The 57671-nt window shown below is 71.3% G+C and carries 44 protein-coding genes (2 of these 44 only partly in view); 21 read left to right on the top strand and 23 right to left on the bottom strand.

Annotated features, from left to right (window positions below; all coding sequences use genetic code 11):
• From ASF39_RS19750 to ASF39_RS19740, 3 genes are all read left to right on the top strand, one after another.
• Window positions 1-518 carry the 3' portion of an SGNH/GDSL hydrolase family protein gene (locus tag ASF39_RS19750; RefSeq protein ID WP_244472483.1) on the top strand. 175 nt of this gene lie to the left of the window's left edge, so the window shows 518 of its 693 coding nt (coding positions 176-693); the start codon falls outside the window, past its left edge; it ends in the stop codon at window positions 516-518.
• Between the two features lie 78 nt (window positions 519-596).
• Entirely contained in the window at window positions 597-1724 is a 1128-nt protein-coding gene (locus ASF39_RS19745) for a glycosyltransferase family 2 protein (protein ID WP_055881888.1), read from the top strand.
• A gap of 18 nt (window positions 1725-1742) precedes the next feature.
• A complete protein-coding gene (locus tag ASF39_RS19740; RefSeq protein WP_056287008.1) occupies window positions 1743-2828 on the top strand; it encodes a hypothetical protein in 1086 nt (361 codons plus the stop codon).
• Here ASF39_RS19740 and ASF39_RS19735 read toward each other — a convergent pair.
• The 10 genes from ASF39_RS19735 to ASF39_RS19690 form a co-directional block, all read right to left on the bottom strand.
• Entirely contained in the window at window positions 2812-3615 is an 804-nt protein-coding gene (locus tag ASF39_RS19735) for an MBL fold metallo-hydrolase (protein WP_055881881.1), read from the bottom strand. The genes ASF39_RS19740 and ASF39_RS19735 overlap by 17 nt on opposite strands.
• 131 nt (window positions 3616-3746) lie before the next feature.
• Window positions 3747-4130, bottom strand: coding sequence for a nuclear transport factor 2 family protein (locus ASF39_RS19730; RefSeq protein ID WP_056287005.1), 384 nt, complete (start codon window positions 4128-4130; stop codon window positions 3747-3749).
• A 107-nt stretch (window positions 4131-4237) separates the two neighbouring features.
• Window positions 4238-5029, bottom strand: coding sequence for a TatD family hydrolase (locus tag ASF39_RS19725; protein ID WP_056287002.1), 792 nt, complete (start codon window positions 5027-5029; stop codon window positions 4238-4240).
• A 160-nt stretch (window positions 5030-5189) separates the two neighbouring features.
• On the bottom strand, window positions 5190-6791 hold the full coding sequence (gene metG, locus ASF39_RS19720; RefSeq protein ID WP_055881867.1) for a methionine--tRNA ligase: 1602 nt from the start codon (window positions 6789-6791) through the stop codon (window positions 5190-5192).
• A 39-nt stretch (window positions 6792-6830) separates the two neighbouring features.
• A complete protein-coding gene (locus tag ASF39_RS19715; protein ID WP_056286999.1) occupies window positions 6831-7895 on the bottom strand; it encodes a DNA polymerase III subunit delta' in 1065 nt (354 codons plus the stop codon).
• On the bottom strand, window positions 7885-8589 hold the full coding sequence (tmk, locus tag ASF39_RS19710; RefSeq protein ID WP_244472491.1) for a dTMP kinase: 705 nt from the start codon (window positions 8587-8589) through the stop codon (window positions 7885-7887). The genes ASF39_RS19715 and tmk overlap by 11 nt, the downstream gene beginning before the upstream one ends.
• A gap of 80 nt (window positions 8590-8669) precedes the next feature.
• Window positions 8670-9926, bottom strand: coding sequence for a D-alanyl-D-alanine carboxypeptidase family protein (locus ASF39_RS19705; RefSeq protein WP_082494703.1), 1257 nt, complete (start codon window positions 9924-9926; stop codon window positions 8670-8672).
• Window positions 9927-10054: 128 nt separating this feature from the next.
• The gene (locus ASF39_RS20865) at window positions 10055-11497 is read right to left on the bottom strand and encodes a septal ring lytic transglycosylase RlpA family protein (RefSeq protein WP_156648557.1); all 1443 of its coding nucleotides are present in this window, start codon (window positions 11495-11497) and stop codon (window positions 10055-10057) included.
• Window positions 11498-11875: 378 nt separating this feature from the next.
• Window positions 11876-12193 (bottom strand): ribbon-helix-helix domain-containing protein, encoded by a 318-nt coding sequence (locus tag ASF39_RS19695; protein ID WP_056286994.1) that lies wholly within the window; start codon window positions 12191-12193, stop codon window positions 11876-11878.
• The gene (locus tag ASF39_RS19690; protein ID WP_055881858.1) at window positions 12177-12830 is read right to left on the bottom strand and encodes a ParA family protein; all 654 of its coding nucleotides are present in this window, start codon (window positions 12828-12830) and stop codon (window positions 12177-12179) included. Before ASF39_RS19690 ends, ASF39_RS19695 begins: the two co-directional genes overlap by 17 nt.
• A gap of 322 nt (window positions 12831-13152) precedes the next feature.
• Here ASF39_RS19690 and ASF39_RS19685 point away from each other — a divergent pair, with 322 nt between their 5' ends.
• A complete protein-coding gene (locus tag ASF39_RS19685) occupies window positions 13153-13719 on the top strand; it encodes a PAS domain-containing protein (protein WP_056286992.1) in 567 nt (188 codons plus the stop codon).
• 361 nt (window positions 13720-14080) lie between these two features.
• A complete protein-coding gene (locus tag ASF39_RS19680) occupies window positions 14081-14782 on the top strand; it encodes a L,D-transpeptidase (RefSeq protein WP_055881853.1) in 702 nt (233 codons plus the stop codon).
• Window positions 14783-14888: 106 nt separating this feature from the next.
• Here the strand turns inward: ASF39_RS19680 and ASF39_RS19675 are convergent, their stop codons facing one another.
• Window positions 14889-16151, bottom strand: coding sequence for a deoxyguanosinetriphosphate triphosphohydrolase (locus tag ASF39_RS19675; protein ID WP_056286991.1), 1263 nt, complete (start codon window positions 16149-16151; stop codon window positions 14889-14891).
• Between the two features lie 285 nt (window positions 16152-16436).
• On the opposite strand from ASF39_RS19675, the gene ASF39_RS19670 reads away from it, so the two are divergent.
• Together ASF39_RS19670 and ASF39_RS19665 are read left to right on the top strand one after the other, a co-directional pair.
• Window positions 16437-16769, top strand: coding sequence for an iron-sulfur cluster assembly accessory protein (locus ASF39_RS19670; RefSeq protein WP_055881848.1), 333 nt, complete (start codon window positions 16437-16439; stop codon window positions 16767-16769).
• A 101-nt stretch (window positions 16770-16870) separates the two neighbouring features.
• Window positions 16871-18826, top strand: coding sequence for a hypothetical protein (locus ASF39_RS19665; protein WP_055881845.1), 1956 nt, complete (start codon window positions 16871-16873; stop codon window positions 18824-18826).
• 69 nt (window positions 18827-18895) lie between these two features.
• On the opposite strand, the gene rnd is transcribed toward ASF39_RS19665, so the two are convergent.
• From rnd to ASF39_RS19650, 3 genes are all read right to left on the bottom strand, one after another.
• Window positions 18896-20050, bottom strand: coding sequence for a ribonuclease D (rnd, locus tag ASF39_RS19660; protein WP_055881842.1), 1155 nt, complete (start codon window positions 20048-20050; stop codon window positions 18896-18898).
• A gap of 132 nt (window positions 20051-20182) precedes the next feature.
• Entirely contained in the window at window positions 20183-21178 is a 996-nt protein-coding gene (locus ASF39_RS19655) for a lipase (RefSeq protein ID WP_056286986.1), read from the bottom strand.
• A 13-nt stretch (window positions 21179-21191) separates the two neighbouring features.
• Window positions 21192-21824 (bottom strand): hypothetical protein, encoded by a 633-nt coding sequence (locus ASF39_RS19650; RefSeq protein ID WP_056286980.1) that lies wholly within the window; start codon window positions 21822-21824, stop codon window positions 21192-21194.
• A gap of 253 nt (window positions 21825-22077) precedes the next feature.
• Here ASF39_RS19650 and aspS point away from each other — a divergent pair, with 253 nt between their 5' ends.
• The 8 genes from aspS (at window position 22078) to ASF39_RS19600 (ending at window position 38463) form a co-directional block, all read left to right on the top strand.
• On the top strand, window positions 22078-23892 hold the full coding sequence (gene aspS / locus ASF39_RS19645; RefSeq protein ID WP_055882068.1) for an aspartate--tRNA ligase: 1815 nt from the start codon (window positions 22078-22080) through the stop codon (window positions 23890-23892).
• Between the two features lie 222 nt (window positions 23893-24114).
• Window positions 24115-24987, top strand: a complete 873-nt coding sequence (locus ASF39_RS19640) for a glycosyltransferase family 2 protein (protein ID WP_156648556.1) — start codon at window positions 24115-24117, stop codon at window positions 24985-24987.
• A 113-nt stretch (window positions 24988-25100) separates the two neighbouring features.
• The gene (locus tag ASF39_RS19635) at window positions 25101-26426 is read left to right on the top strand and encodes a TAXI family TRAP transporter solute-binding subunit (RefSeq protein WP_056286971.1); all 1326 of its coding nucleotides are present in this window, start codon (window positions 25101-25103) and stop codon (window positions 26424-26426) included.
• 206 nt (window positions 26427-26632) lie between these two features.
• A complete protein-coding gene (locus ASF39_RS19630; protein ID WP_156648555.1) occupies window positions 26633-27775 on the top strand; it encodes a hypothetical protein in 1143 nt (380 codons plus the stop codon).
• A gap of 286 nt (window positions 27776-28061) precedes the next feature.
• On the top strand, window positions 28062-31274 hold the full coding sequence (locus ASF39_RS19625; RefSeq protein WP_056286964.1) for a glycosyltransferase: 3213 nt from the start codon (window positions 28062-28064) through the stop codon (window positions 31272-31274).
• A 1351-nt stretch (window positions 31275-32625) separates the two neighbouring features.
• Complete coding sequence (locus tag ASF39_RS19610) at window positions 32626-33927, top strand: cation:proton antiporter (RefSeq protein ID WP_056286955.1); 1302 nt, start codon at window positions 32626-32628, stop codon at window positions 33925-33927.
• A 67-nt stretch (window positions 33928-33994) separates the two neighbouring features.
• Window positions 33995-35356 carry a pentapeptide repeat-containing protein gene (locus ASF39_RS19605; protein ID WP_056286949.1) on the top strand — a complete coding sequence of 454 codons (1362 nt, stop codon included), beginning with the start codon at window positions 33995-33997 and terminating at the stop codon, window positions 35354-35356.
• A 137-nt stretch (window positions 35357-35493) separates the two neighbouring features.
• Window positions 35494-38463 (top strand): response regulator, encoded by a 2970-nt coding sequence (locus ASF39_RS19600; protein ID WP_082494699.1) that lies wholly within the window; start codon window positions 35494-35496, stop codon window positions 38461-38463.
• A 181-nt stretch (window positions 38464-38644) separates the two neighbouring features.
• Here ASF39_RS19600 and ASF39_RS19595 read toward each other — a convergent pair whose 3' ends face one another.
• Both ASF39_RS19595 and ASF39_RS19590 read right to left on the bottom strand, forming a co-directional pair.
• Entirely contained in the window at window positions 38645-40567 is a 1923-nt protein-coding gene (locus ASF39_RS19595) for an AI-2E family transporter (RefSeq protein WP_055883173.1), read from the bottom strand.
• Window positions 40568-40642: 75 nt separating this feature from the next.
• The gene (locus ASF39_RS19590; RefSeq protein ID WP_055883175.1) at window positions 40643-41017 is read right to left on the bottom strand and encodes a response regulator; all 375 of its coding nucleotides are present in this window, start codon (window positions 41015-41017) and stop codon (window positions 40643-40645) included.
• Between the two features lie 281 nt (window positions 41018-41298).
• Between ASF39_RS19590 and ASF39_RS22490 the strand changes: the two genes are divergently transcribed.
• On the top strand, window positions 41299-41694 hold the full coding sequence (locus ASF39_RS22490; protein ID WP_244472482.1) for a hypothetical protein: 396 nt from the start codon (window positions 41299-41301) through the stop codon (window positions 41692-41694).
• Window positions 41695-41829: 135 nt separating this feature from the next.
• Here ASF39_RS22490 and gyrB read toward each other — a convergent pair whose 3' ends face one another.
• The 4 genes from gyrB to ASF39_RS19565 form a co-directional block, all read right to left on the bottom strand.
• On the bottom strand, window positions 41830-44292 hold the full coding sequence (gene gyrB / locus ASF39_RS19580; protein ID WP_055883177.1) for a DNA topoisomerase (ATP-hydrolyzing) subunit B: 2463 nt from the start codon (window positions 44290-44292) through the stop codon (window positions 41830-41832).
• A gap of 157 nt (window positions 44293-44449) precedes the next feature.
• Window positions 44450-45412 carry an aldo/keto reductase gene (locus ASF39_RS19575; protein ID WP_056286944.1) on the bottom strand — a complete coding sequence of 321 codons (963 nt, stop codon included), beginning with the start codon at window positions 45410-45412 and terminating at the stop codon, window positions 44450-44452.
• Between the two features lie 88 nt (window positions 45413-45500).
• On the bottom strand, window positions 45501-45770 hold the full coding sequence (locus tag ASF39_RS19570; RefSeq protein WP_056286942.1) for a hypothetical protein: 270 nt from the start codon (window positions 45768-45770) through the stop codon (window positions 45501-45503).
• A gap of 153 nt (window positions 45771-45923) precedes the next feature.
• The gene (locus tag ASF39_RS19565; protein ID WP_055883183.1) at window positions 45924-46568 is read right to left on the bottom strand and encodes an MBL fold metallo-hydrolase; all 645 of its coding nucleotides are present in this window, start codon (window positions 46566-46568) and stop codon (window positions 45924-45926) included.
• Between the two features lie 276 nt (window positions 46569-46844).
• Between ASF39_RS19565 and ASF39_RS19560 the strand changes: the two genes are divergently transcribed.
• The 3 genes from ASF39_RS19560 (at window position 46845) to ASF39_RS19550 (ending at window position 52849) form a co-directional block, all read left to right on the top strand.
• A complete protein-coding gene (locus tag ASF39_RS19560) occupies window positions 46845-48479 on the top strand; it encodes an AarF/UbiB family protein (protein WP_055883185.1) in 1635 nt (544 codons plus the stop codon).
• A gap of 189 nt (window positions 48480-48668) precedes the next feature.
• Entirely contained in the window at window positions 48669-51773 is a 3105-nt protein-coding gene (locus tag ASF39_RS19555; protein WP_056286937.1) for a transglycosylase domain-containing protein, read from the top strand.
• 35 nt (window positions 51774-51808) lie between these two features.
• On the top strand, window positions 51809-52849 hold the full coding sequence (locus ASF39_RS19550) for a hypothetical protein (protein WP_055883188.1): 1041 nt from the start codon (window positions 51809-51811) through the stop codon (window positions 52847-52849).
• A gap of 36 nt (window positions 52850-52885) precedes the next feature.
• On the opposite strand, the gene ASF39_RS19545 is transcribed toward ASF39_RS19550, so the two are convergent.
• Window positions 52886-53104, bottom strand: a complete 219-nt coding sequence (locus ASF39_RS19545) for a hypothetical protein (protein WP_055883190.1) — start codon at window positions 53102-53104, stop codon at window positions 52886-52888.
• Window positions 53105-53331: 227 nt separating this feature from the next.
• On the opposite strand from ASF39_RS19545, the gene ASF39_RS19540 reads away from it, so the two are divergent.
• A complete protein-coding gene (locus tag ASF39_RS19540) occupies window positions 53332-53574 on the top strand; it encodes a hypothetical protein (protein WP_055883223.1) in 243 nt (80 codons plus the stop codon).
• A gap of 360 nt (window positions 53575-53934) precedes the next feature.
• Window positions 53935-54699, top strand: a complete 765-nt coding sequence (locus ASF39_RS19535) for a Crp/Fnr family transcriptional regulator (RefSeq protein ID WP_056287203.1) — start codon at window positions 53935-53937, stop codon at window positions 54697-54699.
• A 49-nt stretch (window positions 54700-54748) separates the two neighbouring features.
• Here ASF39_RS19535 and ASF39_RS19530 read toward each other — a convergent pair whose 3' ends face one another.
• Window positions 54749-56803 (bottom strand): nitrate- and nitrite sensing domain-containing protein, encoded by a 2055-nt coding sequence (locus ASF39_RS19530; RefSeq protein ID WP_056286934.1) that lies wholly within the window; start codon window positions 56801-56803, stop codon window positions 54749-54751.
• 246 nt (window positions 56804-57049) lie between these two features.
• Window positions 57050-57671, bottom strand: partial view of a PAS domain-containing methyl-accepting chemotaxis protein gene (locus tag ASF39_RS19525; RefSeq protein WP_055883195.1) — the end only. The gene runs 860 nt beyond the window's last position; the window shows 622 of its 1482 coding nt (coding positions 861-1482); its start codon lies beyond the right edge, outside the window; the stop codon is at window positions 57050-57052.

The following is a 57671-nucleotide window of genomic DNA, read 5'->3' as shown; positions in this document are numbered from 1 at the left end:
GCCTGCGCCTGGGCGTCGCCGGCCGGCCGGCGGTGACCATGATCAACCGCGGCAAGGGCGGCGACGACGCCGAGGCCATGGCCCGCCGCCTCCAGCGCGACGTGCTCGCCGAGCGCCCAACCCTGGTGATCTGGCAGACCGGCAGCAACGACCCGATGACCGGCGTCTCCGTGGAGCGCTTCGCCAAGCTCACCCGCGACGGCGTCGCGGCGATCCGTTCCACCGGCGCCGACGTGGTGCTGATGGACCAGCAATGGTGCCGGCGCCTCAGCGGCATCGACGGCGCCGAGCGCTACGGCGCCGCCCTCCACGCCCTGGCCGAGGAACTCGGCGTGCCGGTGATCCGCCGCCACGCCCTGATGCAGACCTGGGTCGCCAAGGGCCTCCTAACCCCGACCCAGATGATCGGGCCCGACGGGCTGCACATGACCGACGCCGGCTACGACCGCCTCGCCAAGGCCGCCAGCGTCCAGATCCTGACCCAGGCCGGCCTCGCGCCCACCGCGCCCAGGCCCTGACGGAATTCTTAACCGGTCGCGGCTAGACCGTCGGCTCGATCTCAAGGTGCCCCGGGGCATCTTTATCGGGATGGTCCGATGCTCCAGGCTCCCATCGTCGCCGACCGCATGGTCGGCGTGCATGCGCCGATCGCCCTGGCGGTCGTTATCCCGACCCGCAACGAGGCCGGCAACGTCGTCTCGCTCCTGGCCTCCCTCGACGCCGTCCTCGACGGCCTCGTCTGGGAGGCGATCTTCGTCGACGACGATTCGCAGGACGGCACCGCCCGTCTCATCCGCGAGATCGGCCGCACCAACCTGCGTGTGCGGGTGCTGCAGCGGGTCGGGCGCCAGGGCCTCGCCTCGGCGGTGATCGAGGGTATGCTGGCGACCTCCGCTCCCGTCCTCGCGGTGATCGATGCCGACCACCAGCACGACGAGACCCTGCTGCCGCGCCTCTACGCGGCGGTGGCCGAGGACGGCCACGACCTCGCGGTGGGCTCCCGCCACGCGGCGGGCGGGGGACTCGGCGACTGGTCGTCCGAGCGCCGGGCGGCCAGCGGCCTCGCCACCGCGCTGGCCCATCGCCTCCTGGCGACTCCGCTCTCCGACCCGATGAGCGGCTATTTCGTGATCGCGCGCGGCGCCTTCGAGGAGGCCCTGCCCCGGCTCTCCGGCATCGGCTTCAAGATCCTCCTCGACATCGTCGCCTCGGCGCCGCGCCCGCTGCGGGTGGTCGAACTGCCTTACGTCTTCCGCAACCGCACGGTGGGCGAGAGCAAGCTCGACCTGATGGTGGCGACGGAATACCTCACGCTCCTCCTGGAGAAGACGGTGGGGCGCCTGGTGCCGGTGCGCCTGATCCTGTTCCTGATGGTGGGCGGCCTCGGCCTCGGGGTCCACCTCGGCGTGCTGGGGCTCGTGCTGGCCACGGGGCTCGCCGCCTTCGTGGTGGCGCAGGGCCTCGCGGTGGGGGCCGCCATGACCTTCAACTACGCCCTGAACAACGTCTTCACCTATCGCGACCGCCGCCGCCGCGGCTGGGCCTTCGTCACCGGGCTCCTCAGCTTCTACGCGGTCTGCCTCGTCGGGGCCGCCGCCAACGTCGGGGTCGGCAGCCTGATCTACGAGGCCGACCAGAGCTGGTGGCTGTCGGGCGTGGCCGGGGCGGTGATCGGCTCGGTGTGGAATTTTGCGGCTTCTTCGGTCGTGACGTGGCGCAAATGATCCGGCGCAAGTGACGCGATGAGGCCCTCCGGTTTCGTCACACGCTTCGCCGGCTGGCCGCCCGCCGCCGCCCGCCTCGTCCTCGCCGGCCTCGCCGCGCTGATGCTCTACGGGGCGGCGATCGGGCTGGTGCCGGGGCTCGCCCCGCCGTTGCCGCCGTCCCTGGCGGCAACCGGGGACGACCCCCAGGCCTCGGACGCCGCCCTCTACGGGGCGATCGCCGCGCGGGTCGCGGGCGGGGAGGGGTACTACGCCGCCGCCGTGGCCGAGCACCGGCTGCGCGACTACCCGCTCAAGCCCTTCGTCACCGTGCGCCCGCCGACCCTCGCCACCCTCCAGGCCGGTCTCGGGATGGCCGGCGCCGGCCTCCTCCTCGCCCTCCTCGTGGCGGTTGCCCTGGTGGTGCTCGCCCGGCGCCTGGAGACGGCGCTGCCCGGCGGGCGGCGCTGGATCGTCGTCCTCGCCCTCGTGGCGGTGGGCATCAGCTTCGCGCTGCTGCCCGTCTTCGTGGTCTGGCACGAGGCCTGGGCGGCGGTGCTGATCGTGCTCTCCCTCGCCTGCCGCTCGCCGCGGCGCTACGGGGTCGGCCTCCTCGTCGGCCTGCTCGCCGTCGCCATCCGCGAGATCGCCCTGCCCTACCTCCTGGTGATGGCGGTGCTCGCCGCCCTCGAGGGCCACCGGCGCGAGGCCCTCGCCTGGTTCCTGGCGATCCTCACGGCCTGCGGCCTGCTGGCGGCCCATGCCGCGATGGTGGCGGCCGCGACCCTGCCCACCGATCTCGCTTCGCAGGGCTGGCTGCGGGCGGCGGGCTGGCCCTTCGTCGTCACCACGATCCGCAACTGCACCGCGCTCGCCTTCCTGCCGCTGGCCGCCGCGGGCGTGCTGGTGCCGGTCTGTCTCCTCGGCTGGGCGGCCTGGGCCGCGCCGCTGGGCAACCGCATCGCGCTGCTGCTGTTGGGTTACGCCGGCGCCTTCCTGGCGTTCGGCCGGCCCGAGAACTTCTACTGGGGGCTCCTGGTGGCGCCCCTGGTCCTGGCCGGCCTCGCCTTTGCGCCCGCCGCCCTCGCCGACCTGTGGCGGGCCGCCTTCACAGGTCGACGCTGATCCGCAGCCCGTCGTGGGCCGGCACCACGTGCGGCGGGAGCCTGGCCGCCAGCGTCGCGTAGTCGAGGTCGGTGTGGAGGTTGGTCAGCACCGCCCGGCGCGGGCGCACCTCCTCGATCAGGGCGAGCGCGTCCGAGACCGAATAATGGGTCGGGTGCGGGGTCTCGCGCAGGGCGTCGATGACGAGGAGGTCGAGGCCCTGGAGCTGCGCCTTGCTCGCCTCGGGCATCACGCTGACGTCGGGGGCATAGGCGATCGGGCCGAAGCGGAAGCCGTGGGCGCTCTCGCGGCCGTGCTCCATCCCGAAGGCCGCCGCCGTGATGGCGCCGCCCTCCCCCCGGATCGAGACCGGCTCGCCCGGCGCCAGGTCGTTCATGTCGAGGATCGGCGGATACTCGCTGCCGGGCGGGCTCGCGAAGCAGTAGCCGAACCGCATCTCCAGGAGCGCGCGGGTCTCGGGGTCGGCATAGACCGGGATGCGCCGGCGCATGTGGATGACCAGCGGCCGCACGTCGTCGATGCCGTGGGTGTGGTCGGCGTGCGCATGGGTGAACAGCACCGCGTCGAGGCGGCGGACCTCGGCCGCCAGCAGCTGCTCGCGCAGGTCCGGCGAGGTGTCGACGAGGAGGGTGGTGGTGCCGTGATCCCCCCGCCCCTCCACCAGGATCGAGCAGCGCCGGCGCCGGTTCCGCGGCTCGGCCGGATCGCAGGCCCCCCAGCCGTAGCCCACCCGCGGCACGCCGCCGGACGAGCCGCACCCCAAGATCGTCAAGCTCAGCGAGCGCATCGGCACCTCCCGGCCCGTTCGTAACGGAGCGGGCAAGGGCGTGTCACCTCCCCCCGCCCATCGGTCGTGTCCCGGTTCGGTCGCCGCGAAAACACGAGCCTGCCGAACGATGCGCGTCCGGCCCCGACATGTCAGAACATCCCGTTCGGATGGGCTGAGGTGTCGGGCAGGATCTGCAGGACGTCCCAATGTTCGACGATCCTGCCGCGTTCATCGAGCCGGAAGATGTCCATCGCCGCGTAGTCGTGATCGCCCGGCCAGTGCTGCAAACAATGCAGGACGACGAGGTCGCCTTCGGCGACCGCGCGCTTCACCTCGACCCGCTTGCCCGGCCATTCGCGCGCCATGCGCTCGAAATACGCGATGAAGCCGTCCTTGCCCGTCGGCACATGCGGATTGTGCTGAACGTAGTCGTCGCCGACGTAGCGCTCGATCGCCTCGCGCGGCCGGCCATCGTTGAACATCAACGCGTAGAAGGCGATCACGGTCGCCTTGTTGCGCACGAGGTCCGTCATCTCATCCCTCTCATGCGATAGGTCGGTCTGCGACGACGGGACCGGTCCGGCCGACATAAGCGATGGACCCGCGCGATGAACCCACGGCCGGATCCCGCATCCAGGCCCTACCGACCCGCCGCCGGCACGGCCTTGTCGAACAGCCGATGGAAATTGGCCGTGGTGAGGGCGGAAAACGCCTCGACCGGCAGGTCGAGGAACCCCGCCAGGGAGCGTGCCGTGTCGGCGGTGTAGGCCGGCTCGTTGGTGCGGCCGCGATGGGGTTCGGGCGCCAGGAACGGCGCGTCGGTCTCCACCAGCAGCCGGTCGCGCGGGACCCGTGCCGCGATGTCGCGCAGTGCGTGCGAGCGCCGGAAGGTGACGATGCCGGAGAACGACACGAACAGCCCGAGTTCGACGCCGACCTCCGCCAGCCGCGCGCCCGACGAGAAGCAGTGCAGCACCGCCTTGAAGGCGCCCTGCCCCATCTCGTCGACGAGGACCGCTTCCATCTGCGCGTCGGCGTCGCGCGAATGGATGACGAGGGGCAGCCCGGTCTCGCGGGCCGCCGCGATATGGGCGCGGAAGACCCGCTCCTGCACGGCCTGCGGCGCCGCGTCGGCGTAATGGTAGTCGAGCCCGGCCTCGCCGATCCCGATGCAGCGCGGGTGGCGCGTCAGGGCGACGATCTCGGCCGCCGGCACGTCCGGCTCCTCGCCGGCCCCGTGCGGGTGGGTGCCCACCGTGTGCCAGATCTCGGGATGCGCCTCGGACAGCGCCTCGTAGGTCTTCGTCTTGGCGATGCGCGTGGAGATCGTCAGCATCCGGCTCACGCCGGCCGCCTGCGCCCGGGCGATGACGCCGGGCAAGTCCTGGGAAAAATCGGGGAAGTCGAGGTGGCAGTGGCTGTCGATGAGCATGGGTGTCTTCACAGGGTGGAGCGCCGAACGGTGCCGGTCGGTGTCGCGAACGCTGTCGGCGGAGCCGGGCGGCGGTTCGTTCTGAGAGCTTTCACGGCCCCCCGTTGCGCTGTCGGGCGCAGTGAGAGGCTCCCGGTGATCGGGGGGCTTGTGAGAAACGCTAAGCCTCCGGCTCTACGAATCGCGGGAACAGCCCGCTCGGTGCGGGCAGGGCCGTACCCGGCACCAGCCGCCCACCCTCCCCTACATCGGCGAGCAGGCGCCGCTCGGGTGGCACGCCGAGCAGGTCTAGGAGCTTTGCCGCCGAGCCCGGCATGAACGGCTGCACCAGGATGCCGATGGCGCGCAGGGTCTCGGCCACCACGTAGAGCGAGGCGCCCATCCGGGCCGGGTCGGTCTTGCGCAGCACCCAGGGCTTCTGCGCGTCGAAATAGCGGTCGGAGGCCGTCACCACCGCCCAGATCTCGCCGAGCGCGGTGTGCAGCGCCAGCTTGTCCATCGCGCCCCGCACGGTGCCCGGCAGCGCGTCGGCCAGCCCCAGAAGGGCACGGTCCTCGTCCGTGAACTCGCCGTGCTCCGGGACGACGCCCGCCAGGTTCTTGGCGATCATCGAGAGCGAGCGCTGCGCGAGGTTGCCGAGCCCATTCGACAGGTCCGCCGTGTAGCGCGCGATGATCGCCTCGTGGCTGTAGTTGCCGTCGCCGCCGAAGGGCACCTCGCGCAGTACGAAGTGGCGCAGCGCATCGACGCCGTAGGTGGCGATCAGGTCGAAGGGGTCGACGACGTTGCCGAGCGACTTCGACATCTTCTCGCCCCGCGTCAGCAGGAAGCCGTGGCCGAACACGCGCTTAGGGAGCGGCAGGCCCGCCGACATCAGGAAGGCCGGCCAGTACACGGCGTGGAAGCGCACGATGTCCTTGCCGATCACGTGCAGGTCCATCGGCCAGAATTTCTTGCGCGCGTCGGCCTCGTCGGGAAAGCCGGTCACGGTGAGGTAGTTGGTCAGCGCGTCGACCCACACGTACATCACGTGGTCGGGGTGGCCCGGCACCGGCACGCCCCAGTCGAAGTTGGTGCGGCTGACGGAAAAGTCCTTGAGGCCGGAGCGCACGAAGCTCGCCACTTCGTTGCGGCGGGTCTCGGGGCCGATGAAGTCGGGCTGGCTCTCGTAGAGGGCGAGCAACCGGTCCTGATACGCGGACAGACGAAAAAGAAAATTCTCCTCCTCCATCCAGGTCACCGGCGTGCCGGTGGCCTTGGCCACGGGCGTGCCGTCGGGGCCGGTCTCGAGTTCGTCCTCGGCGTAATAGGCCTCGTCGCGCACCGAGTACCAGCCGGCGTATTTCGACAGGTAGATGTCGCCGTTGGCCTCCATCCGCTGCCACAATTCCTGCGCGGCCGCGTAATGGTCGGCCTCCGTGGTGCGGATGAAGCGGTCGAAGCTGCAGTCCAACGCCTCGGCCATGGCCTTGAAGCGCGCGGCCATGTCGTCGACGAGTTCGCGCGGGCTCACCCCGGCCCGCGTCGCGGTCTGCTGGATCTTGAGGCCGTGCTCGTCGGTGCCGGTGGAGAACAGCACCTCGAAGCCGTCGAGGCGCTTGAAGCGGGCGATGGCGTCGGTGGCGATCACCTCGTAGGCGTGGCCGATGTGCGGCGCACCGTTGGGGTAGGAGATCGCGGTGGTGATGCCGAAGGTCTTTGGGGCTGCCGGGTCTGTCACGTCGAGGTCCCCCGGAGACGCGGGTTCAGGGAAGAGGTGCATGGAATCGTCCCGATGGGTTGCGCGGGTCCGCGCCCCCGGTCAAGCCGGCGTGCGCATCGAAGCGGCGAGATCGCCGAACAGCGACAGGACCAGCGGCCTGCGGTCGAGGTTGTAGGTGGCGGCCTCGGCCGCGGCGCGGGCGATGCCGTCGCAAACCTCCACCAGGGCGGCCAGCCGCGCGGGGGGCTCGTCCCGGCGCCGGTGCAACTCGTCCGAGACGAAGCGGAACACCGTGTCGAGGCTGGCCGCGAACAGGTCGTCGGCGTCGCGGCCGGCGAGCTTGTCCGCCAGCGCCAGGATGCGGCGCCAGTCGGGATGGTCGAGGCGGGCGAGCAGGGTCTCGACTTCGGTGACGAGGCCGGCGGTGGCCGGGTCGAGCAGCGCCACCGCCCGCGCCACCGATCCTTCGCAGAGGGAGGCGGCCCGGGCCAGGGCGGCGGGCTCGGGCTGGACGAAGGGGTTGGGAAAGCCGCCGATCACCTGCGCCACCTCCCCCGCCCCGAGGGGACGCAGGCTCAGGGCGCGGCAGCGCGAGCGGATGGTGGGCAGGAGCCGGCCCGGCGCATGGCTGACGACGAGGAAGAGCGAGCGCGGCGGCGGCTCCTCGATCATCTTGAGGAGCGCATTGGCCGAGTTGACGTTGAGGTCCTCGGCGCTGTCGACGATGCAGATGCGGTAGCCGGCACCGCCGGCGGTGGCGCCGAACAATTCCAGCGCCTTGCGCGCCGCATCCACCGAGATTTTGGTCGGAAGGCTCTTGGCGCCGGGGGGCTTGGTCCGCCGCAGGGCCTTGAGGTTGGGATGGGACAGGATCGCCACCTGCCGGGCCGCCGGGTGGCCGGCCGGCACTTCGAGGTCGTCCGGCACCGGCCCCGCCTCGGGATGGGCCAGCAGCCAGCGCGCCACCCGGTAGGCCAGGGTCGCCTTGCCGATGCCGCGCGGGCCGCCGATCAGCCAGGCGTGGTGCAGCCGCCCGGAGCCGATCGCCGCGGCGATCGCGGCCTGTGCCTCGCCGTGGCCGACCAGTGCCGTCTGCTCGCGCGGACGCGGAATGTCGGGCAGGTCGCCGGGCTCGAGCGTCTCGGCGCTGCGCTCAGGCGGCATCGTCGTGCGTCCCCTGCGGCCGGTCGGCGGCGAACAGGCGCGGCAGGCGTTCGCTCACCGCCGACCAGATCGTCGCCTCCACGGTATCGGTGTCCTGGCCGGCGTCGATGAGGACGCAGCGCTCCGGCTCGGCCTCGGCGATCGCGCGGAACGCCGCGCGCAGGCGGTGGTGGAAGTCGAGCGCCTCGGCCTCGAAGCGGTCGGGGGCCGCGGCCTCGCCCGCCCTCGCCTCCGCCCTCGCCTCCGCCCGCGCCTTGGCCCTCGCCTTGGCCCGCTCCATGCCGATCCGCGGGTCGAGGTCGAGGACGAGGGTGAGGTCGGGACGGATGTCGCCGACCACGACCCGCTCGAGGCTGGCCATGAGGCCGGGATCGACCCCGCCGGCGGCGCCCTGGTAGGCCCGCGTCGAATCGATGAAGCGGTCGCACAGGACGATCTCGCCGCGGGTGAGGGCGGGCACGATGCGGGTGTCGAGGTGGTCGACGCGGGCGGCGTAGAACACCAGCGCCTCCGCGAAGGCGCCGTGCGGCTTGGCGATGCCCGACAGGAGCGCCTCGCGCAGGGCCTCCGCCTTGGGCGAGCCGCCGGGCTCGCGGGTGGTGAGGACGGGCCGGGGCGTGCGCAGGCGCAGATGCTCGGCGAGCAGGCCGATCTGGGTCGACTTGCCGGCGCCCTCCCCGCCCTCGAAGGTGATGAAGGCGCCCGGGCGGCCGTGAGCGGCGAGGGTTTGGCCGGCGAGGGGTTGGCCGGGGTTCGCCGGTGTCGCGGAGCCGCTCACGAGCCGGTGGTGGCCTTGTCGCCGTCACTGGTGCCGATCGCCTTGCGGAACAGGCCGGTGCCGACCTCCCAGGCCGCGTCGAGGGCGCGCTGGGGGATGCTGCCGGCCTCCACCGTCTCGGCCGCATAGAGGGGCAGGTCGAGGGCCTGGGTCTCGCCGCGGGTGATCCGCAGCCGGGCGACCTGGGCGCCCTCGGCCACTGGCGCCGTCAGTGGGCCGCGATAGACGACGCGGGCCGTGACCTTGTCGCCCGAGCCGCGCGGCACCAGGAGGCGGATCGGCTTCTTGGCCACCAGCGGCACCCCGCCCTTGGCGCCGCCGTAGACCGAGGCCTCGGCGACGCTCTCGCCGGCGGCGAAGATCTGGCGCGGCTCGAAGGCGCGAAAGCCCCATTCGACGAGCTTGCGCGATTCCGCGGCGCGGTCGCGGGCGGTCTTGAGGCCGCTCACCACCATCACGAGGCGCTGGCCGTTCTGCACCGCCGAGCCGGTGAGCCCGTAGCCGGATTCCTCGAGGTAGCCGGTCTTGAGCCCGTCGGCGCCGATGTCGAGGGTCAGGAGCGGGTTGCGGTTCTGCTGCTTGATCTTGTTCCAGGTGAACTCGCGCTCGGCGAACATCTTGTAGAGGTCGGGATAGGTGTCGATGAGGTGGATCGCGAGCTTGGCGAGGTCGCGCGCCGTGGTCTTCTGGTCGGGCGCCGAGTAGCCGGTGGCGTTGCGGAAGGTCGAGCGCGACAGCCCGATCTCACGCGCCCGCGCCGTCATCATCCGTCCGAAATTCTCCTCCGAGCCGGCGATGCCCTCGCCGAGCGCGATGGCCGCGTCGTTGCCCGACTGGACGATGAGGCCGCGCAGGAGGTCCGAGAGCTTGATGCGGCTGTTGAGCTGCGCGAACATCGAGGAGCCGCCGCCCCCCGCCCCGCCGCGGCGCCAGGCGTCCTCGGAGATCTGGAACTCGCTGTCCATGGAGAGCCGGCCCTGCCGGATCTCGTTGAACACGATCTCGGTGGTCATCAGCTTGGCCATGCTGGCCGGGGAGAAGGCCTCGTCCGCCTGCTTCTCGAACAGGACGGAGCCGGAATCCGCGTCGATCAGGATCGCGTGCGGTGCCGCCGTCTGGAAACTCTGCGCGGCGGCCTCGCGCAGGCCCAGGGCGGCGGGCAGCACCAGGCACAGGATCGCCCATCGCCGCAGCGCACGCCCATGCCCTGCCGGCTTCCTCTGCCCTGCCGGCTTCCTCGTCGCGTCGTGCATCACTCGCCTCGCAGCGCCGACGCCATCGGCGCCGGCTCGATCTCGTATCCTGCGCGGCACGCTACAGGATTCGGCGCTGAAAACGAACGTGGCTTTGCCGCGGTGCATCGTCGGGATGCACCGGCCGGTCACTCCACCCGGGCGAACTGGGCGCGCCGGGGTTTGGCGGCGACCGGGGCCGCGGCGACCTTCGCGGGCTGCGCCTTGAGGCCGGCCGGTGCGACGACCCTGGTGTCCGCCGGCTTCGTCTCGACGGATCTGGCCCCTGCCAGCAGCGCGGGCTTTGCCGGTTGCCCGGGCCTTGCCGGCGGCACCGCGATGCGCCCGGCCATGGGCGCGGAGGGCGGCGCCGGCTGGGCGACGAGGCGGCTCGGCGGCGCCATCGGCCCGCTTCCGCGCCGGGCGGCCGGCTCGACCCTGGGGGCGTCCTTGTTGATCGTCTCCTTGCCGGCGGCGAGCCTGACGCTCGCCCCGGACCCGGCCGGGCGGTGGCCGGCGAACGCCGACCGGTCGATCTCCTGCCTGTGGATCTCCTGCCTGTGAATTTCCTGCCTGTGAATCTCCTGGGGAGCGCCTGCCAGGCGGATCGGCGGCGGCGCCAGGCTCATGGGCGCCTTCGTGTTCGCGGAGGCTTGGTTGGTGGAGGCCTGGTTCGCGGAGGCCTGGTGCGAGGGGCGCACCGGCACGAAGGCGGCGGTACGCACCCGCGTCGGCTGCACCGCCGCGGGCACGGCGATGCTCGCCGCCGCCACGACGGTGGGGGCGATGCGGACCGGCCGGGGGGCGGGTTCGTCCACCTCGGCCGCCGGCTTGAAGGCCATGGCCGGGCGCGAGGCGCGCACCGGCATCTCGGCGTCCGGCCCGAGGTCGGCGAGCATCACCGGAGCGGCCCCGCGGATCGCCGCCGGTTGCCCGTCGGTGCGCAGGGTCGCCATCAGCTTGGCGTCGTCGCTGCCGGCGGTGGAGGCCTTGCCGACGTATTCCACCCGCACCTTGGCGGTGCCGCGGCGGCGGAAATCGAGGGCGCTGGCCACCTCCTCGGAGACGTCCATGAGGCGGTTGGCGTGATAGGGGCCGCGGTCGTTCACCCGCACCACCATGGAATGGCCGTTGGCGAGGTTTGTGACCCGGGCATAGCTCGGCAGCGGCATCGTCGGGTGCGCGGCGGCCACCGAGTTGCGGTCGAACACCTCGCCGTTGGCGGTGAGCCGGCCGTGGAAGGCCGCCCCGTACCAGGAGGCCAGCCCCTCGCGGACATAGCCCTTGGCGTCCTCGCGCGGAACGTAGGTGCGCCCGGCCACCACGTAGGGCTTGCCCGAGAAGCGGCGCCCGCCCCCCTTGGGGATGACGTCCCCCTCCTTGTAGAGCCGCGGGCTCGCCTTGACGCCGTACTTCGGATCGATCTCGGAGCCGGACCCGGTCGCGCCGCCGGCGAGCTTCTGCGTCGGGGCCGCGCAATTGGCCGTGGTCAGGGCCAGGGCCGTCACGGCCATCACTCGCCAGGCCGGCCGCACCCGCCAGACCGGCCGCATCCGCGCAGCAGAGTCTCCGGCCTTCCAGATACGCACCATCACGCGATCAAACCCGTGCCCTCAGCCGTGTACGCGACACGGGGCGGCCGCCGGCGCGGAGGGCGAGACCGGCGGACCCTTGTTCGAGACGTTTCAAGCGGCGTCGGGCCGCGCCGCGAACCCGGCGGCGTCATCCCGAAACGAACACTTGTCGAGACGGCGTAAACGAAGCCTGAACGATGACGGGGCGGGTCCGGCCGGCCGCCGGGTTATCCCCAAGAATCAACATCCGGAAACCGCCGCAAACAATTGACATGAAACCGAAAAGACCACGCCTTCCACGCTGTCCGCAGGACGCCCCGTCCTGCCGGCGCACTCGGCTCGCGTCAGCATCGCCCGATACCTCGGGCATCGCATCAGCGAACGACCGCAACCGGTTCAGCCTAAAGCGTCTTTCGCGTCCACATCAGGCCTGGGCGCGCTCGCCTGGGTGAGATGCGCGATGGAGGGGCTGCCGCGCTGGCGGAACAGCAGGTCGAGGGCCTCCAGCATCAGGGCGTGCATCTTGGTGCGCTCGACGTGGGCGAGGTCGCGCAGCTGGTCGTAGACCGGCGGCTCCAGGTAGACCGACATCTGCCGGGCGCGGGCCTTGAGGGTGGCGGGCCGGGCGGCCGGCGCGACGGCCTCGGCGCCGCGCCCGGGGCCGGCGGAGGCCGCCACGATGGCGGCAAGGCTCGGCTTAGGCGGCCGCGACATGCCCGGCTCCGATGTCCGCGATCTCCCGCATCCGCCGCTCGATCCAGCGCCACAGGCCGCGCACCTCGGCGGCGGCCTGGCCCTTGGGGTTGAACTCGGTCACCCCCTGCCCGAACCCGATCGCGTCCTGGTGGTCGGTGCGCGAGACGATGGTCACGTCGGGCAGGACGCCCAGCACCGAGAGGCCGTCGCTGGCGTCCCGGATGCGGTAGGAGCGCGCCGGGGTCTGGTTGAGCACGAAGGCGAAGGCCTTCTCCAGGCGGTAGATCGCGGCCAGGGTCGGCTTGAAGGCGCGCAGGTCCGCCGGCGTCGGCCGGCAGGGCACGAGGCAGAGGTCGGCGGCGCGGATGGCCGAGAGGGTGCCGGGGGAATCGACGCCCGGAGTGTCGATGAAGACGAAGTCGTAGGCGGTCTCGCGCAGCCGGGCCATCACCCCGTCGATCTGCGTGGCGTCGATCTGCGCCACCTCGGGGCCGTCGGCGGTGCGGTGGTCGGCCCAGTCGCTGATCGTGGCCTGGCGGTCCATCTCCAGGATGCAGACCGAGAGCCCGGCCTCGCGGGCGGCCACGGCCAGCGAGATGCACAGGGTGCTCTTCCCGCTACCGCCCTTCTGCGTCACGAACGTGATGGCCTGCATCGGGTCTCCTTCGCGTCGGCCCGTCGATCGCCCCGGCCACGGCCCGCCATCCTGTGATGCAAGGATGACCTGATCCGGGTCTGGGTCATCGTGGTTAACGGGTCGTTAACGCCGGCGCTCCGGCCAGGACGCGGCGGGATGCCGCAATAACAATGTGAAGTTGCTTTTCCGGTAGAAGGCGATCCGAGACCCCTTCCCTCATCCCATTGATATCGATAGCTCTACCACCCGGCCTGGTCACCGGGCGCGCATCGATATCAACCTCAGGTGTTGCCACTGTGAGCGTCGGGACCTCAGGCGCGGCACCCATCGCGGATCGACCATGGCGGCTTCCCTTCGGCGACCCTCGCGATCCCTGCCGGACCTCCGGTCGGCCCTGAAGGCCTCCGGCGTCGTCGGCACCTGGCGCTACGACGTGCCCAAGGCCCTGATCGCCGTCTCCGCCCCTGTGGCCCGCCGGCTCGGCCTGGCGCCGGAGGCGGCGACGCGCGGGCTCCCCCTCGCCGCCTTCGTGGCGGCCCTGCACCGCGCCGACCGGGCCCGGATCCAGGCGGCCTTCGAGGCGGCGGCCGAGCGCGGCGGCCCCTTCGACCTGACCCTGCGGGCCCGGGACGGGGCAACACGGGTGAGCCTGCGCGGCCGCGTCGCCCGCGACCCCCTCGGCCAGCCCCGCCAGGGCGACGGCATCGCGCTGGCCTTCGGGCCGGACGAGGACCCCGAGCCCCAGGCCATCGTCAACCGCATGGCCGAACACGCCATCGCGCTGCGCACCCTCTGCGCCGACCTGCGCCAGCCCGGCCTCTGCGCCGCGGTGGACGACCTGATGATGGAGATCGGGTTCGAACTGGCGCGGCAGCTGGAGGCGGGGCGGGAGGGGGTGCCGCATTGAGGGGGGCGTCGGGTCGAGCTTTCCAGGGTTCGAGGGGCGGTCTATCGCCGACCGATCTCGGACGCCGGGAGATCGTGGCCTCACTCTCGACGTATTCCGCCTGCTTCCGGGTACCGAATATTGATGCGGTCTCCAGGGCGTTGCCGATCCTGCGAAGTGTCTCTTGTCTTTGACGCTGGCGCACGTCGGGCCACTCGCTCTCCCTGACGGTGCCGGCCTCGATGGACAGCCAGCGTCACGACGCGAGAGCCGGGCTTGCCTGACGAGCTGGGGACCCGCAATCTCAGCTTGGCAATACGCTCGATGGGTGTCTGTCGGCGCGTTGCCGCATCGGCCCGCAGGACATGGGAGTTCCGGGATCATGACGATGGACGGTGGGACTGCCGAGGGGGATGAGGCCGCTCCGCTCGGGCGTCGGGCCGGGCTTCTCAGCCGCCGGTCCTTCGTGGCCGGCTCGGCCGTCGGGTTCGGCGCGATGGGGCTGGCCGGTTGCGCGACCTCCGACGGCATGCTCCTCGCCGAGGCGGCGAAGATCTACGGGCCGCTGCCGAACGAAAAATTCCCGATCCCGGCGGCCGATGTCAGCAAGGTCGACCCGAAGTACTATCGCCGGACGGTTCGCTACGAGTCCAAGGAGGCGCCGGGCACGATCGTCGTCGATCCGGGCAACTTCTACGTCTACCGCATCGAGGGCGATGGGACCGCCACCCGCTACGGCGCCAACGTCGGCCGCGATGGGTTCTTGTGGAGTGGCGACGCCTATGTCGGTCGCAAGTCCGAATGGGCGACCTGGACGCCCCCCAAGGAAATGATCCGGCGTCAGCCCGAGGCCGCCAAATACGCCCGCGGCATGCCGGGCGGCCTCGACAATCCGCTCGGCGCCCGCACCCTCCATCTCTACCAGAACGGCGCCTATACGCTCTACACGATCTACGCCTCGAGCGATCCCGAGACGATCGGCACGGGCATCACCAGTGGCTGTGTCGGCCTGCTCAGCCAGGACATGATCGACCTCTACGCACGAACGCAGGTCAAGACGAAGGTGGTCGTCCTGCCCGCGTAATCGTCCTGCCCGCGCAAGCGAAAGCCTCGTTCCGGCGCGGATGGTTTCGCGCCGGAGCGTGGCGCTTTCGACCGGTCGGAGCGAGGCGGGGGCGCTGGGGCCATCCTCACCCCTCGGCCAGCGGCAACCCCCGATCCATCCCACCCCAATGCAGGTCGGGCGTCGTGGCGAACAACCGGCGGTGGGCGAGGACCGCGTAGGTGTCGGTCATGCCGGCGATGTAGTCGGCCACGCGCCGGGCGAGGCGGCTCGGGGTGGCGTCGTCGAGGCCGGCGCGCCATTCCTCGGGCATCGCGGCGGGGTCGGCGGTGAAGGCGGCAAACAGGTCGGCGACGATGACGTCGGCCTTGGCGCGAACGCTGAGGACGCCGGGGTGGCGGTACATCCGCGCGAACAGGAACGTCTTGATCTGCGCGTCCGCCTCCACCATCGCGGGCGAGAACGCCACCACGGCCTCGCGCGCCCCGCGGATGTCCTCCACCGAGCGCGGGCCAAGGGCCGCGATCCGGCGGCGGCTCTCGCCGATCACGTCCTCCACGAAGCGGGTGATGACGCGCCGCGCCAGTTCGTGGATCTTTCGCGATGGCTCCAGGTTCGGATGGAGGACGTCGATCTCGTCGAGGAGGCCGGCCAGGAACGGTACCGCGTCGAGCTCGCCGAGCTCGAACAGGCCGGCGCGCAGGCCGTCGTCGAGGTCGTGGGAATCGTAGGCGATGTCGTCGGCGATGGCCGCCGCTTGCGCCTCCGGCCCGGCAAAGCGCGACAGGTCGAGGTCGTTGAGGGCATTGTAGTCGAGGATCGCCGCCGGGATGCCGCGCTCCGCCCAGCGCGGGGTCGGCCGGCCGTCCGGCCCGAGCAGGGGGCCGTTGTGCTTGACGAGGCCTTCCAGGGTTTCCCAGGCGAGGTTGAGCCCGTCGAAGCCGGCGTAGCGCCGCTCCAGTCGGGTGACGATGCGCAACGCCTGGGCGTTGTGGTCGAAGCCGCCGTGCGCGGCCATGGCCAGATCCAGCGCGTCCTCGCCGGTGTGCCCGAAGCAGGTGTGGCCGAGGTCGTGGCTCAGCGCCAGCGCCTCGGCCAGGTCCTCGTCGAGGCCGAGCGCCCGCGCCAGCGCCCGCGCGACCTGGCTGACCTCGAGGGTGTGCGTGAGCCGGGTGCGGTAATGGTCGCCTTCGTGGTGCACGAAGACCTGGGTCTTGTGCTTGAGGCGCCGGAACGCGCTCGCGTGGATGATGCGGTCGCGGTCGCGCTGGAAGTCGCTGCGCGTCGCCGAGGCCGGCTCTGGGATCAGGCGCCCGCGCGTGGCGGCCGGGTCGGTCGCGTAGGGCGCCCGCCAGCGTTCCCCGTTGTGCCGCACGTCGCGTTCCTTCATGCTGGCGGGTGAAACCCGATTTCGATGGTCCGGGCGCGAAGAGCGCCCCGCGAAGCGGGCCTTGCAGGACATCGGTCCTCCAAGGCGTCGAGCGAAGGCGAAAGCCAAGGCCGCGGATGCGGCCGCCGGCGCCTGAGGCTCGGCAACCCAGGGTCATCGGATTCGTCCGTTGGCATCCGGCTACCGCATCCGCCGCGTTGCGGCGCGCACCCGCACCTCATATCTTGTGTGCGGCGCCGGTCACGGCAATCACCGGCGCCGACAACGATGGACCGGAACCCGAGCATGACGAGTCCTGAGATCACCCTCACCCCCCGCGCCGCCAAGCGCATCAACGAGATCATGGGGGCCGAGCCTCCGGGCGCCTCCCTGCGCATCAGCGTCAACGGCGGCGGCTGCTCGGGCTTCTCCTACGCCTTCGACGTGGAGCGCACCCGCGCCGGCGACGACGTCGCCATCGAGCGCGACGGCGCCACGGTGCTGGTCGACCCGGTCTCGCTGGAATACATGAGCGGCGCCACCATCGACTTCGTCAACGACCTCATCGGCCAGTCGTTCAAGATCGAGAACCCCCAGGCCACCGCCTCCTGCGGCTGCGGCACCTCGTTCTCGCTCTGACGGGATCGGACCGCCCGCGATTGCCTCGCCCTGCAAAACGCGGCAGGGATGGCGCGGCCTCGAGGCTCACGGTTTTCCCCGCCAGCGATCCGGATACGCCCATGACCTGTTGGAAGGCCCGCCCGAACCTGACGCGGGCCGCGGGGCTCTCGGTCTGCCTGATCGCCCTGATGGGCGCCGGGCCCGGCCTCCACGGCGTCCTGTCGCCCGCCGTCGCCCAGGAAGCGGCCTCCGCGGTGCAGGACGTCACGCTCCAGGACGTGGTGCTGCCGCTGGGCGGCACCGTCCTCACCGCGCCGCGCCTGACGGTGAGCGGCACCCGCCTGTCGAAGGACGACGTCGTCGCCCTGCTCAAGCCGGGCCCCGGCGCGCCCTGGCCGGCCCGCCTCGCCCGCCTCGACGCCGCCAGCCTGACGATCCCCGAACTGCGCGTGTCCTATGTCGAGGGCGGCCCCGCCCGCCAGGGCGTGGTCTACCGCGACGTGGTCGCCAAGGACGTCCGGGCCGGGCGCATCGCCGAACTCACCGCCTCGGGCGCCTCCGTCTCGGTGACGGGCGGCCCGCGCACCGGCACCGGCACCTACGGCCGCATCGAGGCCCGCGACGTCGACCTCGTCACCCTGTCGCGCCTCTACGGCGAGCCGGGCGACGGCAAGGGCGCCATGCAGCGGATCTACGGTGTGGTCTCGCTCAGCGACGTCGCCTATGTCGACGACCGCGGCACGGCCCTCCGGATCGCCCGCATCGAGGGCCGCGACATGAGCGGCCGCCAGACGCCGGCGACCTGGGCCGGCGCGTTCCAATCCCTCACCGGGCTCGACCTCGACAGGGAGGCCCTCGACACGATGTCCCCGGCCGAGCGGGCCCGGCTGACCGGGATGGCGGCCGACCTCGTCGACTCCGTCGCGATCGGCGCGCTCGAAGCCACGGGCCTCAGCCTGCAGGAGACCAGGGACAAGGCGGTCGACCTCAGCATTGCCCGTTTCACCATGGGGGCGGCCGGCGCCAGCTTCGAGGACATCGGCTTTTCGGGCGGCGGCGCCCGCTCTCGGATCGGGCGGCTCTCCCTCTCGGGCTTCTCGCTGGCACCGACCGTCGCCGCCCTGCGCCGGCTCTCCGCGCTCACGACGCCGCCCTCCGACGACGATCTGCGCCGGCTCACCCCCACCATCGGCACCCTGGCGGTGCAGAACGTCGCCATCGACCTGCCGGCCGAGACCGTGCCCGCCGAGCCTCCGCCGGCCGCCGCCAGGGTCCCGGTCGACAGGGTCCCGGTCGACAGGCCTCCCGGCCTCGGCGGGGACCTGCGCGCCGGCCCGCCGGCGATGCCCGCTCCCTCGCCCGTTCCCCCCTCGCCCGTCCCTGCGCCGGTCGTCCTGCCCGCCGCCCATGTCGGCCTGCGCGACGCCACCATGAGCTTCGGCACGCCCAAGGACGGGGTGCCCACCGCCGGCCGGCTCAGCCTGTCGGGGCTCACCCTGCCCTCGGCCGCCGTGGCCGGCATCCCCGGCCTCGGTTCGCTCGGCCAGTACGGCTACCGCGACCTCGACCTCGATGCGGTGGCCGAATCCTCCTGGGACGAGGCGGCGCGCGAACTCAAGGTCCGCGAGATCTCGGTCTCCGGCAAGGAGATGGGCACGCTGCGCCTCAACGGCACGGTGGGCGGCATCGGGCCGGAGGTGTTCGACGCGGATGCGGCGGTCTCGGGCTACGCCTGGCTCTCGGCCACCGCCAAGGCCCTCGACCTCACCATCGAGAACACCGGCCTGTTCGAGCGCTTCATCACCGCCCAGTCGAAGGTGCTGAGCCTCAAGCCCGAGGAGCTGACCCAGGAATACGCCACCGCGAGCGCCTTCGGCGTGCCCGCCATCCTCGGCGGCTCGGCCAACGCCAAGGCGATCGGCACCGCGATGGCGCAGTTCGTGGCCAAGCCCGGCCGCCTGTTCCTCAGCGCCCGCCCCAAGAACGGGACGGGCCTCGGCGTCATCGACTTCAGCGCCGCCCCGAACCCCGGCGCGGTCCTGGATCGGTTGGACGTGACCGCCAAGGCGAACTGAGGGTTTTTGAACCCGCCTTCCTCGTGGGAGGCGCCGGATGCGAGGCGGGAGTGGAGGCCTCCCCTCCGGTCAGGTCAGCTCGCGCACCACCACCCGCCCGCGCTCGGCCGAGAGCGCGAGGCGGCCGGCCTTGAGGGCGAGCGCCTTTTCGCCGAACAGGGCGTGGCGCCAGCCGGTGAGCACCGGCACGTCGGCGTTGTCGTCTTCGGCCAGCGCCTCGAGGTCCTCGATGGTGGCCACGATCTTGGGCGCCACCCGCTCGGCCTCGCACACCGCCTTGAGCAGCACCTTGAGGAGTTCGACCAGCGCCCCGTTGCCGCCCCGCCCGCGGCTGCGCTCGGCCGCCACCGGGATCTCGGCGGTGTCGCGCAGGAAGCCGCGCTCCACCGCAGCGAGGATGTCGGCTCCCGTGCGCGAGCGCTCGAAGCCGGCGGGAATCGAGCGCAGGCGCCCCAGCGCCTCGACGTTGCGCGGGGCGGAGGTGGCGACGTCGATCACCGCCTCGTCCTTGAGGATGCGCCCGCGCGGCACGTTGCGGCTCTGCGCCTCGCGCTCGCGCCAGGCGGCGACCTCCATCAGCACCGCGATCTCGCGGGGCTTGCGCATGCGCCCCGACAGGCGGCGCCAGGCCAGAGCGGGGTCGGCCTTGTAGGTCTCGGGCGAGGTGAGGACGCTCATCTCCTCGTCGAGCCATTCGCCGCGATCGGTCGACAAGAGCTGGCCCGCCAGGACCTCGTAGACCTTGACGAGGTGCGTGACGTCCGAGAGCGCATAGGAAAGCTGGGCGTCCGAGAGGGGCCGACGCGACCAGTCGGTGAAGCGCGAGGACTTGTCGATCTTGGCCTTGGCCACGTCGTTGACGAGCTGCTCGTAGGAGACCGAGTCGCCGTAGCCGCAGACCATGGCGGCCACCTGGGTGTCGAAGAACGGCTGCGGCAGGAGCCCGCCGAGCAGCCAGATGATCTCGAGGTCCTGGCGGGCCGAGTGGAACACCTTGACCACGCCCTCGTGCGCCATCAGCGCGAAGAACGGCGCCAGGTCGAGGTCGGGCGAGAGCGGGTCGACCAGCACGCCCGACCCGTCCGGCCCCGCCATCTGGATGAGGCAGAGCTTCGGGTAATAGGTCGTCTCGCGCATGAACTCGGTGTCCACGGTCACGAACGGCATGGCGGAAAAGCGGGTGCAGGCCTCGGCGAGGTCGTGCGTGGTCGAGATCAGGTCCATGAAATCGGCTATATCCGAGGTTTAGGCCCGCGGCGAGATCGGCCCGCGCGGTTATCCGACCCCGGCCCCCTCCTTCCTCAGACGGCGCCCCCTCACGTCGGGTGCGTCCTCGTCACGACAAGCGAGTCCTGGTCACGCCAGGTGATAGGTCGGCCAGCGCGGCGTCGGTCCCCGTTCCGCCTGGGGGTGGTCGCGCGGGAGGACGACGCTGCCGAAGCCGAGGGCGAAGGGCAGCAACGGGGCTCCCAGCAGCGTGAGGTAGGTGTCCGGCAGGTGCTGGTGCAGGTTCTCGAACACGTAGGCGACGAGGTCGCACCCGATGGTGGGCGGCCGGACGGTCCCCGTGAGAGACAGGGGCGTGCCCACGGGGGCGTAGTCGTAGCCCCCGAGCGCCAGCCGGGCCGCGGTGGCCAGGAGCATCGCCGCGACCACCGCCCCGCCCTTGGGCGAAGGCTCGTAGAAATCGTGGGTCGCCAAGACCCGGTCCCAGCCGTAGGCGACGGTGTCGAGGGTGTTGAAGCAGCGCGTCACCCGGCCGTCGAGGGCCGTGCCCGGCCCGAACAGGGCGGCGAAGGCGGTATTGCCCGGCGTCATCCCGGCAAAGCTGCAGGCCGAGACCGGCCGCGGCGGCAGCCTGCCCGCCAGCCCCTCCCCGCTCAGCCACAGGGCCACCACCGGGGCCAGGGTGCCACCCAGGCTGTGGCCCGTCACGGTGAGGGCGGCCTCCGGCGGCAGGGCGCCGACGGCCGCCGCCAGCGTCGTCCCGTCGGCATCGGTGAGCCCCTGGAGGGTAGCGAGGCCCTTGGCCGTCCCGGCGGATACCCGGGCCTCCGGCGCGCCGGGCCAGGAGACCATGTCGCCGAACGGGCTGTCCTCGTCACCGTCCTCCCAATAGGCGGGCGAGAACGGGTTCGGGTAGGTGCCGCGGATCGCCAGCACGCAGGCGCCGGTGGCAGTGCTGCGGGCGAGATAGGCGAAGTTCACCGGCGGATCGGGCGGTGCCGCGATCCAGGCGACGGTCCAGTCACCTGCCGTGAGCGGGTCCCGGGCGAGATAGCCCGGGATCGCGGCCGGGTCGCCGTAGGCGATTCCGGCCAGCGTCATCAGTTCGGCGGTCGAGGCAGACATGGCCCAACCCGCCTCAGCCGACGATCACGCCCCCTCCGCCGATGGGCACCGAATAGGCGGCGGCCGCGATCGGCGCGAGGGGAGCGTTCTGGTTCACGAAGAACTGCCGCACGGTCGCGGTCGCCAGGAACGTGGAGCCGCCCGATGGGAGCAGGGATACGATGCCGCGGTTCCCGGCCGATTCGGTCACCGCACCGGATCGAGAGGCCAGGCTGAGACCTGTCGAGACGTATTGCACCCCGACGATCAAGGTTTGGTTCGCGGGGATCGTATAAAAGAGGTTCGGATTCGATGGCGATTTTGTGAAAGCAAACGTCTGATCGTAGATCGTAAGATCGTAATAGACCAGGTTTGCCGCGAGGTTGATCGTACCGCCGGAGGTCGACAGTATGAACGGCACCGTCGGTCTGTAGCTCAGCTGGATCGACGCGGAGCCGCTGGTTGCCGTGTTGGTGATCTGGATGAAGGTGCCCTGGAGCACCAGGGGGACTTGCGTGAGGCCGGGAACGATCGGCTCGCCCAAGACCTCGAACGGGATGGTGTAGGGGACCGCGGTCAGGGACTTCACCGCATTGAAGGCGTCCTCCGACGTCAGCAGATCGTCCGGCAGCGTCGTCGATGCGTGGGGGTTCTCGACGATCAGCATGGCGTCACCTCTCCGCAGGATCGAGCAGCGGCGGCTCCCGACCGAATATCGCCCGCAGGTTGTATAATCTCAGATTGATTCTATCAAGACGTATTCAGTCATGGCGTGTGTTTTTCGGGTGGCCTCGCGACGCATCGCCGCGATCGACCTGCCCGGCGCGGCGACCCCCGAAGCGGAGGCCGCAAACTTGACTTCACCCCCCTCGCGTGAATGGTGCGGCCCTCATTCCCAAGAGGCCGTCATGCAGCCCGTCATGCACCGTTATCGGACCCATACCTGCGGGGCGCTCCGCCCGTCCGACGTCGGCGCGAGCATCCGCCTGTCCGGCTGGTGCCACCGCATCCGCGACCACGGCGGCGTGCTGTTCATCGATCTGCGCGACCACTACGGGCTCACGCAATGCGTGGTCGATTCCGACTCGAAGGCCTTCAAGGGCGCGAATCTCGCACGCTCGGAGTGGGTGATCCGCATCGACGGGCGCGTGCGGACCCGGCCCGCCGGCACTGAGAACCCCGACCTGCCCACCGGCACCATCGAGGTCTACATCGACGACCTCGAAGTGCTCGGGCCCGCCGGCGAACTGCCGGTGCCGGTCTTCGGCGACCAGGAGTATCCGGAGGAAACGCGGCTCAAGTACCGCTTCCTGGATCTCCGCCGCGACAAGCTGCACGCCAACATCATGAAGCGCGGCGCGATCATCGATTCCTTGCGCCGCCGCATGCGCGAGGGCGGCTTTTTCGAATTTCAGACGCCGATCCTTACGGCGTCCAGCCCTGAGGGCGCGCGCGACTACCTCGTCCCGTCCCGCGTGCACCCCGGAAAATTCTACGCGCTGCCCCAGGCGCCCCAGCAGTTCAAGCAGCTGACGATGATCGCCGGCTTCGACCGCTACTTCCAGATCGCGCCGTGCTTTCGCGACGAGGACGCGCGGGCCGACCGGAGCCCGGGCGAGTTCTACCAGCTCGACATCGAGATGAGCTTCGTCACGCAGGAGGACGTGTTCCAGTCGGTGGAGCCGGTGCTGCGCTCGGTGTTCGAGGAGTTCGCGCAAGGCAAGCGCGTCACGCAGGCGTTCCCGCGCATCCCCTACGCCGAGGCGATGCTGAAGTACGGCGTCGACAAGCCGGACCTGCGCAACCCGCTGGTCATCGCCGACGTGACCGAGGAGTTTTCGCGCGAGGACGTCGCCTTCAAGGCCTTCAAGGGCGTGATCGCATCGGGCGGCAAGGTCCGGGCGATCCCGGCCACGGGGGCGGCGACCCAGCCGCGCTCGTTCTTCGACAAGCTCAACGACTTTGCCCGCGCCGAGGGCGCGCCCGGCCTCGGCTACGTCGTCTTCGAGGACGTCGACGGTGCGCTCGCCGGCAAGGGCCCCATCGCCAAGTTCATCCCGGCCGAGGTGCTGGCGCTGATCGCCGCCAAGACCGGCACCGGGGCCGGCGACGCGGTGTTCTTCTCGGCCGGTACCGAGGCCAAGGCGGCGGCGTTGGCCGGCAAGGCCCGCAACCGGATCGCGGACGAGCTGAACCTCTCCGACAAGGACCAGTTCGCGTTCTGCTGGATCACCGACTTCCCGATGTACGAGTGGAACGAGGACGACAAGAAGATCGACTTCTCCCACAACCCGTTCTCGATGCCGAACTTCGACCGCGAGGCATTCCTGGCGCTCGACCCGAGCGAGTCCGAGACGATCCTCGGCATCAAGGCGTTCCAGTACGACATCGTCTGCAACGGCACCGAGCTCTCGTCCGGCGCCATCCGCAACCATCGCCCCGAGGTGATGGAGAAGGCCTTCGGTCTCGCCGGCTACGGCCAGGACGTGCTCGAGGAGAAGTTCGGCGGCATGCTCAACGCGCTCAAGCTCGGCGCACCCCCGCACGGCGGCATCGCGCCGGGGATCGACCGCATCGTCATGCTGCTGTGCGGCGAGCAGAACCTGCGCGAGGTGGTGCTGTTCCCCATGAACCAGCGCGCCGAGGACCTGATGATGGGCGCGCCCGCCGAGGCGACGCCCAAGCAGCTGCGCGAGCTGCACATCCGGCTCAACCTGCCCGAGAAGCAGGGGTGAGACGCGATACGCCTCCCTCCCCCTCTGCGAGGGAGGCTACCTCGCGGAGGCGAGGCGGGAGGGGGGATCGTCACCTCTTCGGATGACCGAGGGATCGCCTCCCCCGATTCGTCGCCGACGCGAGAGGCCCCTTTCCCCGGCTCACATCGGCCTTGCCCGATCTGATCGACGGTGTGCAGATAGCGGGCGCGCCCGATCCCTCCCGTCCCGATAGCGTCACCCGTGTCCTCCCTCGTCGCCATCGTCGTGACCCATGACAGCGCGGAGGCCCTGCCCGCCTGCCTCGGCGCCCTGGCCGCCGAGCACGTGCCGGCGGTCGTGGTCGACAACGCCAGCCGCGACGCGTCCGTGGCGGTCGCGGAGGCGGCCGGGGCGCGGGTGCTGCGCAACGCCCGCAACGAGGGGTTCGGCCGCGCCAACACCATCGGCGTGCGTGCCGCGGAGCGGGCCGAGCGGGTCCTCATGCTCAATCCCGACGTGGTGCTGCAGCCCGGGGCCGTCGACGCGCTGCTGGCCGCGGCCAGAGCCTATCCCGATGCCGGTCTCCTGGCGCCGCGCCTCGTGGAGCCCGACGGGCGGTTCTTCTACCAGCCGCGCTCGCTGCTCGCCCCCTATCTCACCAATCCCCATGGCAGGCTCGCCCTGCCCGAGGGCGACGCCTGCGCGCCCTTCCTGTCGGGGGCCTGCCTGATGGTGGCGCGCGACCTGTTCCTGGATCTCGGCGGGTTCGATCCCGGCATCTTCCTGTTCTACGAGGACGACGACCTGTGCCGGCGGGTGGCCGACACCGGCCGCGCCCTCGTCCACGTCCACGGCGCGCAAGCCCTGCACGGGCGCGGGCGCTCCTCGGCCCCCGCCCCCGGCCGGGTGTTCCGCACCCGCTGGCACCAGGCTTGGTCGCGCGCCTACGTGTCGCGAAAATACGGCCTGCCGGACCCCTCCCCGCGCATGCTGGCAGTGAACGCGCCCAAGGCCGCCCTGGCGGCCCTGAGCCTGCGCCGCCCGCTGATCGAACGCTATGCCGGCTCGGCGGCCGGCGCGCTCGCGGCCCTGCGCGGGCAGACCGCCCTGGCTCGAGAGGGCCTGGATCGCTGAAAGTCCCTTTCGTGATCGGCCGCTCGCCGGCCCGGCCTCGCGGGACGCCCCCGGCGGCCCCACCTACACCCGATCCGGCGCAGGGGCGGCGGAGGAAGGACCCCGTGGAGCGAATGACCAACCCTTGGGCGCGGCGCGAGATCTGGTTCCTCGCCCTCGCCGTCCTGCTCGCCGCCGCCGGGGGGGCGCTGTTCTACTGGTCGCGCGCCACGACGCTGACCATCGCCGTGGCGCCGGCCGGCGGAACCGAACCGGCGCTGCTGCGCGCCTACGCCGCCGCCCTGGCCCAGCGCGGCAGCGGCGTGCGCCTGACGATCGTCCCCTTCGACGGGGTGCGCGAGAGCGCCGAGGCGCTCCAGGAGAAGCGGGTCGATCTGGCCGTGGTCAGGCCGGACGTGACGATGCCCCGCGACGGCCTCACCCTCGCGATCCTGCGCGAGCAGGCAATCCTGGTGGCGACACCCGCCTCCTCCGGCATCGCGGCGATGCCCGATCTGGCCGGAAAGCGCCTCGGCCTCCTCGCCCGCCGGACCGCCGACCGGGCGCTGATCGAGGCGGTCCTCGACAGTGCCGGCCTCGGCCCCGAGGCCCCGGCCGGGGCCGTCGTCCTCGTTCCTCTGGAGGAGAGCGAGGTGACCGCCGCCTTCACGGGGAGCCGGATCGACGCCCTCGTCCTGGTGACGACGCCCACGACGCCGGCCGCGCGCCGGATCGTGCAGGCGGTGCAGGACGCGGGGCCCGACCGCGAGGCGGTCCTGTTCGGGGTGTCCGACGCGGCCGCGATCCTGGCGCGCCACCCCAAGCTCCAGGCCGTCACGGTCCCGGCCGGGCTCTACGGAGGCCGGCCGCGCCTGCCGGCCGAGGAGGTCGCCACCGTCGGGCCGTCCTACCGCCTGATGGCGCGTTCGGACCTGTCGCGCAGCCGCGCGGCCGAGGTGACCCAGCACCTCTTCGAGATGCGCGCCGGCCTCGCCGAGGCCGTGCCCGTCGCCGAGAGCCTGCTCCCGCCCGCCTACGAGACCACCGCCGCGGCGGTGAGCGCGCGCCTGCCGATCCATCCCGGCGCCCTCGACTACTACGAGCGCGAGCAGGAGAGCTTCATCGAACGCTACGAATCGTGGATCTACCTCGTCGCCATCTTCGGCGGCGGCATCGGCTCGGCCGGGGCCTGGCTGCGCCAGCGCCTGTCGCGCCTGCGCCGGCACCGCGTCGAGGTCGCCACGCAGCGCCTCCTCGAAATCCGCTCCCTGGCCCGGCGCAGCACCGAGGCCGACCGGCTGCGGGCGATGGCGGCCGAGATCGACGATCTCGCCGCCAGCATCGCCCGCCACGCCCTGCGCCGCCCCACCGACCCGCGCACGATGACCGCCGCCAGCGTCGCCCTCGACGCGGCCCGCGCGACCGTGGCACGGGCGCTGGGGGCGACGCAGGCGGGGTGAGGCGTTCGGCTGGGCCACGTCCCGGGCGAGCGACGTCCCGGGCGAGCCACGTCCCGGGCGAGCGACGTCCGGATGTCGCGCGTTTTCCCGCAGGGTGACGCAGGCGAGGTAGGGTTTTGATACGGTGTGAACGAAGCCTCGACGCGCCGGTTCGGATCGGTAAGCCCTCCGGGATGCGCGGGGCGGTACAATTTCGCGGAGACCCGATGACACAGGCCCGGCAGGACAGGATGACGACGACGCGATCCGTGACGGACGCAAGCTGGCCCTGGCGCAGGCGCGCCGTGTGGGGCGCCGTGTCCGTCGGCCTCGCGTTCGGCCAGCCCGCGCGCGCCGAGATGCCGCCCCGCGTCTCCGAAACCGAGGTCTTTCCGCGGCTGTCCGAGGACGCCGTCCGGATCCGTTTCCATCTGGGCGGGGTTCGCGACAACGCCCCCGACATTTCCCCGGTGCTGCCCGACATGCCCGGCCCAGCCTCGGCGTGGTATCTCGCGCAGTGGCAGAAGCGCGATCCGCTGCGGCCGGAGCGGATGCTGCGGGCCGATCCGGCCGCCACCGATCCTCGCCTGGGCCCCCCCCTGGTGTCGTTCCCGTCCGCGAGCGGCGAGTCGCGCCTCGACATCTACCGCGGCGAGGGATCGGCACCCGTGTTCGGCCTGACCTCCGCCGGCGGGACGCTGACGGCCGCCGGTGGCGCCAACGTGTTCTTGTCCGTCAACGCGGCCGAGACGGCGGCGAGCCTGGATGCCCCCACCGTCTACCGGGTCGGCCTCAAGTTGACACAGGCCTCGGTCGCGGCCCGCGACCCTCGCAGCCTCGACAACGGGGACGTGCTGGCGCAGGTCTTCACCGGGTTCACCCTGCGCTTCACCGATCCGGCCACCGGCAAGGTCACCCCCGCCTTCCTGCAGATCCCCCACGCCGATTCGCGGGAGGGGGACCCGACGCATCGGCAATGCAGCCTGAGCAACGGGACCGCGCAACTCCTGACCGTCGGCGGCGTGCGCGGCCGGCGCCTGCTGCCGTTCGCGGCGGCGGCACCCGAGGCCCCCTTGGCTTCCCTCGCCTTCGATCTCAACCGCGAGGTCTGCGCCCTGGCCAGAGCCGAGTTCCAATGCTCCGGCGGCGGTGCCTCCCAGCGCTTTCGCCTGCCGGCGAGCGCGATGGACCTCGCCAACTGGCGGATCGGCTCCCTCTACATCGGCCTGGAGACGCAGGATTCCGTCGAGAAGGCCCCGAACCCCGTTCGCGGCAGCGTCCGCGTCTCGCTCCAAGTCTCCGATCCACGGGTCTCGCAGGACGTCTCTCCCACCCGTCGGCGCGCAACTTGCACAGCGGGCGGCGAATGAGCCGAAGGCGCGGCCGCCCTGCGGGGCGTTTCGTCCGCGTCATAATTTTGTGCCATGGCGTGGTCGATGAAGCCCCTTCGGACGTTCCGGTGATCGAGAGGTCGCTTCGACATCCCGCAACGCGGCATCGAGCAGGACCGACAGCCGGCGCAAGGACCATCGGCTCGAGAGTGGGAACCCGCTTTTCGGGATACGTGCACCAAAACCAGTCGCCGACAGCATCGGTCCGGATCGCCGTCCGGGCTGCATGTTTCGTGTGGGGCGACGACACGAAGGCAGGCATTCGTTGACGATCTCGAAACGTATCAAGAGGCTGGCAGCGGGCCCGACCCGCCACTTCCAAGCCTGGCGTGGCCGGCACGGCAGGACCGTCACGTGGCTCGCGCTCCACGACGGCGGCGTGGTGGCCGGCCTCGGTGTCGTGGCGAAGGCCGAGGATATCCGGATCACGTTGCGCCTCGACGGCGGCGCGGCGCGTCCGTTGTCCGATGTCCGGCTCGACCGCGCCGACGGCGAACTCCTGGCCATCGCCGATCTGCCGCCCGGGACCCTGGCGGCGGCCTCGCGCGCCACCATTACCGTCTCGGCGCTCGGCGCCACCCGCCGTGCCGAGATCGCGATCGGCGACGGGCTCTACGGCGGACACCTCAACGGTATCCGCGACTACGCCCTCGAGGGGTGGGTTTCGCCGTTGCGTCCGGTCGAAACCCCGACGGTGCGGCTCGTCGTCGACGGCGTTCCGGGCGGCCCGGTCCCCCTGGACCGCTACCGGCGGGAACTCGGCTCGGCCAGCGGCCAGGGCGGCTGGAACGGCTTCCGGCTTCCCCTCCCGCCCGATCTCCTCGACGGCCGTCCCCGGCGCCTCGCGGTTCTGGCCGGCGCCACCACCTTCGAGGTCGGGAACTGGACCGCCCAACCCACCTTCAACCTCGACGCGACCGCCGCCGACGACGTCTCAGGGTGGTTTTTCGATCGCGCCCTCGACGACGTGCCCCTGACCCTGCGCATCGTCAGGAACGGCACCGTCGTCGCGAGGACCCAGACGCACCATCGCCCGGACGTCGAGGCGATCCATGGCCGTGCGCAGGCCGGATTCTCCTTCCACGGGCAAAGGATCGAGCCCGGCAGCGCCCTGATCGCCGGCAGCGAGGACGCCGGCATCCTGATCGGACATCTCGACGACGGCCTCGCGGGGCGCGTCGCTGCGTGCCGGACAAGGGCGAGGGCTCTCCTGCTCGGAGCGGCCAAGCCAGCCGCGACCCGTCACCCGCGGCGCGCGATCCGGGACGAACTCGTCGGGACCGAGCGCCGCCTCCGCGAGAGGCCGCTCGCCTTCAGCCCGGCGGGCCCGTCGACCCGGTCGTCCCCCCCCGCCGAGGCCGCCTCCACGACGTCCCCCAGGGCCCTGCCCCCGGTCTGCGCGATCGTTCCCGTCTACAACGGTCTGTCCGACCTCAAGCTCTGCCTCGCGTCGCTGGTGCCCGAACTCGGGCAGGGCGCGGTACGAGCCCTCGTCATCGACGACGGTTCGCCCGACCCGGCCGTGGCCCGGTACCTCGCCGCCCTCGACGCCGAGGGACATCCCGGCCTGACGATCCTGACGAACGCGGCCAACCTCGGCTTCATCGGCACGGTCAACCGGGGCTTCGCCCTGCTGGAACCGGGCGAGGACGCGGTCCTCGTCAACGCCGACACCATCCTGCCACCGGGCGTCCTGGCCAAGCTCGCGCGATGCTGCCACGGCCGGCCTGGCATCGCCTCGGTCACGCCGATGTCGAACAACGCGACCATCCTAAGCTTCCCGTCGACGACCGAGCGTAACGATCCGGCCCTGGGACTCGACGTGCGCGTCCTCGACGCGGCCTTCGCCGTCGAGGCCCCTTCCCCCGTGGAGATCCCCACGGGTATCGGGTTCTGCCTGTACATCAATCACATCGCCCTCGACGAGGTCGGGCCGCTCTCCACGGAATGGGGGCGCGGATACTGCGAGGAGGTCGATTGGTGCCTGTCGGCCCGCGATCTCGGCTGGATCCACCTGGCGGCCACGGACACGTTCGTCATCCACGAAGGATCGGTGTCGTTCGGGGCGGCCGAACGCGTGGCGATCCTGGCCAAGAACCACGCCCGCCTCGAAGATCTCTATCCGGAATACGTGTCGGAGATCCGGGCCTTCCAGGCCGCCGATCCCCTGGCCGGGATCCGGCATGCGGTCCTGCTGCGGCTTCTGCAGGGGCGGTTCGAGCACCTCACCCTGCATCTGATGCACGGGCTCGGCGGCGGGACCAAGCGATACGTCGACGACCTTCGGGCCCTCCCCCGCGCCGACGACCGTGAACTCGCGATCCTCAGCCCGGTGGCGGACTACGGCACCGACCGGCGCCTGACGCTCGCCTTCGACCGGCTCGGTGTCGCCCTGACCCTCGACCCCGACCACGTCGAGCCTATCCTCGCCGGGCTCGAACGCGCCGGCGTCGCCGTGGGGGTCCACGTCAATTCGCGGCTGACCTACGACAGCACGTTCCTGACGACGCTCCTCGGGACGCGGCCCTACGTGGTCATGCTCCACGATTTCCAGTGGTACTGCCCGCGGGTCCATCTCACCGACGAGCGCCACTTCTACTGTGGCGAGCCGTCGCCTGCGGTGTGCCAGCACTGCGTCTCGGGGGGCGTCGAGCACAATTTCGCCGACCACAACGACGTCATCAAAGACGATCTCGACACCTGGCTCGACTTCAACGTCGCGCTCCTGCGCAAGGCCGAGCGGGTGCTCGCCCCCTCGCGCGATACCGCGGAGCGCTATGCGCGGCGCCTGGGCGTCGAGGGCATCGTCACGGTCCCCCATGTCGAACCGGACGATCGCCCTCCCGCCCGCACCGGGACGCGGCGCCCCGGCACCGCCGGAGCGCTCAACCTCGCGGTCGTCGGGTCGATCGGACGCGCCAAGGGCTACGATCTCCTGCTGCGCATGACCGAGCGGGCCGCCCGCGACCGCCTTCCCTACGTTCTCACCGTCGTCGGCATCACCGCCGACGACGCCGCCCTCGTCCGCTACGGCAACGCCGAGGTGACGGGCCGCTACCACCCCTCCGAGTTGAAGGCCCATCTCGACCGGGTGTCGCCCGATTTCGTCTTCCTGCCGAGCGTCTGGCCCGAGACCTATTCCTACGTTCTCTCGGAAATCTGGCAGGCGGGCTACTCCGTGGTCGCCTTCGACCTCGGTGCGCAGGCCGAGCGGATCCGCGCGGTCGGCGGCGGCGTGCTGATCCCGCCGACGCGCGACACCCGGGTGCTCCTCCAGAGCCTGAAGGAAGCGCGCGAACGCGTGGCGACCTTGCCGCCGCCCCGCTTCGATCTGCCCGCCGTCGCGACGCTCGACGCCTACGAGTCGCAGTCGAGGGCGGATGCGGGATCGCCGGTCGGACGGCGCGACCGGGCGCCGGTCACGCCTCCTCCTGCGGCGCGCGCGGGGTTCCTGGCATCGGGTTCCCCCTCGGCCTGACAGACGGGCTCGCCGGCGGCTGCGAAAAACTTCGCTTCGCGGCGACGCCTTCTACGGTGGCCGGTCGCAGGACGATCGAACGGTCATGGGATCAAGATCGAGGTCGACCCTGGGGTCGACCTCGAGGCACCTGGGTATAAGGTGTCGCGGATTCGAAACGTCGCCGTTCCCCGCCGCATCGGGATCCGTCGGCCGCCTCACCGCGAGACATCCCGTGCCCGTCCACCTCGACATCGCCTATCCCGACGACAACCTGATCGAGCTGTCGCCGGTCTTTCTGGCCGAGAGCAGCGGCTCGGTCGAGGTCAGGGGCCGCGGCAACCACCTGCGGGTCGACGCTCCGCTCCTCCCCAATGCCGCCCGCATCGTGCTCGGCGGTGGCGCTACCGTGACCGTGGGCATGGATTCCAACCTCAACCGCCTCGAGATCCATGCNAAGCAGTTCGGGCTGTTCGTGCTCCTGAGGTCGAGGTCAGGGGCCGCGGTAACCACCTGCGGGTCGACGCTCCGCTCCTCCCCAATGCCGCCCGCATCGTGCTCGGCGGTGGCGCTACCGTGACCGTGGGCATGGATTCCAACCTCAACCGCCTCGAGATCCATGCTCTCGCCGAAGGCGCACGGATCGAGATCGGGTCATGGGCATCCTTCGAGAGGGAAGCCTTGATCACCGCGCACGAGGCGGCCTCCATCCGGATCGGTAACTTTTGCCTGTTCGGGACCGACTGCCGGATCAGCGCCAGCGACGTCCACAAGGTCCTCGATCTCGAGACCGGCGAACGCCTGAACCCCGCCGGCGACATCGCCNTGCCTGTTCGGGACCGACTGCCGGATCAGCGCCAGCGACGTCCACAAGGTCCTCGATCTCGAGACCGGCGAACGCCTGAACCCCGCCGGCGACATCGCCATCGCCGATCACGTCTGGGTCGCCACCAACGTCACGATCCTGCGCAACGCCGTGATCGGCAAGGACAGCATCGTCGGTGCCGGCTCCCTGGTGAGGAGCGCCTTTCCCGCCAACGTATCCCTAGCGGGCGTCCCGGCCCGCGTCACATTGACCGGGGCGATCATTATTAATGGCACCGGCANCACCAACGTCACGATCCTGCGCAACGCCGTGATCGGCAAGGACAGCATCGTCGGTGCCGGCTCCCTGGTGAGGAGCGCCTTTCCCGCCAACGTATCCCTGGCGGGCGTCCCGGCCCGCGTCATCCGCACCGGGGTGACCTGGGAGTTCTGAACCCCTCGACCCCGGTCGCGCGACGGCATCCCCGCTCGACCTGCGTGACCTTCGGGCACGGGTCGGTAACGGGCACCCCCGCGGAACACTCGCCATTGGGCCGTGTTCGCGTGGATGGAACTCTATCTGGTCGGTCTTGCCGGTTTCGGCGCCCTGGTCCTGCTCACGGCGTGGCTTCCGATGGTGCTGCGGCAGTTGCCGTTGTCGCTGCCGATCTGCTGCGTCGGGCTCGGGGCCGGACTGTCGGCCCTTCCGGGTGCGTCCGATCTCGTCCCGCACCCCGAGCGGCACCTGGCGCTGATCGAGCACATGACCGAGCTCGTGGTCATCGTCTCGCTGATGGGGGCCGGCCTCAAGATCGACCGGCTGGTCGGCTGGCGCAGCTGGATCCTGACCTGGCGCCTGCTCGGTCTGGCCATGCCGCTCACCATCCTGGCCCTGGCGGGCCTGGCCTCGGGGCTGCTCGGGCTCGACGCCGCCGCCGCCCTCCTCCTCGCCTCGGCGCTGGCGCCCACCGACCCGGTGCTCGCCTCCGACGTCCAGGTCGGGCCGCCCTCCCAGGGACAGGAGGACGAGACGCGCTTCGCCCTGACCTCCGAGGCCGGCCTCAACGACGGCCTCGCCTTCCCCTTCGTCCACCTCGCCATCGCCCTCACCGCCGCCGGCGGCATCGGGGGCTTCGGGCTCGGGGCGATCGGCGAGTGGCTGAGCCTGTCGGTCCTGTGGAAGATCGGGGCCGGCGTCGGGCTCGGCGCCGTCATCGGCCGGGGGCTCGGCTGGCTGACGTTCCACCTGCCCCATCGGGCGAGGCTGTCGCGGACCGGCGACGGCTTCGTGGCCCTGGGCATCACCTGCCTCACCTACGCCACCGTCGAGGCCGCCCACGGCTACGGCTTCATCGGTGTCTTCGTGGCCGCCCTGGCGCTCCGCTCGGCCCATCGCAGCCACGACTACCACCACACGATGCACGATTACGCCGAGGCGCTGGAGCGCCTCCTGATGATGGTGGTCCTCGTGGCCTTCGGCGCGACCCTCCTGGGCGGTGGGCTCCTGGCGTCGCTGACCTGGCGCAGCGTCGCCTTCGCCGTCCTCGCCCTCCTGGTGGTGCGGCCACTGTGCGGCTGGATCAGCCTGATCGGTTCGGGGCGGGAAGCCCGCGAACGCGCGGTGATCGGCTTCTTCGGCATCCGCGGCATCGGCACGATCTACTACCTCGCCTACGCCCTCGGTCACGCCGCCTTCGAGCAGGCCGGTCTCCTCTGGAGCACGGCCGGCGTCACGGTCCTCCTCTCCATCGTCATGCACGGGGTGAGCGTCACGCCGGTGCTGAACGCCCTCGATCGTCGCAGGGGGGGCGATTCCGGTGCCGAGCAGCTGGATCTGCCGTTCGATGCGTCCCGGCCGCTGCCGTCGTGAGGCGAGCACGGGCAACGGGCACATCGGCCACTGGCGGAGGCCCGCCGATCGTGGTTAAGGCCAGGGAATGCAGCCCGCCCCCTCGACCATCGACGACGCGACGGCCGCCCGGGTCGAGGCCGCCCTCGCGGCGCTCTCGCGGGCGGACGCAGGTGCCCCCGCGGACCTGAAGGGACTCGTGCTGAGCCGGGCCGCTTTGGCGGACCGGATCGGCGAGGGCCCGGCCCCGCCGTGGTGGGACGCGGTCCGCTGCGGCCTGGCGCTGGCGGGTCGCGACCTGTCCGGCGCGGGCCTGGAGGGGACCGACCTGTCCGGCGCCAACCTCTCGGGTGCGCGCATGGCGGGCGCGCTCGGGCGCTCGGCCCGGTTCACCGGCGCCACCATCGAGGAGACCGACTTCACCGGCGCCGACCTGAGCGGGGCCTGCTTTCGCGAGGTCGCCGGCGGCGAGGTCCGGTTCGACGAGGCGATGCTCGAGGACGCCCGGTTCGACGGCGCCGCCATGCGGTTCGCCCGGTTTCCCCGCGCGCTCCTCGACGGGGCCGCCTTCAACGGCGCCGACCTGTGGGGGGCCGTGCTCACCGGGGCGGACGCCGACTACACCCTGTTCCGGGGCACCCGCCTCGACGAGGCCAGGCTCGACGACGTCAACCTCACCCACGCCGATTTCGAGGGGGCGAGCCTGAAGAAGGCGCGGCTCACCGGCTCGCGCCTGCGCGGCGCCAATTTCACCGGGGTCAAGCTCGACGGCGCCGACCTGTCGAAGGCGGACCTCTCCGAGACGAGCCTGGTGCGGCTCAACCTCTCCACCTGCACCCTGACGCACGCCCGCTTCGCCGGGGCCTGGCTGAACGGGACGCGGATGCGCAGCGAGCAGCTCGGCGGGGCGGTGGGCGAGGAGATCGACGGCGACTACCACGGCGCGCAATCGAGCTACCTCGCCCTGGAGCAGAACTTCAAGAGCATCGGCGCCAAGGAGGAGGCGAGCTGGGCCTACAAGCGCGGCCGGCGGATGGGGCGGATGCAGGCGGGCCTCGAGGCCGGGCAGGCCTGGCAGGCCCGCGACGGGCGGGCGCTGTCCCGGCACGGCTACCGCTGGGTGTCCGACCGCTTCGTGGAGTGGCTGTGCGACTACGGCGAGAGCCTGTCGCGCATCGCCCGGGCCTTCCTGATCGTGATCTTCGTGTTCGCCGCTCTCTACGGTCTGGCGGGGGGGTTGATCCGCGAGGTCGGCGACGGCCGCGCGACCTACAACCCCCTCGATCTCGTGAGCTACAGCGCCCTCAACATGATGACGGCCAACCCGCCCGAGATCGGCATCAAGCCGGTCGGCCGCTTCACCAACCTGCTGGTGGGCCTCGAAGGGGCGGCCGGCATCATCCTGATGGGCCTGTTCGGCTTCGTGCTCGGCAACCGGCTGCGCCGGTAGGGCACGATCGGCCGGAGGCGGTGGCAAACCGACCGGGCGAACGCCCGATTCCCTGCAACAGCGGCGTCCCCTCGGGCGTTTGACCGGAGCGGTCGCCCAGCGAACGCCGCCTCCGCATCCCCATCACAGGCAACCCCATGACCCTCGCCTTCCCCGCGCGACCAAAGAGCGGCTGGCGGCGGCGGCGCACCATCGCCGGCCTGCCGAGTTCGCCCACCGCCCTCGTCCTCATCGGCGTGGCCGCCGCCGCGGGGCTGGCCAATTACTTTCTGGGCGAGGCGAGCCGGAACGAGGCCGCCCGCAACAACGCCGTCCTGACCCAGACCGAGCGCCTGCTCTCGAACATGGTCGAGCTGGAGACGGGCATGCGCGGCTACGTGCTGTTCGGGGCCGCGGAGTACCTCGAGCCCTACGATGCCGCTCAAGGCAGCATCGACGGCCAGCTCGCGCAGGTCGACGATCTCTCCGACGGCAGCGACGCGCATGCGCAGGCCAAGGCCCTGCGCGCGGCCGTGGACGCCAAGCGGACCTATGCCGCGCGCGTCATCGCCCTGCGCCGGGACCAGGGCTACGACGCCGCCGTCGCGGTGGCCCGCACCGGCGAGGGCAAGCGCACGATGGACGCGGTGCGCGCCGTCACCGGGCGCATCCAGGACCGGGCCACGCGGGCCCTGGCCGAGGGCGAGGGCCGCGACCGCTGGCGCGCCCTGCTGCTGTCGCTGGTCTCGATCGTCGCGACCCTGGCCGCCGTCGGGCTGCTGGCCCGCCTCGCCATGGTGCGCCGTCGCGAGGAGCTTCGCACCGCCGCCCTCCTCGACGGCGTCTTCGCCAACGCCCCGGTGGGGCTCGGCTTCCTCGACCGCTCCTTCGGCATCCGCCACATGAACCGGGCGCTCGCCACCATGAACGAGCGCGGCTTCGGCGCCGACCTCGGGGCGCCGATCTGGTCGATGCTGCCGACCCTGGAGGAGCAGCTGACGCCCAAGCTCGTCGCCGCGCGCGACGAGGGCCTCGTGACCACCAACGTCGACGTGGCGGTGCCCGCCCCCAGCGCGCCAAACGGCGTGCGGCACTTCCAGATGAGCTTCTATCCCCTGCGCGGCGGCTCGGCCGGGCCCGGATCCGCCACCGACGGCGTCGGCCTCGTCGTCTCCGACGAGACCCTGCGAAAACTCTCCGAGGAGCGCATGCGCCACTCCGAGGAGCGCTTCCGCTCGCTCACCCAGGCGACCTCGGCCATCGTCTGGACCACGACGCCCGACGGCCGCTTCGAGCGGGTTCCCTCCGAATGGACCCGCTTCACCGGCCAGAGCCCGCAGGAGGCCGCCGGCCACGGCTTCCTCGCCGCGATCTTCCCCGAGGACCGCGACCGGACCATGGAGGCCTGGAACCGGGCGGTGGCCACCCTCACCCCCTACGAGATCGAGCACCGCATCCGCCGCGCCGACGGCACCTGGCGCACGATGACGGCCCGCGCCGTGCCGATCCTGGAGGAGAACGGGACGATCCGCGAATGGGTCGGGGCGCATGGCGACATCACCGCCCGCAAGGAGGCCGAGGTCGCCCTGGAGGCCGCCAAGGAGGCGGCCGAGGAGGCCAACCGCGCCAAGAGCCAGTTCCTCGCCAACATGAGCCACGAGCTGCGCACGCCGCTCTCGGCGGTGATCGGCTATTCGGAGATGCTGCAGGAGGAGATGGAGGATCTCGGCGAGGAAAGCCTCCTCGTCGACATGCGCAAGATCGAGGCGAACGCCCGCCATCTCCTCGGGCTCATCAACGACGTCCTCGACCTCTCCAAGATCGAGGCCGAGCGCATGGAGATCTATGCCGAGGCCTTCCCCGTGGCCGACGTGGTGGGGGACGTCACCGCCACCGTGCAGACCCTGGTGGACAAGAAGGGCAACACCCTCGCCCTCGACCTCGCGCCGGACCTCGGCGAGGCGCGTACCGACCAGACCAAGCTGCGCCAGGGCCTCATCAACCTCCTGAGCAACGCCGCCAAGTTCACCGAGAACGGCAGCATCACCCTCGCCGCGTCCCGCTTCGCGCGCGACGGGGCCGATTGGCTGAGCTTCCGCGTCTCCGACACCGGCATCGGCATGAACCCGGAGCAGCAGGCCAAGCTGTTCCAGCGCTTCACCCAGGCCGACGCCTCCACCACCCGCCGCTTCGGCGGCACCGGCCTCGGGCTCGCCATCACCCGCGCCTTCGCCGAGATGCTGGGGGGGCACATCGGGTTCGAGAGCGAGGAGGGGGTCGGCACCACCTTCACCCTGGAGATCCCGGCGACCTACGTCGGCACCTCGCCGATGGATGCCCTGGCGAACGACGAGGCGGGCACCGACCGTTCGGCCGGGACCGGCCGCGTGCCGGGCGGCCAGGTCCTGATCATCGACGACGATCCCTCGACCCGCGACCTGCTCGCCCGCTACCTCGTGAAGGACGGCTTTGCCGTCGTCACCGCCGGCGACGGCCGCGAGGGCATCGAGAAGGCCAAGGCCCTGCGCCCGCGCGTCATCCTCCTCGACGTGACCATGCCGCGCATGGACGGCTGGTCGGTGCTGCGCACCCTGCGCGCCGACCCCGACCTCGGGGCGACGCCGATCATCATGGTGACGGTGCTCGACGAGCAGAACCTCGCCTTCTCGCTGGGCGCCACCGACTACCTGCAGAAGCCGATCGAATGGGGGCAGCTGAAATCGGCGATGGAGCGGTTCAAGCCCTCCGAGCACGAGGGCCCGGTGCTCATCGTCGACGACGACCCCGACACCCGCGAGCGCATCGCCACCCTGCTCACCCGCGAGGGCTGGCGGGTGGCCGCGGCCGAGAACGGCGTGGCCGGCCTGGAGGCCACGGCGGCGCGAAAACCCTGCCTGATCCTGCTCGACCTGATGATGCCGGAGATGGACGGGTTCGGCTTCCTGCGGGCGCTGCGCGCCCACCCGGAGTGGCGCGACATCCCCGTGGTGGTGCTCACCGCCAAGGACATCACCGCCGACGACCGCCGGCGCCTGGCCGGCCAGGCCGACCGCGTGCTGCAGAAGGGCGGCCTGAGCCTCAACGACCTGTCGGATTCGCTGCGGACGCTGGTGGGGGCGGGCGTGTGAGAGACACCCTTCGATAGGTTCGCATCGGCGACCGAACGCCTCTCTCCTCCCCCTTGCGGGGAGGAGCCGGAGGTGGGTGTGGCGGTGTTGACCCTCAGCCCGTCGAGGCCGGCGGGATCACCCCCACACGCGCGTCCCTCCCCGCAAGGGCGAGGGACGCGCGTCGAGGCGGATGCCTCCCTCACGAGACCTTGCGCGAAAACCCCAGCGCCGCGTCCAGCGCCCCGTTCAGGGTGGTGACGAGCACGTCGGCCGAGATCGTCCGGCGCAGGCGCTCGATCGAGGAGGGGTCGCGCTCGCGCCAGAACCCCACCAGCACCTTCACGCCGGGAAGCGCGATGCGGGCCTGGCGCACGTCGAGGCGGATCTGCGAGAGGCTGATCGGCTCGAGGTAGGAGAAGCAGACGAGCGCGATGCCCTCGCTCACCGGCGGCCGTTCGCCCTTGCGCAGGGCGGCGAGCGAGACGACCTGCGAGGCCAGGCCGTGCTGGCCGAGGATCTGGCTCAGCATCAGGGTCGCCGCCTCGTCGAAGGGGCCGCGGCTGGAGATGCACAGCACCGGGGCCGGGCCGCGCCAGGCCGGCAGGAGATCGTCCGAGCCGAGGACGACGGTGGCCGCGGCGCGGTCGGCCCCCACCGCCGCTACGGCCGCGGCGGCCTCGCGGTTGCCGAGCCTGTCCTTGAGCCGGCGGGGATCGCGCGGCTTGGCGCGAAGATTGAGCAACCCGCCCAGTTGCCCGACCACCGTGCGCATGGCCGCGCCGACCTCGTCCTGGCGCTCCCAGTCGAGGGTCCCGCGCGCCAGGTCCTCCTGCGCCAGCCGCAGGCCGGCGAGCGCCACCTCGTCGTAGTAGGTGACGAGCGCCCGCGCCTTGAGGAACATCCGCCCCTGGTCGATCGCCTCGGCCGGGTCGCCGGCCAGCATGCGCTGGTAGAAGATCTCAGGCGGCGACAGCGCCGGCTGGTCGCCCAGGATCACGTCGAGGAACCAGAACCCGTCGATATGCCGCCCCAGTACCACGAGGCAGACCGTGATCGGGGTGGCGAGCACGAGGCCGATCGGCCCCCACAGGAAGGCCCAGATCGTCGCCGCCAGGATCACCGCGATGGGCGAGAGCCCGGTGGAATGGCCGTAGAGCAGCGGCTCGATCACGTGGCCGGCGATCGGCTCCACAACCACGAACAAGACGGCGACCGCCACCACCATGGTCCAGCCGGGATCGACGGCGGCGGCCACCACCAGGGGCAGGACCGCGCTGATCACCGCGCCGACGTAGGGCACGAACCGCAGGATCGCCGCCAGCGACCCGAACAGGATCGGGTTGGGCACGCCGATCAGCCACAGACCGACTCCGATGACGATGCCGAAGGCGACGTTGAGCACGAGCTGGGCGAGGAAGAACCGGCTGAGGCGGCCGACCGCGTCGTCGATGGCCGCGGTGGTGCGGCGCAGGTCGTTCGAGCCGGCCAGCCGGATCGCGCGGTTGCGCAGGTCCTCCCGCTGCAGGAGGATGAAGATGGTGAAGATCAGGATCAGGCCCGTGGTCGCCAGCGGGTGAAGGATCGGCTCGGCCACGGTGCGCAGGGTGCCGAGCAACCCGCCCTTCTCCGCCGCGATCTGGACGTGGAGCGGCCGCTCGAGGGTGCCCGCCTCCCCGGTCACGGGCTGCTCCTTCAGCTCGGGCTGCAGTTCGGTGCCGATCTCCTGCACCATGTCGAGCATGCGCGAGAGCGTGCCGCTGCCCGCGGTCGCCTCCTTCAGGGCGGCGATCTTCTCGCGCATGGTGATCTGGTAGCGCGGCAGCTCGGAGGCGAGGTTGGCGGCCTCGTTGACGATGAGCAGGGTCACCCCGAGCAGCGAGCCGAAGGCGACGAGGACGACCGCCAGCACGGCCGCCACCCGCGGCGTGCGCAGGCGGCGCAGCAGCCGCACCGCCGGCACCAGGACGAAGCTGAGCAGGATCGCCAGGATCACCGGCACGAAGATCTCGCGGCCCAGCGACAGGGCCGCGGCGATGGTCATCACGAGGAGGCACGAGGCCAGCGCCGTGAAGATCGGCATCGCCTGCCGCAGGAGGCGGGCGGTGATCGGGTCGTCGCTCATGAAGATGACGTCTCGTCCTGGGGAGCGACGGGCGTCTCGTCGTCGGACGGGACGCCGGGGAAAGCTGCGGTGCGATCAGTCGGCCGGTGCGGCGACCGCGGCGTTGATCTGGGTCAGCAGCTTGGAAAAATCCACGGGCTTGGGGTGGTAGTCGTTGCAGCCGGCCTGGATCGCCTTGTCGCGATCCCCCGACATGGCGTGGGCGGTGAGCGCGATGATCGGGATGCGCTGCGTGTCGGCGCCCGACTTCAGCGCGCGGGCCGCCGACCAGCCGTCGAGGATCGGCAGGTTCATGTCGAGCAGGATGACGTCGGGGCGGCCGGAGCGGGCCTGCTGGATGCCGGCCTCGCCGTCGTGGGCGAGCATGACGTCGTAGCCGCGCCGCTTCAGCCGCCGGGACAGGAAGTCCCAGATCTCTTCATGGTCCTCGACGAGCAGTATCTTGACCATGGTGTCGTCCTGTCCGGCACATGTGAAGCTTCGGGTCGGCGAGGGAGATGCGAAAATCGGTCCCGTGGCGATCCGGGGACCGACGGCCGTCGCGAACTCCGTCGTTTTGCAACGCAGCAGCCCGTTCTTTAAGCGAGCGGCCTCTCCCACGGTTCCCATACTGACGCGGGCCTGCCACGCAAGTCGGCAGGTCTTGTCGCGGGCCGTTTTCGGGCCATGCCGGCTCGGAGTCGCCGCGGCGTCGGATTGTCGGGCGACCCTGCGCCTGCCATGGTCCGGGCATGGCCCAGACCCCTCCCCCTCGCTATTCCGCCGCCGAACTCGTCGCCGAGCTGCGCGAAGCGGCCGAGGAGATCGCCCCGGAGCTCAACGGCATCAGGGCGGAGGAGACCCTGGAGGGGGAATCGGCCCAGATGATCGAGGAGATGGCCGACGCCCTCAGGCGCATCGCGAACGGTGCGCCGCGCCCCCAGGACCTCGCCCGGGCCGCCCTGGACCCGCAGGGCCCGCTCAAGCCGTTCGGCAAGCCGAAGACCGTGGCCGCGTCCAAGAACACGAGCGCATCCAAGAATAAGGGCGCTCCCAAGACTACGAGCGCTCCCAAGACTACGGGCGCTCCCAAGACCGCAGGTGCGCCCGGGAGCACGGTCGTGCCGATGCAGAAGCCCCGCCGGTAAGACCGACCCTCCTGCCCTTCGCCGCCGGGATCATACCATTTCCCGTTGATCACTTCGTGATGCGGAAATGGGCTTCGCTCATGCGCCGCGCGGGCTCGGTGATACGGGTCCCGCTTGATCCAAGCGGAAACCATCTCACACGTCGAGGTTGGCGACGCTGAGCGCGTTGTCCTGGATGAACTCCCGGCGCGGCTCGACCACGTCGCCCATCAGCTTCACGAAGAGGTCGTCGGCGTCCTGGGTGTCCTTGACGCGGACCTGCAGCAGCGAGCGCACGTCACGGTCCAGGGTCGTCTCCCACAGCTGCTGGGCGGTCATCTCGCCCAGGCCCTTGTAGCGCTGTAGCTGCAGGCCCTTGCGGCCGAACGCCATCACCGCCTCGAACAGGCCGACGGGGCCGTGCAGCACCGTCTCGTCGCCCTTGCGGGCGTAGGTGACGGGCTCGTCGTAGATCTCGCGCAGGGCCTCGGCCCGGTCGGCGAGGCGGCGGGCCTCCTGCGATCCGATCAGGGTGGCGTCGAGGCTGGCCACCTGGCGCACGCCGCGCAGGGTGCGCGACAGGACGTAGCCGCCCTCCTCCGCGCCGCCCTCCCAGCCGCGCTCGATGTCGTCGGCGATCCGGTCCATGCGTTCGGCGATGGTCGCCGCGTGGCGGCCGGCCTGCGCGCCGTCCTCGGCGACATCGGGGCGGAAGGCGCCCGCGATCAGGGCCTGCTCGACCACGGCCCGGTCGTAGCGGGTGTGGAGGGCCTGCATCAGGCCGCGGAACTGGCGCGCCTCCTCCACCAGGGCCTTGAGCTGCGCGCCGCCGAACTCGGTGCCCGAGGCGAGCCGCAGCACGGCGCCGTCGACGCCCGCGTCGATGAGGTAGTCCTCCAGCGCGCGCTCGTCCTTGAGGTAGATCGCCGACTTGCCCTTGGCGGCTTTGTAGAGGGGCGGCTGGGCGATGTAGAGGTGGCCGCGCTCGATCACCTCCGGCATCTGCCGGAAGAAGAAGGTCAGGAGCAGGGTGCGGATGTGGGAGCCGTCGACGTCGGCATCGGTCATGATGATGATGCGGTGGTAGCGCAGCTTGTCCGGGTTGAAGCCCTCCCGGTCGGTGGAGGAGCGCCCGATGCCCGCGCCCAGCGCGGTGATCAGCGTGCCGATCTCGGCCGAGGACAGCATGCGGTCGGCCCGCACCCGTTCGACGTTGAGGATCTTGCCGCGCAAGGGCAGCACCGCCTGGAAATGGCGGTCACGGCCCTGCTTGGCCGAGCCGCCGGCGGAATCGCCCTCCACCAGCAGGATCTCGCACTTGCTGGGGTCGCGCTCCTGGCAATCGGCGAGCTTGCCGGGCAGCGAGGCGATGTCGAGGACGCCCTTGCGCGTCACCGTCTCGCGGGCCTTGCGCGCCGCCTCCCGGGCGGAGGCCGCCATGATGACCTTGGCCATCACCGAGCGGGCCAGCGCCGGGTTCTCCTCCAGCCAGTTGGAAAGGCCCTCGTTGAGGACGTTCTCCACCGCCGGGCGGACCTCGGAGGAGACGAGCTTGTCCTTGGTCTGCGACGAGAACTTGGGATCGGGCACCTGCACCGAGATCACGGCGGTCAGCCCTTCGCGGCAGTCCTCGCCGGTGAGCGAGATCTTCTCGCGCTTGGCGATGCCGGACGATTCCGAATAGCCGGTGATCTGCCGGGTCAGCGCCGCGCGGAACCCCGCCATGTGGGTGCCGCCGTCGCGCTGCGGGATGTTGTTGGTGAAGGGCAGCACCGTCTCGTTGAACGAGTCGTTCCACCACAGGGCGACCTCGACGCGGATGTCGTCGCGCACGGCCCGCACCATCACCGGCTTCGTCATGCCCTCGATGGGTTTGCGCGAGCGGTCGAGGTAGCGCACGAAGGCCTCGATGCCGCCCTCGTAGTAGAGTTCCTCGCGCTTGTGCTCGGCGTGGCGCGCGTCGGTGAGCACGATGCGCACGCCCGAATTGAGGAAGGCGAGCTCGCGCAGGCGCTTCTCCAGCGTCCCGTAGTCGAACTCGATCATCGTGAAGGTGTCGGTGGAGGGCAGGAACGACACCTCGGTGCCGCGTCGGCCGTTGCCCTCGCCGACGATCACCAGCGGCGAGACCGCGTCGCCGTGGCGGAACTCCATCGCGTGCTCCTTGCCGCCGCGCCAGATGCGCAGGCGCAGCCACTGCGACAGGGCGTTGACCACCGAGACGCCGACCCCGTGCAGGCCGCCGGAGACCTTGTAGGAATTCTGGTCGAACTTACCCCCGGCGTGGAGCTGGGTCATGATGACCTCGGCCGCCGAGACCCCCTCCTCCTTGTGGATGTCGGTGGGAATGCCGCGGCCGTTGTCGGAGACGGTCACCGAGCCGTCGGGGTTGAGGGTGACGGTGACGAGGTCCGCGTGGCCCGCGAGCGCCTCGTCGATGGCGTTGTCCACCACCTCGTAGACCATGTGGTGGAGGCCCGATCCGTCGTCGGTGTCGCCGATGTACATGCCCGGCCGCTTGCGCACCGCATCGAGGCCCTTGAGCACCCTGATGGATTCCGCGCCATAGGCCGTGGCCGCAAGGTTGCGGGAGACGTCGTCGTCGTGCGTGTCGGACATGAAGTTCCTCGGGCAGGCGGGTCTTTGCTCGGTTGTCGTGCCCCGGCTCCGGCCATGGGCGCGCCTGCGATTCGTCGGCCTGCGTTATATAGGCGGCATCCCTTGTAAATGCATCGTTCTCGGGCAGCGTGGCTGTGGGCGGCCCCGAGGGGGCGGCTCAGGCCCTGACGCCGCCGGCGCTGGCCGCGTTGAGCCTGTCGCGCCCCGAGGGCGACAGGGTCAGGGAGACCGCGCCGATCAGCTCGTCCAGCTGCGCGACCGAGGTGGCGCTGGCGATGGGGGCGGTCACCCCCGGGCGGGCGATCAGCCAGGCGAGCGCCACCTGCGCGGGGGTGGCGTCGTGCTCGGCGGCCACCGCATCGAGGACGTCGAGGAGCGCGAAACCGCGCGGGGTGAGGTATTTCTGGACGTTGCCGCCGCGTGCGCGCCCTTCCGCGGCATGCTCCGAGCGGTACTTGCCGGTGAGGAACCCCGCGGCCAGGGAGAAGTAGCCGATCACCCCGAGGTTCTGGCGCCGGCACAGGGGTTCGAGCTCGGATTCGTAGCCGGCCCGTTCGGCCAGGCTGTAGTCGGGCTGCAGGCATTCGTAGCGCGCCAGGCCCTCGCGCTTGGCGATGTCGAGGGCGCTGCGCAGGCGGGCGGCCGAGTAGTTCGAGGCGCCGATCGCCCGGACCTTGCCGGCCTCGATCAGCCGTTCGTAGGCCCGCAGCGTCTCCTCGATCGGGGTGGCGTGGTTGTCGGCATGCGACTGGTAGAGGTCGATCCGGTCGGTCCGGAGACGGCGCAGGGAGGCCTCCGCCGCCCGCTCGATATGGGCGGCGGACAGGCCTTTGCCGTCGGGGCCCATGTCCATCCCGACCTTGGTCGCCAGCACGACCTTGTCGCGGTGGCCGCTCCGCTTGAACCAGTTGCCGATCACCGTCTCGGATTCGCCGCCCTCGTGGCCGGAGGCCCAGCGCGAATAGACGTCGGCCGTGTCGACGAAGTTCAGCCCGGCCTCGACGAACCGGTCGAGGATGGCGAAGGAGGTCGCCTCGTCGGCGGTCCAGCCGAACACGTTGCCCCCGAGGCAGAGCGGCGCCACGAGGAGGCCGGAGCGGCCGATCTGTCTCGCCTGCATGCTGATCCTCTACAAAGCGGTGATCGCTGATATCGACGTGTCAGGCATGACCGAACCTCCCGCACCAGCCGTCACAACGCGGTTTTCGTCACGACCCAAGAACTTTGATGAAAGCGGCGCCGGCTCCGAAAAACGCGGCCCCCGCAGCCATGCCGGACAACGCGATCTGCCAAGATGCGAGCATTCGGTCCCGGCCAAGCTTCGACGCTTCTGCCGCGAGCTTGCTCTGCTCCGAGACGAGTTTGCCTTGCTCGGCAATCAGCTTGTGCTGCTCGGCGACGAATTTCCGAGTTTCCTCGTGCGAGCGCTCGATCCTGGCGCGCTGCTCCTCGAGATCAAATGGCGCAACCTCTGCCATCGACGGCCTTCCTTCAGACGAACCGGTCACACGACGACCGGTCCCACGATATGAGCGGGTGGCCGGACGAGTGGCAAGGGGCAACCCTCCGACCACCCTTTCCGATGCACCGCCACCACGGTGCCGGAATCGCTGCAGGCCGATCGGAGCGGCTCAATCCTGCAGGAACGGGTTCGTCAGCCGCTCCTCGCCCAGGGTGCTCGTGGGGCCGTGGCCGGGAATGAAGGCGATGTCGTCGCCCAGCGGCAGCACCTTCTCCTTGATGGCGCGGATGAGCTGGTCGTGGCTGCCGCCGGGCAGGTCGGTGCGGCCGACCGAGCCCTTGAACACCACGTCGCCCACCAGCGCGAAGCGGGCGTCCCGGCTCACGAACACGACGCTGCCCGGCGAATGGCCCGGCGCGTGGAGGATGTCGAAGGCGAGCTCGCCCACCGTGACCAGGTCCCCGTCCGCCAGCCAGCGGTCCGGTGTCACGGCGCGGGCGCCCTCGAGGCCGTAGTTGGCGCCCGTGGCGGGCAGGCTGTCGAGGAGGTAGCGGTCGGCCTCGTGCGGGCCCTCGATCGGCACCGCCAGTCGCTCGCGCAGCTCGTCGGCGCCGCCGGCGTGGTCGATGTGGCCGTGGGTGAGCAGGATCTTCTCGATCGTGATGCCCTGGGCGGCGATGGCCGCCACGATCCGGTCGAGGTCGCCGCCAGGGTCGACCACGGCGCCGACCTTGGTCTCGTCGGACCAGATCAGGGTGCAGTTCTGCTGGAAGGGTGTCACCGGGATGATTCCGGCGCGGGGCGTGCCTGGCATCGGGACCGCTTTGCTCCATCGAGGCGCCCGTCGGCGCGGATGCCCGACGGTCTAAGCGTCCTTGCGCGACCTGTCACACGGGGGTCGGCCCCGGCACGGGTGCGACGTCGCCGGGGCACGCAAAAACCGCGGCCCGCCAAACTTCGGCCTCGCCCGGCGGTTAGCGGGCGCTGATCGAGCGGATACGGCCGATCCGTCCGGTGACCCGGCGATCCCCCGTGCCCCTTCGTCCGCCCGTCCATCCGAAAACGCCAGCCGGGGTAGCCCCTTGTCGTCATGCTGAGAACCGCCTTCGTCGCCGCCCGGGACCGTCAGCGCCTGGGCGAGATCACGGCCGTGCTGGTCGGGTACGGCGTCAACAAGGTGGTGGACCGCCTCGGCATCGCCCATGTGGCGCGGCTGGCCAAGCGCAGGGCGCCGCGGGTGGACATCACCCGCCTGTCGCAGCCCCAGCGGGTGCGCCGGGCGATCGAGACCCTGGGGCCGACCTTCGTCAAGCTCGGGCAGATCCTGGCGAGCCGGCCCGACCTGCTCACCCCGGAGTGGACCGACGAGCTGGCCAAGCTGCACAGCCAGGTGGCGCCGGTCCCGTGGGAGCGCATCCGGCCGCAGCTGGAGGCCGACCTCGGGGGCACCCCCGAGGAGGTCTTCGCCGAGTTCGACACGACGCCGCTCGCCTCCGCCTCCATCGCCCAGGTCTACCGCGCCCGCCTCCACACCGGCGAGGACGTGGTGGTGAAGGTGCTGCGGCCGGGCCTGCGCAAGATCATCGAGGCGGACCTGCGCCTGCTGGCGCACGCCACCCGCATCGTCGTGGCCGAATGGCCGGAGTTCGGGCGCTACCAGCCCCAGGAGCAGATGCGCCACCTGGCCGGCGGCCTCTACGGCGAGCTCGACCTCGTCAACGAGGCGCGCAACTGCGAGACCATCGCGGCGATCTTCTCCGAGCGCGACGACATCGTGGTGCCCAAGATCCACTGGGAATGGACCTCCGAGCGCGTCCTCGTGCAGGAGTTCATCCACGGCATCCCGCCCAACGACCATGCCCGCCTCGACGCGGCCGGGATCGACAAGGTGCTGCTGGCCCAGAAGGGCACCGACGCCTTCCTGCAGATGGCCCTGATCGAGGGCGTGTTCCACGCCGATCCGCACCCCGGCAACATGCTGGCGATGAGCGGCGACCGCATCGGCTTCATCGACTTCGGCATCATCGGCCGGCTGTCCGAGCGCCGCCGCACCCAGCTCCTGATGCTGATCGGCGCCATGCTCAAGGAGGACGCCGACGGGCTGATGGCGGTGCTCCTCGACTGGACCGGGGCGAGCAACCCGGACCTGACCAAGCTCGAGGCCTCCTCGCAGGCCTTCATCAACCGCCATGCCGGGGCGGCCCTCAACTTCGGCGACCTGCTCACCGACTTCATGACCATGGCCCGCGAGAACGATCTGGCCATGCCCACCGACCTCGCCATCCTGTTCAAGGGCCTGGTGACGGCCGACGGCGTGATGCGCCAGCTCGACCCGAAGTTCGACCTCTTCACCGCCGCCGGCCCCACCGTGAAGAGCAAGCTCGCCTCGCAGTTCTCGATCAAGGGGCTGACCCGCAAGGTCGAGGCGGTGGGCGCCGGCCTGTTCGGCGCGGCCTCCGAGCTGCCGACCCTGATCCACCTGATGCTGGTGCGCCTCAAGCAGGGCCGCGTCACCGTCGAGATCGAGGTGAAGGGCATCGACAAGCTCACCCGCGGCATCGAGCGGGCCGCCGCCCGCGTCGCCGTGGCCCTGATCGTGGCCGCCTTCGCGACGCAGCTCGCCCCGCGCTTCATGGATCTGGGCACCCCGGCCTTCGTCACGGTGGGGTTGGGCGTGTTCGTGATCGGGATCGGGTGGCTGGTGTTGCTCGGGCGGAACAAGTAGGCGGGCGGCCTCCACAATACAGCCGCGTTGTCAGGCCTTCTTGAGGCTCGACGGCCCTGACGCTCGCGCACCTCGTGCTCGCGGGTGCGGGGTCCGTCGAGCGCGATCGGCGTCCCTCCCCGCAATGGGGAGGAGGGACGCCCGCTCAGTCCGCACGTCCCGTCCATCCGCCCCGGTGCCCGCCGCTCGATGAATATCATCCTGATCAAGCTGTTCGCGACGGCCCTGACGCTCAGTCAGGTGACGACCCGGCCGGACGCGGTGAAGACGCAGTTCGATCCGGCCACCGACGGGCCGCAGGTGGTGCAGATCCTGCGCGACGGTTGCGCCCACATGCGAAAAGCCTTCGACATCGAGGACATCAACCTCGACGACCTCATCTCCACCGCCATGGAGGACCCCACCGCGGTGGCGGGGGCGGGTGCGCCCAAGCTCCTGCACGGGCTCGACATCGGCGAGCTCAACGTCAGCTACCGCCAGTTCTGCAAGGGCGAGACCCCGAAGGATTCGCCCTTCGAGGCGAGCGAGGTGATCGCGTTCTACAACAAGGCCGCCGCCGACCTGCCGGCGGCCGAGACCTGGAAGGACCCCAAGCTCCCGGGCGTGAGCCTCATCCTCGACCGGGCGGGCAAGCGCTTCTCGGAGACCTTCGAGCCCAACGGCCGGCGCCTGGTGGTGCCGATCGCCACGGTGCCCGTCATGGTCCAAAAGGCGTTCGTCGCGGCCGAGGACAAGAGGTTCGAGACGCACCGGGGCATCGACGAGCGCGGCGTCATCCGCGCCTTCATCGGCAACCTCGCCTCGCCGGGTCGGCCGGCGGGCGGCTCCACCATCACCCAGCAGGTGGTCAAGAACCTGATGGTGGGCGACGACGTCACCTACGAGCGCAAGATCCGCGAGATGATCGTGGCGGCGCGCCTGGAGCGCATCCTGTCGAAGTCCGAGATCCTCGGGCTCTACCTCAACGCGATCTACCTCGGGCGCGGCGCCTACGGCATCGAGATGGCGGCGCGCAGCTACTTCGGCAAATCGGTGGGCGCGCTGACCCTCACCGAGGCGGCGCTGCTGGCGGGCATGCCCAAGGGCCCGAACTTCTACAGCCCCGACAAATACCCCGAGCGCGCCCGCGAACGGCGGGCCTACGTGCTCGCCCGGATGAAGGACGAGGGCACGATCACCGAGGCGGAGCTGGCCCAGGCCGCCAACGCGCCGCTGGGCCTCGTCTCCGGCGAGGCGAGCCGGCGCGATACCGGGTTCTACGTGGTCGATCACCTCGCCCGCGAGGCGCGCACCTTCGCGGGCCTCGAATCCCTGACGGCGGCCTCCTACACCCTGCGCTCGACCCTCAACGCCGGGCTGCAGCGCGCCACCGAGACCGCCCTGCAGGACGGGCTTTCCACCTACGAGCGCGCCACCGGGCGCCAGACCTACGAGGGGCCGGAGTTCAGCCTCGCCGAGGCGATCCGCAAGCTCGAGGGCGGCCCGGTGACGGTTCCGCCGGCGGCCGCGGAGCCGCAGAAGGCCGCGGCCGCCTCGCCGGCGCTGGTCAACGGCGTTCCCCTGCTCGTGGGCGGCGACGCCAAGGCGGCGGCGATGACGCCGCCGGCGCCCAAGGCGACCGAGTCCGTCGAGGCCAAACCGGTCGCGCGCGCCAAGACGGCTGACAAGCCGACGACGGACAAGCCCCTGCTCGAAAAACCCACCTGGCGGCGCGCCCTCGAAGCGGCCCGGCCGGTGCTCTACGACGTCCACTGGCCGCTGGCGGTGGTGCTCGACGCCAGGGGCGGGGCGGTGAGGGTCGGCCTCGCCGACGGCCGCACCGCCAGCCTCGACCCCGGCCCGGCGCGGGGCCGCCTCCAGACCTACGATGTGGTGCGGGTGAAGCTGCGCGACGCCAAGGCCAAGACCCTGCGCGCCGAGATCCGGGTGCGCCCGGCGGTCCAGGGCGCGGCGGTGGTCATCGAGAACCGCACGGGCGCGATCCTGGCCATGGCCGGGGGCTTCTCCTACCCGGTCAGCCAGCTCAACCGGGTGACGCAGACCGTGCGCCAGCCGGGCTCGACCTTGAAGCCCCTCACCTATCTCGCCGCGCTCAACGCGGGCCTGCAGCCCAACACCCTGGTGCTCGATTCCCCCGTGACGCTGCCGCCCATCGGCGGGGCCGGCGATTCCTGGAGCCCCAAGAACTACGACGGCGGCGGCTCGGGCGCGATCACCCTGCGCCGGGGCCTCGAGTTCTCGAAGAACCTCGTCACCGCCCGCCTGCTCCAGGGCGGCATCGCCCCGACGGCACCGGCGAGCCTCCAGCGGATCTGCGACCTGGCGCTGGAGGCGCAACTCTACGCCGAGTGCGAGCGCTACTATCCCTTCGTGCTCGGCTCGCAGCCGGTGCGGATGCTCGATCTGGCCGCCTTCTATGCGGCCATCGCCAACGAGGGTGCGCGCCCCGCCCCCCACGTGCTGGAGGCGGTGGAGCGCGACGGCAAGGCGATCTACCAGCGCGGCACCCGCGCCCCGGTGCGGATCGGCTCGGCCGACGCGGTCGCCTTCTACCAGCTCAAGACCATGCTGCAGGGGGTGACCCATCACGGCACCGCCGCCGCGCTCGCCCGCGTCTCCGCCTATGTCGCGGGCAAGACCGGCACCTCCGAGAACGAGAACGACGCCTGGTTCGCGGGCTTCTCCAACGAGATCACCGTGGTGGTCTGGGTCGGCTACGACAACGCCGACGGCACCCGGCGGACGCTGGGGCGCGGCCAGACCGGCGGCCATGTCGCCGTGCCCATCGCCGGCAGCCTGTTCCAGGCGGCCTGGGCCAACGGCGTGGCCAAGACCCCGCTGGCGCCGCCGACCGCGGAATCGCGAAACCTCCTCGTCGACCTGCCGATCGACGCGCGCAGCGGCGCGCCCACCGCCGAGGGCGGCTTCATGGAGCATTTCCGCCTCAAGGACGGGCGCATGGCCGAGACCCGCTACCGGCTGCTGCCCGGCGAGACCCGCACCGCCATGCGCCCCGACGCCGAGGACGGCGACCTCGAAGGGGTCGACGGCAGCGCCGATGCCGGCACCGACCCGGACCAGGAGGTGCTCGAAACCTTACGCCGGCGCCGGCGCGCCGAGGTCGATCCCCTCGATCCCTTCGGGGGCCGCGGCACGCCCCTGCGCAACCGCCAGCCCGAGACCTACCAGCCCTGGCCCGGCGCCAGCCGCTCGCCCTTCGGCGAGGACGACGCCTATCCGCGCCCGCGCCGCCGCGATCCCGACTATCTCTTCGGCGACGACCCGCGCTACTGAGCCCCCCACCGATCCCGACATCCGAGGCGCCCGACGTGCAGACGCAGCTTGCCGCGACCCTTCTCCTCGGCCTGAGCCTGGCGGCCCCGGCCGTCGCCGAAGCCCAAACCCCGGCCGCCCTCTCCGAACGGATCAAGGACGTGCCGGCGATCACCCCGGCGGGATTGGCCGGCCTGAAGCCGGGCACGATCCTGTTCACGGACCACCGCGACAACCCCTCGAACCCCGAGAGCGGGCTCGTGCCCTACCTCGACTGGGGCAAGAGCCGGCCGGCCGAGCGCGCGGCGCTGGCCCCCTACCCGGCCTACGCCGAGCCCGACTACACGGTCACCGTCAACGGCGTCGCGAAACCCCGCCACGAGACCCTCAAGGTCTACGTGGCGCAGGGGCGCTTCGTGCTGCCCAAGGCGCCCGAGGCCATCGACCTCTCGGCCTACGCCACCCTGCCCTTCGTCGCGACGATGGACCCGGTGATCAAGCACAAGGCGCTCGACCCCGCCGACGTGACCCCGACCAAGGACCCGGCCGCCGCCTTCGCGAAGCGCCCCGACCGGCCGTGGTGCGCGCCGGGCACCGTCTGCATCGAGTCGCGCTACGACCTGGAGGGCAAGCTGCCCCTGGGCGTCAAGCTCGCCAACAAGCTCGAGGAAGGGGCGGCCAAGAAGGTCGCCGAATTCGTCTCGTTCCAGAGCGAGCTGCGCACCCTTCCTGCCGCCGAGGCCGCGGGTCTTTCGACGTTGACAGGCATCGAGACGCCGGTGGCCGGCGGGCTCGAACAGACGATCTTCTGGGTCAACCAGATCCTGCGCTTCGGCAAGTTCCTGGCGGTGGTCCAGCCACTGCCGGGCGATCCCGCCAAGAGCGTCGTCACCACCTACATGGCGCTGGCGATCAAGGCGGACGTGCTCGACCGCAAGCAGGAGTACGCCCGCGTGCCGGTCCTCAAGAACCTGCTGCCGGCCCAGGTGCTGATGGGCAATTCGTCCTTCAACACCGGCACCTCGATCAGCGCCGGCCTGCCGGTCTACGCCCGCAACCGCCTCGCCGCCTTCGCCGACGCGATGGCCAAGCGGTGAATGGCCAAGCGGTCGATGGCCAAGCGGTGAACGGCCTCAGTTGCCTCGGAACATGATTGAGGGCAGCGACGGGGCCGTGTACTGGCGGTTCACGTCGCGGCGGGTCTGGGTGCCGTTGGTGTTGCTCGACTGGCGGTAGTTGCCGGTGTCGAAGGTCTCCGACAGGGCGCTGCGGCCGTTGGGACCGGTGTCCGTGTTGCAGGCGCCGAGCCCGCCGCAGAGGACGACGGCGAGGACGAGGTGGGGCAGGCGCATCGCGTGGGGTTCCCGGCTTGACGGATCGTGAGCCGTGGTGCTGCCGGGGGCTGCCCCCGTCAAGCGCATGATGAACGGGCCGTCGACGCTTCGCCGCCAAGTGATGTCCTTGCGCCACGCAAAAAGTGACCACGGCACCAGAAGACCGGGGTAGGACGCCGCTATTGGGGCCGTGCCGCCGCCGCGCCGTCTGGCCTTTCGGCCGCGTTTGCGTGCAGATGACGGTCATGAGCAACGTGGTTCCCTTCCGCCGGCCCGAACCCTCCCCGACGCGCGGCGACGTCGTGGCGGTGGCCGACGACCTGTTTTCCCTCCTCGACCAGCTCCAGGCGCTGAGCGAGCGGGCCGCCGCCATGGGCCGGCCGACCCGGGAGGTCGAGCGCACCGTGCAGAACCTGCTCGACGCCGTGAGCGCCGTCGAGCGCGCCCTCGACTGCATCGGCGAGGGCGAGGAGGCCGGCCAGGGCTGAAGGCCGCGTCCGGGCGGGCTCTACCGGCACTGGTCCTCATCGCGAAACCGCTGCGCGCTTCCGTGGGGGCTGCTCTCCGGCGGCGGGCCGCAAGCGGGTTGTCGGCTTTCGCAGGTATCCGATGCGAAGCGGGTTTCGCAGAAGCGGTCACCGGGTTTGCCTTGAAAGCCTGCGACAGACCGAGGACTTCAGCAGGGTCAAGGACTTCAGCAGGGTAAAGTGTTGGCCTGCCAACACGAACCCGCTTACGGTCAGCGCCGCCGTGGGCCGCCGGCACGATCGGCGACGGCTCCCCACCGAGGTCGCACAGTGAACACGACAGACGCCCCGTCGCGGCCGGCCGCGGCGCCCGCTCCCGCGATCTCCTTCGAGGGCAACCTCCTGCTCAGGGCGCTGCAGGCGCCGGACCGCGCGCGCCTGGCGCCGCACATGGAGCTCGTCCACACCCGGCGCGGCGACCGGCTGTTCACGGCGGGCGAGGCGGTGTCGGTCATCTCGTTTCCCTGCGACCTGACCGTGACGACCCTGCTGGTCGCCATGCGCGACGGGCGCAGCGCCGAGGCGGCCACGATCGGCCGCGAGGGCGCCGTCGGCGGGGTGGTGAGCAACGGCTGCCTGCCGGCCTCGACCTCGGCGGTGGTCCAGATCGGCGGCCCGGTCCTGCGGATCGAGGCCCTGCGGCTGCAGGAGGCCAAGCGCCTGTCGCCGGCGCTCGCCGACCTGTTCGTCCGCTACGCCGACTGCCTGCTGGCGCAGGTGCTGCAGTCGGTGGCCTGCAACGCCCTCCACCCGATCGAGGAACGCTGCCTGCGCTGGCTCCTGACCCTGCAGGACCGGATCGGCACCGAGGTCCTGCCGGTGACCCACGAACTCCTGGCGGCCATGCTCGGGGTGCAGCGGACCTACCTCACCCGCGTCCTGCGCACCCTGCAGCAGCGGGGCCTCGTCGAGGTCGGCCGCGGCCGCATCACCATCCTCGACCGGGCACGGGTCCGGGCGGCGGCCTGCGACTGCCACGCGATGGTGGCCCGGCACTACGAGGACGTGCTCGGGGCCGTCTACGGCCCCTCCGGGCGCCTCGTGGCGGTCGATCCGCCCGACGAGGGCGCGATCCGGCCGGCCTGAGGCCGGCCGCTCATCTTCCTTCGGCCGCAAGCACGAGCCCGCTGGCGCGTCAGGCGGCGCGCACCGTCGCCAGGAAGTCCGCCACCTCGGTGCGCAGCACCGTGGCCTGGCGCGAGAGGTCCCTGGCCGCATCGAGCACCTGCGCCGAGCCGCCGCTGGTCGAGAGCGCCGCCTCGCTCACCCCCGCGATGTGGCCGGAGACCGTCCGCGTCCCGTCCGAGGTCTGGGCGGTGGTGCGGGCGATCTCGAGGGTCGCCGCGCCCTGCTCCTCGACGGAGGCCGCGATCTCGGCGGAGATCAGGCCCATGCGCTGGATCACCTCGGCGATGCCCCGGATCGCGGCGACGGAGGACTCGGTGGAGGCGGTGATCTCCGAGACCTTGCCGGCGATCTCCTGCGTCGCCTTCGCGGTCTGGCTCGCCAGGCTCTTGACCTCGGCGGCGACGACGGCGAACCCGCGCCCGGCCTCTCCGGCCCGCGCCGCCTCGATGGTGGCGTTGAGGGCGAGCAGGTTGGTCTGCCCGGCGATGTCGGAGATCAGCCCGACGATCTGGCCGATGCTGCCGGCGGCCATCGAGAGGCGGTTGACCTCCTCTGTGACCCGGGCGGCGTTGCGCTCGGCCTCGTCGGCGACGGCGGCCGAGGCGCCGACGCGCTCGCCGATCCCGCGCACCGAGGCGGTGAGCTCCTCGGTGGCCGCCGCGACCGTATCGGCGCTGGCGGCGGCCTCGCGGGAGGCGACGGCGACGGCCTCGCTCAGCGACGAGGTGTCGGCGGCCGCACGGGACAGGTGGTGGGCGGCCGATTCGAGTTGCGTCGAGGAGGCCGAGACCGCCTCGACGATGCCGCCGGCTCTCGCCTCGAAGCTGTCGGCCAGCGCGAACATGGCGGCGCGGCGGTCCGCGGCGGCCGCGGCCATCGCCCGGTCGCCCCGGCTGCGGCTGGCCCGGCCCTCGGCGAGGCTGTCGCGGAACTCCACCGCGGCGGCGGCGATGGCGCGGACCTCGCGCGGTCCCCCCTCGGGGAGCGCACCGGCGTCCTCGTCGCGCCCGATCGCCGTCAGGGCGGTGGCGATGCGCGAGAGCGGACGGGCGATGGCGGTGCCGAAGGCGAAGGCGACGAGGCAGGACGCCAGGAGAGTGGCCAGGCTCGCGGCGGTCCAGGCGACGACGGCGTCGCCGGCCGCGGCCCGTGCGGTTCCGGCCGCCTGCGCGAGATCCGACGACAGGCGATCCTCGATGCCCTTGAGGGCGTCGATGCGCTCCGAGGCGAGGCGGAACCAGGCCGGTCCGTCGGTGAAGGCGAGGGGCTGGCCGGGGACGGTGTCGAGGATGACGGCGCGCAGCCGCTCGACCTCGCGCGAGGCCGCGCCGGCGCGCGCCGTGTCGAGCATCGCCTGCTGGGCCGGCGTCGCGGCACGGCGGAAGACCGCTTCGTAGGTGGACTGGTTGGCCGCGAGGGTGGCGATCCGTCCGAGGGCGGCGAGGTCGAGCCGACCCGAGCCGAAGATCGCCGCGGCGGTGGCGCGCTCCTGTCCGGCGAACTCCTTGAGCGACAGGAACGCGGCATAGGCCGAGACGCGGGTGGTGATGTCGCCGCTGGCCGTCACCTGCGACATCTCGCGGACGAGGTCGAGGGCCGAACCGATCAGGCCGGAATAGGCGGCCAAGTTCTGGGCCGGCGTCCGGGCGAGGTCGTCGACCGCCTTGCGATGCGCGGGCAACTGCCCGAGCCCCTTGCGCAGGGCCTCGCCCCGGCCCTCGAAGCTCGTGCCCAACCCGGCCGCGTGCATCCGGTCGTAGGTCTCGCCCAAGGCCTCCCGGCCGGCGTCGGTGAGGAGGCGCTGGCGGGCGAGCTCCTCCTTGAAGGTGGTGCCCTTCGAGCCGAGGAACAGGCTCGATGCACCGCGCTCGCGCTGGGCCTCGTGGACGAAGGCGCCGACGCGGGCGGCGAGGCCGACAAGGTCCTCCATCCGCGCCATCTCGGTGCGCTGGCCGACGCGCTCGTCGATCGCGAGGCCGGCCACGACGGCGAAGGCGAGGCACGGGGCCAAGGCCACGAGAAGAATACGCGACCGCAGGGACCGCAAAACACCGAACGTCATCGAACCGCAAGCCTCGAGGTACCAGAGATCTGCGGGCACCCTGCCGGACTTCATGTAAAGGGAAGGTTGAAGGGTCGGCCTTTGCCTTTTGTTTGCGCATCCTCGTCGCAAATTTAGCCTGCGAGGCGAAGTCTCGTCTATCGGCCGCGCATGCTGTCCCGCCGACATCTCCGGCGGCCCGGCAAGGCATGCGTTTCCGGCGGTGGCGGCCGCCGTCCCCTGCCCGTGGAGGTCCCCGCCTGACGCCTATCGGGCCAGGACGCGCACGGCGTCCTTCGTGGTCGCCACCGCCTGCGAGACACTGCCGACGGAGCCCGTGATGCCGTGGAGGTTGCGGGCGATGGCGGTCACGGCCTCGGCGGCGACCTGCATGTTCGAGGACATGTCCTGCGTGACCACGCTCTGTTCCTCCACCGCCGCGGCGGTGGCGATCACGTGGTCGCGCATCGTCTCGACGCTGCCGCCGATCCGGTCGAGGGAGCCCGCCACCTGCCGCGAGATCGCCTGGACGCTGTCGATCTCGGTGGAGATGCGCTGTGTCGCCGTCGCGGCCTGGTTGGCGAGGTTCTTGACCTCCTGGGCCACCACCGCGAAGCCCCGGCCGGCCTCCCCCGCCCTGGCGGATTCGATGGTGGCGTTGAGGGCGAGCAGGTTGATCTGGCCGGCGATGGTCTGGATCAGGCCGACGATGCCGCCCATGGCGGTGGCCGCCTCGGTGAGCCTGTGCGTGAAGGCGCCGGCGGCCTTGACCTGGTTCTGCGCGTCGTCCGTGGCGTGGCGGGACTTGGACATGCTCTGCGAGATCTCGCAGACCGAGGCCGCCAGTTCCTCGGCCGCCGCCGCCATGGTCTGGACGTTGGTGGAGGTG

The organism is Methylobacterium sp. Leaf108, from assembly GCF_001423265.1.
Lineage (GTDB): Bacteria > Pseudomonadota > Alphaproteobacteria > Rhizobiales > Beijerinckiaceae > Methylobacterium.
Note: the sequence above shows the minus strand (reverse complement) of the source record. Positions and strands in the feature narration are given on the sequence as shown.

Excerpts from the sequence above, each read along its gene's own strand:
- ASF39_RS19745 (WP_055881888.1), top strand. The coding sequence starts at position 597 with ATGCTCCAGGCTCCCATCGTCGCCGACCGCATGGTCGGCGTGCATGCG.
- ASF39_RS19740 (WP_056287008.1), top strand. The coding sequence starts at position 1,743 with ATGAGGCCCTCCGGTTTCGTCACACGCTTCGCCGGCTGGCCGCCCGCC.
- ASF39_RS19735 (WP_055881881.1), bottom strand. The coding sequence starts at position 3,615 with ATGCGCTCGCTGAGCTTGACGATCTTGGGGTGCGGCTCGTCCGGCGGC.
- ASF39_RS19730 (WP_056287005.1), bottom strand. The coding sequence starts at position 4,130 with ATGACGGACCTCGTGCGCAACAAGGCGACCGTGATCGCCTTCTACGCG.
- ASF39_RS19725 (WP_056287002.1), bottom strand. The coding sequence starts at position 5,029 with ATGCTCATCGACAGCCACTGCCACCTCGACTTCCCCGATTTTTCCCAG.
- metG (WP_055881867.1), bottom strand. The coding sequence starts at position 6,791 with ATGCACCTCTTCCCTGAACCCGCGTCTCCGGGGGACCTCGACGTGACA.
- ASF39_RS19715 (WP_056286999.1), bottom strand. The coding sequence starts at position 7,895 with ATGCCGCCTGAGCGCAGCGCCGAGACGCTCGAGCCCGGCGACCTGCCC.
- ASF39_RS19705 (WP_082494703.1), bottom strand. The coding sequence starts at position 9,926 with ATGCACGACGCGACGAGGAAGCCGGCAGGGCAGAGGAAGCCGGCAGGG.
- ASF39_RS20865 (WP_156648557.1), bottom strand. The coding sequence starts at position 11,497 with ATGGTGCGTATCTGGAAGGCCGGAGACTCTGCTGCGCGGATGCGGCCG.
- ASF39_RS19695 (WP_056286994.1), bottom strand. The coding sequence starts at position 12,193 with ATGTCGCGGCCGCCTAAGCCGAGCCTTGCCGCCATCGTGGCGGCCTCC.
- ASF39_RS19690 (WP_055881858.1), bottom strand. The coding sequence starts at position 12,830 with ATGCAGGCCATCACGTTCGTGACGCAGAAGGGCGGTAGCGGGAAGAGC.
- ASF39_RS19685 (WP_056286992.1), top strand. The coding sequence starts at position 13,153 with ATGGCGGCTTCCCTTCGGCGACCCTCGCGATCCCTGCCGGACCTCCGG.
- ASF39_RS19680 (WP_055881853.1), top strand. The coding sequence starts at position 14,081 with ATGACGATGGACGGTGGGACTGCCGAGGGGGATGAGGCCGCTCCGCTC.
- ASF39_RS19675 (WP_056286991.1), bottom strand. The coding sequence starts at position 16,151 with ATGAAGGAACGCGACGTGCGGCACAACGGGGAACGCTGGCGGGCGCCC.
- ASF39_RS19670 (WP_055881848.1), top strand. The coding sequence starts at position 16,437 with ATGACGAGTCCTGAGATCACCCTCACCCCCCGCGCCGCCAAGCGCATC.
- ASF39_RS19665 (WP_055881845.1), top strand. The coding sequence starts at position 16,871 with ATGACCTGTTGGAAGGCCCGCCCGAACCTGACGCGGGCCGCGGGGCTC.
- rnd (WP_055881842.1), bottom strand. The coding sequence starts at position 20,050 with ATGGACCTGATCTCGACCACGCACGACCTCGCCGAGGCCTGCACCCGC.
- ASF39_RS19655 (WP_056286986.1), bottom strand. The coding sequence starts at position 21,178 with ATGTCTGCCTCGACCGCCGAACTGATGACGCTGGCCGGAATCGCCTAC.
- ASF39_RS19650 (WP_056286980.1), bottom strand. The coding sequence starts at position 21,824 with ATGCTGATCGTCGAGAACCCCCACGCATCGACGACGCTGCCGGACGAT.
- aspS (WP_055882068.1), top strand. The coding sequence starts at position 22,078 with ATGCACCGTTATCGGACCCATACCTGCGGGGCGCTCCGCCCGTCCGAC.
- ASF39_RS19635 (WP_056286971.1), top strand. The coding sequence starts at position 25,101 with ATGACCAACCCTTGGGCGCGGCGCGAGATCTGGTTCCTCGCCCTCGCC.
- ASF39_RS19630 (WP_156648555.1), top strand. The coding sequence starts at position 26,633 with ATGACACAGGCCCGGCAGGACAGGATGACGACGACGCGATCCGTGACG.
- ASF39_RS19610 (WP_056286955.1), top strand. The coding sequence starts at position 32,626 with ATGGAACTCTATCTGGTCGGTCTTGCCGGTTTCGGCGCCCTGGTCCTG.
- ASF39_RS19605 (WP_056286949.1), top strand. The coding sequence starts at position 33,995 with ATGCAGCCCGCCCCCTCGACCATCGACGACGCGACGGCCGCCCGGGTC.
- ASF39_RS19600 (WP_082494699.1), top strand. The coding sequence starts at position 35,494 with ATGACCCTCGCCTTCCCCGCGCGACCAAAGAGCGGCTGGCGGCGGCGG.
- ASF39_RS19595 (WP_055883173.1), bottom strand. The coding sequence starts at position 40,567 with ATGAGCGACGACCCGATCACCGCCCGCCTCCTGCGGCAGGCGATGCCG.
- ASF39_RS19590 (WP_055883175.1), bottom strand. The coding sequence starts at position 41,017 with ATGGTCAAGATACTGCTCGTCGAGGACCATGAAGAGATCTGGGACTTC.
- ASF39_RS22490 (WP_244472482.1), top strand. The coding sequence starts at position 41,299 with ATGGCCCAGACCCCTCCCCCTCGCTATTCCGCCGCCGAACTCGTCGCC.
- gyrB (WP_055883177.1), bottom strand. The coding sequence starts at position 44,292 with ATGTCCGACACGCACGACGACGACGTCTCCCGCAACCTTGCGGCCACG.
- ASF39_RS19575 (WP_056286944.1), bottom strand. The coding sequence starts at position 45,412 with ATGCAGGCGAGACAGATCGGCCGCTCCGGCCTCCTCGTGGCGCCGCTC.
- ASF39_RS19570 (WP_056286942.1), bottom strand. The coding sequence starts at position 45,770 with ATGGCAGAGGTTGCGCCATTTGATCTCGAGGAGCAGCGCGCCAGGATC.
- ASF39_RS19565 (WP_055883183.1), bottom strand. The coding sequence starts at position 46,568 with ATGCCAGGCACGCCCCGCGCCGGAATCATCCCGGTGACACCCTTCCAG.
- ASF39_RS19560 (WP_055883185.1), top strand. The coding sequence starts at position 46,845 with ATGCTGAGAACCGCCTTCGTCGCCGCCCGGGACCGTCAGCGCCTGGGC.
- ASF39_RS19555 (WP_056286937.1), top strand. The coding sequence starts at position 48,669 with ATGAATATCATCCTGATCAAGCTGTTCGCGACGGCCCTGACGCTCAGT.
- ASF39_RS19545 (WP_055883190.1), bottom strand. The coding sequence starts at position 53,104 with ATGCGCCTGCCCCACCTCGTCCTCGCCGTCGTCCTCTGCGGCGGGCTC.
- ASF39_RS19540 (WP_055883223.1), top strand. The coding sequence starts at position 53,332 with ATGAGCAACGTGGTTCCCTTCCGCCGGCCCGAACCCTCCCCGACGCGC.
- ASF39_RS19530 (WP_056286934.1), bottom strand. The coding sequence starts at position 56,803 with ATGACGTTCGGTGTTTTGCGGTCCCTGCGGTCGCGTATTCTTCTCGTG.